Source organism: Streptomyces flavotricini (genome assembly GCF_020639365.1).
Lineage (GTDB): Bacteria > Actinomycetota > Actinomycetes > Streptomycetales > Streptomycetaceae > Streptomyces > Streptomyces flavotricini.
In genome coordinates, this window is record NZ_JAINUL010000001.1 from 8,244,152 (window position 1) to 8,301,822 (window position 57,671).

Annotated in this window: 51 protein-coding genes and 2 pseudogenes (2 of these 53 running past the window's edge); 39 read left to right on the top strand and 14 right to left on the bottom strand. The window is 72.9% G+C overall.

The annotated features are described in order from the left end of the window. A protein-coding gene (locus tag K7B10_RS37800; RefSeq protein WP_229343857.1) for a low affinity iron permease family protein crosses the window boundary here: on the top strand, nucleotides 1-247 show its 3' portion. Its footprint begins 83 nt before the window's first position; the window shows 247 of its 330 coding nt (coding positions 84-330); its start codon lies beyond the left edge, outside the window; it ends in the stop codon at nucleotides 245-247. Nucleotides 248-638: 391 nt separating this feature from the next. After that, a complete protein-coding gene (locus K7B10_RS37805; RefSeq protein ID WP_229343860.1) occupies nucleotides 639-1,049 on the top strand; it encodes a peptidoglycan-binding domain-containing protein in 411 nt (136 codons plus the stop codon). A gap of 295 nt (nucleotides 1,050-1,344) precedes the next feature. Here K7B10_RS37805 and K7B10_RS37810 read toward each other — a convergent pair whose 3' ends face one another. Next, on the bottom strand, nucleotides 1,345-1,812 hold the full coding sequence (locus K7B10_RS37810) for a DUF8243 domain-containing protein (protein ID WP_229343862.1): 468 nt from the start codon (nucleotides 1,810-1,812) through the stop codon (nucleotides 1,345-1,347). Then, complete coding sequence (locus K7B10_RS37815) at nucleotides 1,794-2,561, bottom strand: hypothetical protein (protein ID WP_229343864.1); 768 nt, start codon at nucleotides 2,559-2,561, stop codon at nucleotides 1,794-1,796. The genes K7B10_RS37810 and K7B10_RS37815 overlap by 19 nt, the downstream gene beginning before the upstream one ends. 63 nt (nucleotides 2,562-2,624) lie before the next feature. On the opposite strand from K7B10_RS37815, the gene K7B10_RS37820 reads away from it, so the two are divergent. Next, a complete protein-coding gene (locus K7B10_RS37820) occupies nucleotides 2,625-3,389 on the top strand; it encodes a polysaccharide pyruvyl transferase family protein (protein WP_229343867.1) in 765 nt (254 codons plus the stop codon). Further along, nucleotides 3,386-4,204 (top strand): aspartyl/asparaginyl beta-hydroxylase domain-containing protein, encoded by an 819-nt coding sequence (locus tag K7B10_RS37825; protein WP_229343869.1) that lies wholly within the window; start codon nucleotides 3,386-3,388, stop codon nucleotides 4,202-4,204. Before K7B10_RS37820 ends, K7B10_RS37825 begins: the two co-directional genes overlap by 4 nt. 23 nt (nucleotides 4,205-4,227) lie before the next feature. Here the strand turns inward: K7B10_RS37825 and K7B10_RS41080 are convergent, their stop codons facing one another. Continuing rightward, nucleotides 4,228-6,435: a sulfotransferase gene (locus tag K7B10_RS41080; RefSeq protein WP_308284672.1), complete on the bottom strand. Its 2,208-nt coding sequence runs from the start codon at nucleotides 6,433-6,435 to the stop codon at nucleotides 4,228-4,230. After that, nucleotides 6,432-7,796, bottom strand: coding sequence for a 2OG-Fe(II) oxygenase (locus K7B10_RS37840; RefSeq protein WP_229343872.1), 1,365 nt, complete (start codon nucleotides 7,794-7,796; stop codon nucleotides 6,432-6,434). Before K7B10_RS37840 ends, K7B10_RS41080 begins: the two co-directional genes overlap by 4 nt. A gap of 35 nt (nucleotides 7,797-7,831) precedes the next feature. On the opposite strand from K7B10_RS37840, the gene K7B10_RS37845 reads away from it, so the two are divergent. Continuing rightward, entirely contained in the window at nucleotides 7,832-8,821 is a 990-nt protein-coding gene (locus K7B10_RS37845) for a glycosyltransferase family protein (protein WP_229343874.1), read from the top strand. On the opposite strand, the gene K7B10_RS37850 is transcribed toward K7B10_RS37845, so the two are convergent. After that, nucleotides 8,790-9,578 (bottom strand): hypothetical protein, encoded by a 789-nt coding sequence (locus K7B10_RS37850; RefSeq protein WP_229343876.1) that lies wholly within the window; start codon nucleotides 9,576-9,578, stop codon nucleotides 8,790-8,792. The genes K7B10_RS37845 and K7B10_RS37850 overlap by 32 nt on opposite strands. A gap of 534 nt (nucleotides 9,579-10,112) precedes the next feature. On the opposite strand from K7B10_RS37850, the gene K7B10_RS37855 reads away from it, so the two are divergent. Beyond that, complete coding sequence (locus K7B10_RS37855) at nucleotides 10,113-11,018, top strand: aminotransferase class IV (RefSeq protein WP_229343879.1); 906 nt, start codon at nucleotides 10,113-10,115, stop codon at nucleotides 11,016-11,018. Here the strand turns inward: K7B10_RS37855 and K7B10_RS37860 are convergent. From K7B10_RS37860 to K7B10_RS37870, 3 genes are all read right to left on the bottom strand, one after another. Further along, entirely contained in the window at nucleotides 10,987-11,283 is a 297-nt protein-coding gene (locus tag K7B10_RS37860; protein ID WP_229343881.1) for a hypothetical protein, read from the bottom strand. The genes K7B10_RS37855 and K7B10_RS37860 overlap by 32 nt on opposite strands. A 119-nt stretch (nucleotides 11,284-11,402) precedes the next feature. Continuing rightward, nucleotides 11,403-12,227: a DODA-type extradiol aromatic ring-opening family dioxygenase gene (locus K7B10_RS37865; protein ID WP_229343884.1), complete on the bottom strand. Its 825-nt coding sequence runs from the start codon at nucleotides 12,225-12,227 to the stop codon at nucleotides 11,403-11,405. Further along, nucleotides 12,220-13,305: a Gfo/Idh/MocA family protein gene (locus K7B10_RS37870; protein WP_229343885.1), complete on the bottom strand. Its 1,086-nt coding sequence runs from the start codon at nucleotides 13,303-13,305 to the stop codon at nucleotides 12,220-12,222. The genes K7B10_RS37865 and K7B10_RS37870 overlap by 8 nt, the downstream gene beginning before the upstream one ends. A gap of 326 nt (nucleotides 13,306-13,631) precedes the next feature. On the opposite strand from K7B10_RS37870, the gene K7B10_RS37875 reads away from it, so the two are divergent. The 23 genes from K7B10_RS37875 (at nucleotide 13,632) to K7B10_RS37985 (ending at nucleotide 39,554) form a co-directional block, all read left to right on the top strand. Beyond that, nucleotides 13,632-14,447 carry a transketolase gene (locus K7B10_RS37875; RefSeq protein WP_229343886.1) on the top strand — a complete coding sequence of 272 codons (816 nt, stop codon included), beginning with the start codon at nucleotides 13,632-13,634 and terminating at the stop codon, nucleotides 14,445-14,447. Then, nucleotides 14,444-15,388: a transketolase C-terminal domain-containing protein gene (locus tag K7B10_RS37880; protein WP_229343887.1), complete on the top strand. Its 945-nt coding sequence runs from the start codon at nucleotides 14,444-14,446 to the stop codon at nucleotides 15,386-15,388. Before K7B10_RS37875 ends, K7B10_RS37880 begins: the two co-directional genes overlap by 4 nt. Further along, nucleotides 15,385-16,647, top strand: coding sequence for a hypothetical protein (locus tag K7B10_RS37885; protein ID WP_229343890.1), 1,263 nt, complete (start codon nucleotides 15,385-15,387; stop codon nucleotides 16,645-16,647). The genes K7B10_RS37880 and K7B10_RS37885 overlap by 4 nt, the downstream gene beginning before the upstream one ends. Next, complete coding sequence (locus tag K7B10_RS37890; protein WP_229343892.1) at nucleotides 16,644-17,675, top strand: phosphotransferase; 1,032 nt, start codon at nucleotides 16,644-16,646, stop codon at nucleotides 17,673-17,675. Before K7B10_RS37885 ends, K7B10_RS37890 begins: the two co-directional genes overlap by 4 nt. Next, nucleotides 17,668-19,194, top strand: a complete 1,527-nt coding sequence (locus K7B10_RS37895) for an FAD-dependent oxidoreductase (RefSeq protein ID WP_229343895.1) — start codon at nucleotides 17,668-17,670, stop codon at nucleotides 19,192-19,194. The genes K7B10_RS37890 and K7B10_RS37895 overlap by 8 nt, the downstream gene beginning before the upstream one ends. Beyond that, entirely contained in the window at nucleotides 19,191-21,653 is a 2,463-nt protein-coding gene (locus K7B10_RS37900) for an amino acid adenylation domain-containing protein (RefSeq protein ID WP_229343897.1), read from the top strand. Before K7B10_RS37895 ends, K7B10_RS37900 begins: the two co-directional genes overlap by 4 nt. Then, nucleotides 21,650-24,727 carry a type I polyketide synthase gene (locus tag K7B10_RS37905; protein ID WP_229343900.1) on the top strand — a complete coding sequence of 1,026 codons (3,078 nt, stop codon included), beginning with the start codon at nucleotides 21,650-21,652 and terminating at the stop codon, nucleotides 24,725-24,727. The genes K7B10_RS37900 and K7B10_RS37905 overlap by 4 nt, the downstream gene beginning before the upstream one ends. Then, complete coding sequence (locus K7B10_RS37910) at nucleotides 24,724-25,566, top strand: 3-hydroxyacyl-CoA dehydrogenase family protein (RefSeq protein WP_229343902.1); 843 nt, start codon at nucleotides 24,724-24,726, stop codon at nucleotides 25,564-25,566. Before K7B10_RS37905 ends, K7B10_RS37910 begins: the two co-directional genes overlap by 4 nt. A gap of 2 nt (nucleotides 25,567-25,568) precedes the next feature. Next, the gene (locus tag K7B10_RS37915) at nucleotides 25,569-25,850 is read left to right on the top strand and encodes an acyl carrier protein (RefSeq protein WP_229343904.1); all 282 of its coding nucleotides are present in this window, start codon (nucleotides 25,569-25,571) and stop codon (nucleotides 25,848-25,850) included. Further along, nucleotides 25,847-27,031 (top strand): acyl-CoA dehydrogenase family protein, encoded by a 1,185-nt coding sequence (locus tag K7B10_RS37920; RefSeq protein WP_229343906.1) that lies wholly within the window; start codon nucleotides 25,847-25,849, stop codon nucleotides 27,029-27,031. The genes K7B10_RS37915 and K7B10_RS37920 overlap by 4 nt, the downstream gene beginning before the upstream one ends. Then, complete coding sequence (locus K7B10_RS37925) at nucleotides 27,018-28,151, top strand: HAD-IIIC family phosphatase (protein WP_229343908.1); 1,134 nt, start codon at nucleotides 27,018-27,020, stop codon at nucleotides 28,149-28,151. The genes K7B10_RS37920 and K7B10_RS37925 overlap by 14 nt, the downstream gene beginning before the upstream one ends. Further along, complete coding sequence (locus tag K7B10_RS37930; protein ID WP_229343911.1) at nucleotides 28,148-28,771, top strand: class I SAM-dependent methyltransferase; 624 nt, start codon at nucleotides 28,148-28,150, stop codon at nucleotides 28,769-28,771. Before K7B10_RS37925 ends, K7B10_RS37930 begins: the two co-directional genes overlap by 4 nt. Further along, the gene (locus K7B10_RS37935) at nucleotides 28,771-29,505 is read left to right on the top strand and encodes an SDR family NAD(P)-dependent oxidoreductase (RefSeq protein ID WP_229343914.1); all 735 of its coding nucleotides are present in this window, start codon (nucleotides 28,771-28,773) and stop codon (nucleotides 29,503-29,505) included. Before K7B10_RS37930 ends, K7B10_RS37935 begins: the two co-directional genes overlap by 1 nt. Before the next feature lie 93 nt (nucleotides 29,506-29,598). Then, nucleotides 29,599-30,873: an MFS transporter gene (locus K7B10_RS37940; RefSeq protein ID WP_229343916.1), complete on the top strand. Its 1,275-nt coding sequence runs from the start codon at nucleotides 29,599-29,601 to the stop codon at nucleotides 30,871-30,873. 27 nt (nucleotides 30,874-30,900) lie between these two features. After that, nucleotides 30,901-31,704, top strand: a complete 804-nt coding sequence (locus K7B10_RS37945; RefSeq protein WP_229343918.1) for a 4'-phosphopantetheinyl transferase family protein — start codon at nucleotides 30,901-30,903, stop codon at nucleotides 31,702-31,704. A gap of 110 nt (nucleotides 31,705-31,814) precedes the next feature. Then, entirely contained in the window at nucleotides 31,815-33,062 is a 1,248-nt protein-coding gene (locus K7B10_RS37950; RefSeq protein WP_229343921.1) for an ATP-grasp domain-containing protein, read from the top strand. A gap of 53 nt (nucleotides 33,063-33,115) precedes the next feature. Next, on the top strand, nucleotides 33,116-33,847 hold the full coding sequence (locus K7B10_RS37955) for a class I SAM-dependent DNA methyltransferase (RefSeq protein WP_132760773.1): 732 nt from the start codon (nucleotides 33,116-33,118) through the stop codon (nucleotides 33,845-33,847). Nucleotides 33,848-33,851: 4 nt separating this feature from the next. Further along, nucleotides 33,852-34,697 carry a tRNA ligase subunit PheS family protein gene (locus tag K7B10_RS37960; RefSeq protein WP_229343923.1) on the top strand — a complete coding sequence of 282 codons (846 nt, stop codon included), beginning with the start codon at nucleotides 33,852-33,854 and terminating at the stop codon, nucleotides 34,695-34,697. Then, on the top strand, nucleotides 34,694-36,697 hold the full coding sequence (locus K7B10_RS37965; protein ID WP_229343925.1) for a hypothetical protein: 2,004 nt from the start codon (nucleotides 34,694-34,696) through the stop codon (nucleotides 36,695-36,697). Before K7B10_RS37960 ends, K7B10_RS37965 begins: the two co-directional genes overlap by 4 nt. Next, nucleotides 36,694-37,386: a guanitoxin biosynthesis heme-dependent pre-guanitoxin N-hydroxylase GntA gene (gene gntA, locus K7B10_RS37970; RefSeq protein ID WP_229343927.1), complete on the top strand. Its 693-nt coding sequence runs from the start codon at nucleotides 36,694-36,696 to the stop codon at nucleotides 37,384-37,386. Before K7B10_RS37965 ends, gntA begins: the two co-directional genes overlap by 4 nt. Nucleotides 37,387-37,577: 191 nt before the next feature. Beyond that, nucleotides 37,578-38,957, top strand: coding sequence for a helix-turn-helix domain-containing protein (locus K7B10_RS37975; protein WP_229343929.1), 1,380 nt, complete (start codon nucleotides 37,578-37,580; stop codon nucleotides 38,955-38,957). Between the two features lie 123 nt (nucleotides 38,958-39,080). After that, a complete protein-coding gene (locus K7B10_RS37980) occupies nucleotides 39,081-39,296 on the top strand; it encodes a hypothetical protein (RefSeq protein WP_229343931.1) in 216 nt (71 codons plus the stop codon). 81 nt (nucleotides 39,297-39,377) lie between these two features. Then, complete coding sequence (locus K7B10_RS37985) at nucleotides 39,378-39,554, top strand: hypothetical protein (RefSeq protein WP_229343933.1); 177 nt, start codon at nucleotides 39,378-39,380, stop codon at nucleotides 39,552-39,554. 97 nt (nucleotides 39,555-39,651) lie between these two features. Here K7B10_RS37985 and K7B10_RS37990 read toward each other — a convergent pair whose 3' ends face one another. Further along, nucleotides 39,652-42,609: an AfsR/SARP family transcriptional regulator gene (locus tag K7B10_RS37990; RefSeq protein ID WP_229343935.1), complete on the bottom strand. Its 2,958-nt coding sequence runs from the start codon at nucleotides 42,607-42,609 to the stop codon at nucleotides 39,652-39,654. A 388-nt stretch (nucleotides 42,610-42,997) separates the two neighbouring features. Then, nucleotides 42,998-43,267, bottom strand: a complete 270-nt coding sequence (locus K7B10_RS37995; protein ID WP_229343937.1) for a hypothetical protein — start codon at nucleotides 43,265-43,267, stop codon at nucleotides 42,998-43,000. 571 nt (nucleotides 43,268-43,838) lie between these two features. On the opposite strand from K7B10_RS37995, the gene K7B10_RS38000 reads away from it, so the two are divergent. From K7B10_RS38000 to melC2, 4 genes and pseudogenes are all read left to right on the top strand, one after another. Further along, on the top strand, nucleotides 43,839-44,474 hold the full coding sequence (locus tag K7B10_RS38000; RefSeq protein WP_229343939.1) for a VOC family protein: 636 nt from the start codon (nucleotides 43,839-43,841) through the stop codon (nucleotides 44,472-44,474). A 91-nt stretch (nucleotides 44,475-44,565) separates the two neighbouring features. Continuing rightward, nucleotides 44,566-45,153 (top strand): annotated as a pseudogene (locus K7B10_RS38005) (transposase); the annotation flags it as partial. A 284-nt stretch (nucleotides 45,154-45,437) separates the two neighbouring features. After that, nucleotides 45,438-45,863 (top strand): apotyrosinase chaperone MelC1, encoded by a 426-nt coding sequence (melC1, locus tag K7B10_RS38010; protein ID WP_229343941.1) that lies wholly within the window; start codon nucleotides 45,438-45,440, stop codon nucleotides 45,861-45,863. Further along, nucleotides 45,860-46,702 carry a tyrosinase MelC2 gene (melC2, locus tag K7B10_RS38015; protein WP_229343943.1) on the top strand — a complete coding sequence of 281 codons (843 nt, stop codon included), beginning with the start codon at nucleotides 45,860-45,862 and terminating at the stop codon, nucleotides 46,700-46,702. Before melC1 ends, melC2 begins: the two co-directional genes overlap by 4 nt. Before the next feature lie 39 nt (nucleotides 46,703-46,741). Here the strand turns inward: melC2 and K7B10_RS38020 are convergent, their stop codons facing one another. Then, on the bottom strand, nucleotides 46,742-46,942 hold the full coding sequence (locus K7B10_RS38020) for a hypothetical protein (RefSeq protein ID WP_229343946.1): 201 nt from the start codon (nucleotides 46,940-46,942) through the stop codon (nucleotides 46,742-46,744). A gap of 30 nt (nucleotides 46,943-46,972) precedes the next feature. Next, nucleotides 46,973-47,629, bottom strand: a complete 657-nt coding sequence (locus K7B10_RS38025; protein WP_229343948.1) for an MBL fold metallo-hydrolase — start codon at nucleotides 47,627-47,629, stop codon at nucleotides 46,973-46,975. 59 nt (nucleotides 47,630-47,688) lie between these two features. Between K7B10_RS38025 and K7B10_RS38030 the strand changes: the two genes are divergently transcribed. The 3 genes from K7B10_RS38030 (at nucleotide 47,689) to K7B10_RS38040 (ending at nucleotide 49,831) form a co-directional block, all read left to right on the top strand. Continuing rightward, nucleotides 47,689-48,036 (top strand): MarR family winged helix-turn-helix transcriptional regulator, encoded by a 348-nt coding sequence (locus K7B10_RS38030; protein ID WP_229345708.1) that lies wholly within the window; start codon nucleotides 47,689-47,691, stop codon nucleotides 48,034-48,036. A 352-nt stretch (nucleotides 48,037-48,388) separates the two neighbouring features. Continuing rightward, the gene (locus K7B10_RS38035) at nucleotides 48,389-48,877 is read left to right on the top strand and encodes a hypothetical protein (protein ID WP_229343951.1); all 489 of its coding nucleotides are present in this window, start codon (nucleotides 48,389-48,391) and stop codon (nucleotides 48,875-48,877) included. Between the two features lie 345 nt (nucleotides 48,878-49,222). Beyond that, nucleotides 49,223-49,831, top strand: a complete 609-nt coding sequence (locus K7B10_RS38040; protein WP_229343954.1) for a hypothetical protein — start codon at nucleotides 49,223-49,225, stop codon at nucleotides 49,829-49,831. 212 nt (nucleotides 49,832-50,043) lie between these two features. On the opposite strand, the pseudogene K7B10_RS38045 reads toward K7B10_RS38040, so the two are convergent. Together K7B10_RS38045 and K7B10_RS38050 are read right to left on the bottom strand one after the other, a co-directional pair. Beyond that, nucleotides 50,044-50,304: pseudogene (locus tag K7B10_RS38045) on the bottom strand (hypothetical protein); the annotation flags it as partial. 80 nt (nucleotides 50,305-50,384) lie between these two features. Beyond that, complete coding sequence (locus K7B10_RS38050) at nucleotides 50,385-51,425, bottom strand: vWA domain-containing protein (protein ID WP_229343957.1); 1,041 nt, start codon at nucleotides 51,423-51,425, stop codon at nucleotides 50,385-50,387. Between the two features lie 438 nt (nucleotides 51,426-51,863). Here K7B10_RS38050 and K7B10_RS38055 point away from each other — a divergent pair, with 438 nt between their 5' ends. The 3 genes from K7B10_RS38055 to K7B10_RS38065 form a co-directional block, all read left to right on the top strand. Continuing rightward, complete coding sequence (locus K7B10_RS38055) at nucleotides 51,864-53,645, top strand: N-acetylglutaminylglutamine amidotransferase (protein WP_229343959.1); 1,782 nt, start codon at nucleotides 51,864-51,866, stop codon at nucleotides 53,643-53,645. 82 nt (nucleotides 53,646-53,727) lie between these two features. Continuing rightward, nucleotides 53,728-55,905 carry a prolyl oligopeptidase family serine peptidase gene (locus K7B10_RS38060; RefSeq protein WP_372481581.1) on the top strand — a complete coding sequence of 726 codons (2,178 nt, stop codon included), beginning with the start codon at nucleotides 53,728-53,730 and terminating at the stop codon, nucleotides 55,903-55,905. 794 nt (nucleotides 55,906-56,699) lie between these two features. Then, nucleotides 56,700-57,671, top strand: partial view of a hypothetical protein gene (locus K7B10_RS38065; protein WP_229343961.1) — the 5' portion only. The gene runs 747 nt beyond the window's last position; only the first 972 of its 1,719 coding nucleotides appear in the window; the start codon lies at nucleotides 56,700-56,702; its stop codon lies beyond the right edge, outside the window.

Below are 57,671 nucleotides of genomic sequence, written 5' to 3' on the forward strand. Positions count from 1 at the left end.
CGGTTCGCCGCTGTTCTATCTCCTGTGTGTGCTTCTGGTCTTGGGCACGGTCGTGCTGCACCTCGTGCATCCGCCGCTGTCCTGGCTGATCTTCGCCGGGGACGTCATGACGTCGGTCAGCCTTCTGCTGCTTGCGCTGTTGAAGAACGCCGAACAGCGTGACACGCAGGCCGTGCAGCGGAAGCTGGACGCGATTGCGGCGGCGCTGCTGGAGCAGCGCGAGGGCACAAGCCAGGAAGCGGCCTGAGGCGCTGACGCGTGCCACCCGCCGGGGCGTTTCCTTCGGATCGCCTCCGCGGACCGGATGAAGACGACGTGAAGGAGGCCTTCCGGCCTCTGACGTCCCACGCCGTCCCGCCGGTTGCACGGGACGGCACGGGAACGAGGACACGCCGCACCGGACAGCGGGCTACCGAAGACGGCGCCCTGCCACGTCTCGACCCGTTCTGCGTGTCCCCCCGCCGCGGTGCGGGATCGCCCTCGGGACGCCTGGGACGGCGGGACGGGGGCCGGCCCTGCCTATGGTTCTGGCTGTCCGGACCGGTCCCGAGGCGCTCTCCGCCCGGCCCCCGGCCAGCACCCCTGTGTGCCACGCACCGTTCCTCCGTCACCGAACCGAAAGCTGGTCCAGTATGTCGATGCGCTCCCTCACCCGCACCGCAGTCCTCGCCGGTGCCGCGACTCTCGCCCTGACCACGCTGACGGGCACCGCAGAAGCCCGGGTCGGAGCTCCCTACGTCGGTTACGGCCAAGCCAACAACGGCGCCGCGGTGTGGTGCGTGCAGCACCAGGTGAACCGCTTCTTCAAGGACCACGCCCCGTGGCACGGACAGATCTCCGAGGACAGCGCGTTCGGGCCCCAGACGGACGAGGCCATCCGTGTCTTCCAGCGCGAGGTGAAGCGGGATCTCGCGCCGGGGATGCAGGTCGACGGTATCGTCGGGCCCCTGACCGGCACGTACCTGCTCATCCTCGGCGACCCGGTGTACGGCCGCGACGGCTGGACGGACAACGGCTACTGCATCGGCCAGCTGCCCAGCAACAACTAGGGCTTCTCCTCGCGACGTTGTCTGACCCGCGCAGCCCTCTGACGTACCTCGCCGCGTGGTCGGGCCCACGCCGTTGCGTCCGGTGATCGGCCGGCCCTCCTCCTTCCTGCCGGTGGTCCCGCACCGGGCGCCCCATGCGGGGCGGAGCCAGCAACGGCCGATGAATTCGCAGGCCTGATCAGTCAGTTCATGACGTCGCACCACGAACGGAGTAATGACGCATCGACATTGCGGACTCGCCTCCCCGGCCACCGCCTCCCCGGCGGCGGCCGGGGAGACTGACGCTGGCGGGGGGTCAGGCGTACGCGTACGAGCTCGACGAGTACTCGGAGTACGAGCCGTTCATCTTCAGGCGCGGGACGGCGTGGCCGCACCCGGCGCAGGCCACCGGGCGGCCGCCGTCGCGACCACGGATGGTGATCCATTCGCCGTTCTTGCCCGTCAGCACGTCGCGCAGGGCCTCCTTCGCGTGCATGCCCAGTTCCACCGCGGTCTTCGCGAAGTCGAGGAACGTGATGCGGCGCCCGCAGGAGGAGCACGTGGCGTCGAACACCTTGAAGGGGCCCTTGAGCGAGCTCGGCGAGGTGTCGAGGTAGTCGGCCAGTTCCTGGACCTCCGACGCGCCCAGCAGCCGCATGTGAGGTGGTTCGCTCAGAGGGAGGGCGGCGATCACCCCCTGGGGGACCTGGTAGGTGCGCGTCGTGTCCGGCCTGTTCTTGACGTATTCGAGTACCTCGTCGAGCGTCAGCTGTGCCTGTTCCACTTCGGGTACCTCTCTCCGCTGTCGTGAGATGGCGCGGCTGCCACGCTTCCAGCCGTGGTCGGGGTCCACCACTCCGTTACGCCGACCGGCCCGGTGACCACCCGGTCCAGTTCCTCGCGCAGGCGGGTGCCGAGGCCCGCCCTGCTCCAGTACCAGCGGCACAGCTCCGGCGCCGCGCCGGAGCTCGCGTCGTACCAGGTGAACGACGCCCGGTGAGCCGCGTGGGCGTGCGCGCCGAGCGCGTTGAACTCGGAGAATCCGCGCGGCGGGCGGCCCGCCACGTACCGGTCGAGCGGGATCCCGTGGCGGTCCGCGCACAGGGCGCGCAGCTCCCCGTACAGCGCGCGCGGATAGGTGAAGGGCGGGTGCTGCATGAAGTCGAAGAACACCGGGTGACCGAGGAAGTCCTGCGTCGGTGCGAGCCAGGGCCGGTGCCGGCCGAGTTCCGTGACGGGGCGGCGGACGATCCACGGACGCCCGTCCACGAGCAGGTCGGCGGGGGTGACGGGGCGGAAGAAGACCATATCGGAGTCGACGTGGCAGATGAGGTCGGCATCGGTGAGCTGGTCCGCGTACAGCTTGCTGACCTGCTGGCCCAGGTAGTCGTCGCGGTGGTCCGGGCCCACCTCCAGGCGGACCCCGTCACCGACGGACCGGCGCACGGCGGCCGCCCCGGTCCGCGGGGTGACGACGACCACCTCCGAGAAGCCCCGGCACCACGTCCGAATGGCGGCCAGCGCGTAGCGCAACCAGGCGACGTCACCGTGGTAGGTGCGGATGAACAGCGCGGTCCGCTCACTACGATGGGAGCCGTGGTCGAGGCTGTGCCCGCCTTCTGGTGCCGGGCTCCCAGTCAGGGCAATGTCGGCGACAGGCTCACTCCCTGGCTGGTCCGGCGGATCTGCGGCGCCCCGGCCCGGTGGGTCGCGCCGCACGCACCGGGGCGCAAGCACTTCGTCACCGGCAGCGTGGTCTCCCTCGCGGGACCGGGCGCCGTCGTCTGGGGAGCCGGGGTGATGTGCGCCGGTGAGGACATCGACCCGCGGGCCGATCTGGTCGCCGTACGCGGCCCCCTCACCCGGGAGGCGGCCCTGCGCTCCGGGGCGGCCTGTCCGCCGGTCTACGGGGACCCCGCTCTGCTGGTCCCCCGTTTCCTGCCCCGCGGTGGCCGGGGTACCGGGCGGCGTCCCGCCGTCGTGCCGCATTTCGCCGACAAGGCTGGTGCGCGGCTCGGCACTCCGGCCGGCTGGCGGCTCGTCGACGTGCAGCGGCCGGTCGAGGAGGTCGTCGAGCAGCTCGTACGGGCGCCTCTGATCGCCTCGTCGAGCCTGCACGGGATCATCCTCGGCCACGCCTACGGGATCCCCGCCGTCTGGATCCGCTACCGGGACCTGCCCAGCGGTGACGGGAGCAAGTTCCACGACTATTTCCTTTCGGTCGGGGTGCCGGTCCCACCGCCCGTGTCCGTCGGCCGGACAGGCGCGGGGCTGGATTCGGCGGCGCTCGCCGATTTCGCGACGCTTCCGGCGCGACTTCCGGACCTCGACCTGCTCCTGGAGAGGTGCCCGTTCCGTTGACAGCACACGAAGACGACGTGGACCAGGGCCTGCGCCGGATCCTCCACGGCATCCGGGACGCCAACTACCACCGCCCCGGCATCCGTTGCCTGCGGCTGCTGGAGGCCGGGCCCGGCACCGCCGCGAGCCTGGCCGCCGAGGTGGCGCTGCTGCGATCTCGGCAGCGCCCTTCGTTGGCCGGCGCCCCCGGCCATGTGACGGCGTGGACCGGTCCCCGAGGCCGGGTCGAGCAGTTCAGCCTGCTCAACGCCTCCGGCCGCTGCGACGACTTCTCCCGCGACCACGACCTGTCCTGCTTCGGCAAGCGCTTCCACCACGGCGCGCACCACCCCGCCCTGGCCGCGCTGATCGGTTCCCTGCCGCACCTGGTCAACTTCCGGGTCAACGTGCTGGGGCCGGGTGCTTCGCTGTCCCCGCACGAAGAGCACAGCGTCGTACGGACGCGGTCGGGCGCGGTGGGCATCCGGGCCCGCTTTCACCTGCCTCTGACCACCCACCCCGCGGCGACGCTGACGCTGGACGGGGACGTGCACCACTTGGCGGCCGGATCGGTGTACCTCGTCAACCACGGCTGCGTGCACGCCGCCGAGAACGGCGGGCCCGCTGAACGTGTCCACCTGGTCTGGGACATGCTGCTGACGGTGGACGCGGCGGCTGCCGTGTTCGGGCCGGGCCCGGCGCCGGTGGGCCTGACCCGGACCCGCCGGCGCACCCAGCCGCCCGTCGGACGCCGCACGGTCACCGGGTGGGAGCGCATCGCGCCGCAGGTCCGGGAAGCCGAGGCTCGGAACCTCGGCCTGCTCGCGGTGCAGTAGCAGTAGCCGTGGCAGGAGGGGTTTCAGTACAGGGTCCTGCGGAACTCGGCGGGAACGTAGTGGAACAGCAGCGAGGTGTGCGTGCTCCCGTCGGGCAACGGCGGGCGCCCGTGTGGCACCGTGGTCCCCCTGAAGAGGACGGCCTGACCGGGCCGCTGGACCAGGCTGACCTCGCCCTGCGGGGTTCCCAGGTGCAGCGGCCAACCGCCCTCGATGCCCGGGCCCGACTCCCCGAGCAGCAGGGACACGGTGTACTCGCACTGCTCCCGGTCCACGTGGCGGCCCAGGACCGCGCCGCCGCGGTACGCCGAGACGTAGGAGTACGAGGGGCGTACCGGCCGGCCCGCGATCCGCCCCACCAGGGCGCGGAACTGGTGGTGGAAGAAGCGGGACAGGGACTCGTTGTACCAGCCGTAGCGGCCGGCGACCTGGGCGTCCCCCAGCGGCCACGAGCCGGTGGCGATGAGCCGCTCGTAGTAGTCGAGCAGGGCCAAGCGGTGCCGGGGGTGGACCATGCGGTCGATCCGGCACACGCCGTTGCGCTCGAAGTCCGCGGCGGCCACGGCCCGGGCGGTGTCGGCCCTGGTCGCGTCCCGGGCGCGCAGCCCGGCCGACCCCAGCGCCCCGGCCCGGGCGAGGGCGGCGCGCAGCCGCGCGGGGAGCGCCGGTGAAAGGGGCCGTCCCGGGACCAGGGTGCGCAGCGCCCAGAAGTCTTCGAGGCGGACCCAGAACGGGGCGAGTGCGCCGGTTGACGGGTCGTCGGTCCACAGGATCGGCCGGTCGGGCAGGAACCGGTCCCGGAACCGGGCCCGGCCCGCGAGGCCCAAGGGGATGGTGACCCCGTCCTGGAGGACCACGGCCGGGTCGAGGAGCGGGTGTTCCGGCTCGGGGCCGGGCGCCGGGGCCGAGGCGTCGTCCACGGGTCCGGCCAGCGGGGAGCCGTCATCCGCGGCGCCGTCGTCGAGCCAGCACACGTAGGAAGGCCGCCGGGGCAGGCCGCGGACGGTTCGGGGCATGGGCGGGGTACGTCCGTTCGTCAGGCGCCGGCAAGTGGACGCCACGGTGTCGAGGGCTGACGGGTCGAAGCCGGGTGTACTGCGCCACTTGCCGGGGCGCGGAGGCGTGATCGTCGTCGCGGAGAGCGGCAGGTCCCGGCCGGGCGGACCGGCGGGCAGCCCGAGTTCCCGCTCCAGCCACCGGATCGTCCGGGCCGGAGCCGCGCTCAGCTCGGCGTAGTCGAGATCCACCCAGCGGATGTCGGGAGGCCCGGCGGCACGGCTGTCCAGTACCGCTTCCGTGGCGGCCGCCCACTGGCGGGCCGCGATCCGGGACAGGTCGTCGCCGAGCCCTCGCCGCCAGCCCGGCGGCAGCAGCAGGTGCCAGGCCCGCCGGGGCCAGCCGGGCAGGTCCGGGATGTTGACGAACCCCGGATGGGCCCAGGCCCGCACCATGCTGGCCACGGTGTCGCGCGGGTCGCGGTGCAGGTGTACGACGGTGGCGTCCGGGAACAGCCGTAGCAGGAAGGGCAGCCGCAGGCAGTTCTCCGGGGTCTTCTCCAGCAGCCTCGGCGGCGGATCCTGGGGGCCGCCGCGGTCCGGCCAGTTCCGGCCCCGCGCATCGCGCAGCCCGGCTAGGAAGCCCGCGCGTACGGCCCCGCCGTACCGGTCGGCGTGCGCGGCGTCCAGGGCGTGCGAGGCGTACCCGCCGGCCGCCGGGTGGAGGCCCGGTACGCCTTCGATGACGCCCTCGCTCTCCCCGCCGACCGTCCACAGGCCGGGGTGCCGGGCGAGGGCTTCGTACAGGGCCGTGCTGCCCGAGCGCGGCGGCGCGACGATGATCACGGGCGCGGTGCCCGTGGTCGGCGCCCCCGCCGCGCGGACCGGCCGTACGGCACCGGTGACGGGCGGGCCCAGACGGCCGAGTGCCGGGTCGTGCGCGCCCCGGAACGACGCTGCCGCGGGCTCGGACGCGAAGAGGTACCGGGCGCGTACACCGCCTGCGTCGGGCTGCACTGCACGCGCGAGGAGTCCCGCGACCCGGGGGAAGAGGGCGTGGTGCAGGGCGCGGGCTTCGGGGCGTGCCCTGCCCGAGGGGAGCGCCACGCGGGCGACCACGGCCCAGGCGAGGGCGTCGGCACCGGCCTCGGCAGGCCCGGCCTGGTCTTGGGCCCGGGCCCGTGTCGCGGCCCGCGCCGCCCCCGCCCGGGTGGCTCCGGTCTCCCGGTCGCTCACTGCCGGTGGATCCAGCCCGTGACGCTGAAGCGGCCGTCCGCGAACGCCTTGCTCGGCACCCGGACCGGGAGTACCTCGTGGTCGTGCCTGCTCGGGAAGAACATCGCGAGGTTGGCGCGCGGCACGATCGTTTGGCTGCGGTCCGTGGCGACCACCCTCCCGTCCTCCGGGACCGTCTCGAACACCCGCAGCTCGCCGCCCGAGAACCTGCGGGGCTCTCCGGAGAAGAAGTACACGAAGGTCAGCTCGCGGGTGTCCCCGTCGTCGCTGTCGCGGTGCATTCCGAAGTAGTCCCGGTCGCCGTTGGCGGTCACCTGGAGTTCGATGCGGCCCAGCGGGAATGCCGGAAGGTTCAGCCGGCCGCTGATCTGCTGGAGGTGCTCCTTGATGCGCTCCGTGAACAGGGCTTCGTAGGGCCCCAGTTCGTTGAGGACAAGACTGCGGCGCACCCGCTCGTCCACCACCGCCGAACCGCCGGATCCGGACATCCGCACCGTGGCGGGCTTGAAGTCGGCTTCCCGGTCCAGCACGTACGCGCGGAACGCGTCGTGCTCCGAGGCGCTGAGGAACTCCCGTACGCCCTGGGCCACCTCGGCGACCGGATCCCGTTCGTAGCGGCCGGTGCCCGTCGGCACGCCGGCGGGCTTGCTGTAGTGGCCGCCGCGGACCAGCCGGGCGATCTCGGACGGGACGGAGGGCCGGTCCACCACCCATTCCGCACGCGAGCCCAGGTAGACCGTGTTGTGGAAGGCCGCGTTGAGCGCGAACACCTCGTCGTCCAGGGCGCCCGCGAGCACGTCGACCGTGTCGGCCTCGGCCAGGCCCAGCCGGTTCAGCAGCTCACCGGCCGGGGCGCGGTACGTGAGGTAGCGCGCGGCCTCGGTGAGGAAGGCGTCCTCCGTCCGTTCGAAGCCGACGCGGCGCAGCGTCAGGTCCGCCAGCCGTGATTCCTCGGCGACGAGGTAGTGCACCTCGGCGTTCGGGTCGACGGCCAGCGTCTCCAGGGCTTCCTTGTAGACGGCGGCGCAGAGTCCTACGTTCGTCAGGTCCTCGTCGGCGACGTGCACGGGGCTCAGGCCCCAGCATCCGTCGCCGACCAGGTGGGTCTGCACGAAGGCGACGATGTTGCGGGCGCCCAGCCCCCACGGTGGCCAGGGCCGGTCCCGGACAGCGGCGAAGACCTGCGAATCGCCTTCGCAGAACAGGGGCAGGACGACCTCGTCCATCAGGTGGGGTGCGCCGACCCTCCGGAAGAACGTGTACAGGGCCGCCTTGGCGGTCTCGCTCAGCTCGTCGAAGATCTCGATCCGCGTGCCGCCGTTGCCATCCGTGTAGAAGTCGCGTCTGATGGTCGGGATCATGGCCTCTCCTGCCGATTCGAGTGGGGGGACGACGGTTGGACCTTGCTGTGGGTACGGGCCTCGACACTGGCGCGGGCACCGGCGTGGGCGCGGGTCAGGGCGGGTACACGCCCTTCGTGCGGGTGACCGGGCCGGGTGGCGAACAGCTGCCGTGGGTCTTGGTCCGCGCGCCCGTCGTGACGCGCGCACACCACCTGCGGCTGGCCGCCCTGGCCCGCGCCGGCGTCCGGTTCGCCGGAGTCACCAGCCATCTGGGGTTCCCCGGCCCGCCTTGGCGGGACGAGCGCGACTACGGGCTGCTGTGCGAGGCGTGGTTGCACTGCTTCCGCGATCCGGAGCACTTCCTGCCGCCGGACGGCCCCCGGCTGCTGACGAGCGAGTCCGATTTCACGGACCCGCTCCGCGTGGATCCGGCCCGGTTGGCTGTCGGGGCTGTCGGGGCTGCCGGGGCTGGGACGGAGGGGGCGGCAGGTCCGGACATCGTGCACGTGTCCGGCCGTGAGCCGTGGCGGCAGGAGGCGAAGAACTGGCCGCTCGCCGCGCGCTGCCTGCGCAGGCTGGCCCGGGAGACGGGGCTGCGGATCCTGGTGGTCGACGCGCCGGCCGGGGTGGAGCCGATCTGCGGCGTACGCATGGTCGGGCCGCTGCCGTGGCGGCGGCTGCTCGCGGTCATCGCGGGGGCACGGGCCCTGTTCGTACCGGCCGTGATCGACGCCTCGCCCCGGGTGCTCGCCGAAGCCCTGTGCCTCGACGTACCGGTCGTCGTCAACCGGGCGATCCTCGGCGGCTGGCAGTACGTCAACCCGTTCACCGGGGTGTTCTTCGACGGGGAGGACGACGCGGTGGCGGCGGTACGGGCCGTGCTCGACGCCCGACAGCGGCCACGCGCCTGGTTCGCGGCGCACCACGGGCCGGCCCGGGCCGGGGCCCGCGTCCTGCGTCTGTTGAGCGCCCTGGACGACTCCTTGCCGGGTTCCCTCACGCACGTGCTGCTCACCCCCGACCAGGGACCGGGGACACGTTGAGCACCAGCCTCGCCATGCCGCGCATGGGAGAGCGGTGGATCCACACGTCGGTCACCGGATGCACGGACCAGTGCCGTCGTACGTCGAGGTGCCGGAAGAAGACGGTCGCGTCGGCCGGCACCCGCCGGACGACGGCACCCGGCCGCAGGAACGACGGGTTCCCGTCCATCGCGCAGAGCTCGGCGAGGGCGGTCCCATCGGGTCCGTCGGCCCGTCGCTCGCGCTCCGCCTGCCGCGACAGCCGCTCGCGGCGTGCCAGGTAGGTGTAGAACTCGCCCATGCCGAGGACGTCTTCGCAGGCGACGTACTCGGTGGTCGGGCCGTTGTATACCCGTACGGCCCCGACCGTGGGACTCTGCGGCGGCACCGTGTCCACGTGGAAGCCGCACCGCCGCGTGGGGGCCTCGGTGAACACGCGCACCATCACCTTGTCCGTCCCCGCCGTGTCCACGACCCGGGCCAGGATCCCGGCCATGGCATCGGCGAGGGGAGCCGCGACGGAGGCGGGAGAACCGGCCAGTGCGGTGTGCGCCCAGCCGGTGAACTCGTCGGGCGTGACCGAGGGCAGGGTGGTGCGGGGGATGACCAGCCGTTCCCCGGACACGAGCTCGGCCAGTTCCTGCAGCCACGGCTCGCGGCGGCCGTCGGGGACGATGACCGCGCTCAGCGCGGGATCAGCCGCGAGACGGGCGGCATCGGCTGCCGTCACCCCGTGCAGGACACCGGCGACGGCCGTGTTCCGGGAGCTGGAGACCACGAACGGCAGGCTACTCGGCGCCACGGCGGGCGCCCGCCCGACAGGCTGGTCCGGCGGCGGCGGAACCCGTACGGTCGAAGCTAGGCGTTCAAAATCGTCGTCCACCGGGAGCGGAGCCCAACGAGGTGGTCAGCCTGAGCGCCGGACCGAGCCGTCCGCCTCCCCACCGACCAGCCTCCGGCTCCCCCCGCTCCGGCTTCTCCCCGGTCTCCCACCACAGCGCCCGCGGCATCGACATCGCCCTCCGCCAACGCCCCAGCGCCAGCCGGTCAGGGGACGTGGCGCCCGTTCTCCCCGATGAGGAGTCGCTCCGCGGCCGGATCGTCGCGCGAGGTGCGTCGGCGGTGCCCCCGGTGGGCCGAACCGCGCTCATGACACGGATATTGACTAGCAATTATGACTGCCTTGACAGTGATTCGTGGTCAAATCTAGAGTTCGGTCAGGGCTCCCTGTGGGCCCGCGTCCAGAGGGTTGCCGATAGGGGTAAATGTGTCTTCTGAATACGGGCATTTGATTTGGCGCAACGGCACCTTCATGCCGTGGGAAGAGGCGACGGTCCACATCAGTTCCGTCGGACACGCCTCGGTCTCCGCCGCGTTCGAGGGCGTGCACTCCTACTGGAGCGCCGAGCGGGGCGTCCTGCACGGCTTCCGGCTCCGCGACCACATGCAGCGGCTGCTGGACTCGCTCCGGCTGAGCTGGCTGGAGCCCGAGTTCGACGCGGTCGCGCTCGTCGCCGCCACCGTCGAGCTGCTCGCCTCGTGGGAGGCCAGCGGCAAGGACCTCTACGTGCGCCCGTGGGGATTCGCCGCCGGGACGCACAAGGAGCAGATGGTGCCGCGCGGCACTCCGGCCGAGATAGCCATCGAGACCTGGGAGTTCGAGAGCAAGCTCGGCCGGGGGCGCACCTGCACGCTCGCCGTCAGCTCCTGGCCCCGCTTCAACCCGGGTGCCTCTCCGGCGTCGATGAAGGTGTTCTCGAACTACCACAACGGCCGGCTGGGCAATGTCGACGCCCGGGCCCGCGGCGCCGACTGGCCCGTCTTCCTCAACGGCGCCGGGAACGTCACGGAATCGTCGGGCTCGTGCATCGCCCTGGTCAAGGGAGGTCGGATCATCACCCCGGACCTGTCCAGCGGGGTCCTGGACAGCATCACCCGCAAGACCTTGTTCCAGCTGGCAGAGGAGGAACTCGGCCTGACCGTCGAGGCCCGGCCCGTGGAGCGCACGGAGCTGTACCTCGCCGACGAGATCTTCCTGATGGGCACAGCGGCGGAGGTGCTGCCGGCCGTGGAGGTCGACGGGTTCCGCCTCGGGGACGGCAAGACCGCGGGGGAGGTCACGCGGGCGCTGGAAGCGTGCTACCACGACACGGTCCGCGCCGTCACCGCCAAGCACGACGAGTGGCTCACTCCCGTTCCGGCGGCGCCGGCACGCTGAAGCGCGGCTCGGCCGCCCGGATGCGGGCGGCGTAGAGCGCGGGGTCGAGGCCCAGTACGCGGAAGGCCGCCAGCCGTACGAGCAGCACCGGGTGGGCCCCGCGGCGGTACAGCGCGGCGACGTCGCCCCGCAGCAGCTCGTCCCGCTCGTCGGCGGTCAGCGGGCGGTCCGCGAGCTCCCGCCGCGGGTCCGCCCGCAGCCGTTCCAGGGTTCCCGGCTCGTACGCGATGTCGTAGCAGAGGCGGTCGATCGCGTGGACGCTCATCAGGGGGTCCTTTCGTCGTGTGTGGTGTGACCTGTGCGGCTCCGGCACGCGTCGATCGCGTTCCGGAGCCGTTCGCCTCGCCCGCACCGTGCGGGAACGCGCGGCCGGCCCGCGGAGGTTCAGGCCGGTCCCCACGCAGCGAAGGCGTGTCCCTCGCCGTCCCGGTGGTCCATGTGGGCGACGGACAGGTCCGCGGCCATCTCGGCGGCGGCTATCCACGGCAGCACCTCGCCGGCGACCGTCCCGGCCTCTTCGATGCGCCGCTCCGTCGTCTGCGCCACCAGCCCGTCGAGGTCCCCGCGGTGCAGCCAGTCGGCGACCGTCCGGGCCCAGCCGGGCCGCGGTACGCCGTACAACTGGTCGGGCAGCATCCGGGGGCCGCCGACCTCCAGGGAGAAGCTGCCGCTGGCGACCACCGCGATGCGGCGGCCCGGCAGGTCCTCCAGGGCGCCCCGCAGCACCCGGCCGAGCCGTCTGCAGCGTTCGGCCGAAGGGCGGGGCGCCACCATGCCGTTGAGGTACACCGGGACGACGGGCAGCCCGCGCGTGTTGAGGAAGTGAAGAGGCACCACGACGGAGTGGTCGACCGAGTGGCCGCGCAGGGCCACCGGGTCGAAGTCCTGGCCCACCAGGCCCCGGTGGAGGGTCGCGCCGACGCCCGCGTCGAGCGCGTACGCGGTGGGGGGGACGCCCGGGACGTCGTCGTTGGGACCGAGCGCGCCGTCCCCGGTGGCTATGGCGAACGTCGGCCACATGTCCGGGGTGAACGTGTTGATGTGGTCGCAGGTCAGGACGACGAGGACGTCCGCGTCCGCCCGTTCGACCACCTCGTCGACCGCCGCGTAGCGCTGTGCCACGTCCGCCCCGGCGGCCGTGGCGGTGCGGGCCAGGGCGGGGAAGCCGGGGGTGTGCGGGACCCCGGCGACCGCGACGATCTCACCCACGCGCCATCACCGCGCCCACGGCCGCGGTCCCGGACGGTGCCGCGGCCCCGCCCTCGGAACGGGCCGTGCGGTACATCTCCCGGAGCAGGCGCAGGGTCTCGAGCCCCGCCGTGCCGTCGGCGGCCATGGTGTGCCGGGGGTCGCGGACCGCGGCGGCGAAGTCGGCGATCTGCCGGCGGTGCGAGATGCCGTAGTAGCCGATTCCGGCGGGTGGGGATGACACCTGCCCGCGCACGGTGCGGGCCGCCGCGCGCAGCGCGTCGCTGCCCTCGGCCAGGTGCAGCGTGCCGGGGTGGTCCAGGTCGAAGAGGACCGAGCCGCCGGTGCCGACGAGTTCGATGCGGGTGCGCCAGGTGATGCTGCTCGCGACCGTGACCTGGTACGTCACCAACGCGCCCTGCGGGCCCCGCAGGACGGCCGCCAGGGTGTCCTCCGTCTCCATGCCGCCACGGGGGGCCGTGTGCCCGGTGGCGGCGCCGACCACCGTGAGGCCGCCGGTCAGCCAGCGCGTCACGTCGAGTGCGTGGTAGCCCTGGTTGACCAGGGCGGAGCCGCCCTCGCCGGCGAAGGTGCCGCGCCAGTAGCTTTCGGCGTAGTACGCGTCGTCGCGGCCGCACTGGAGGCTGACGGTGCCGGACACGAGGCGTCCGAGCATGCCGTCGGCGATCCAGTCGCGCACGCCGGTGACGACCGGGTCGTAGCGGTGCTGGGAGACGACCGACAGGACGCGGTCGGCGCGTTCGGCGAGGGCCGTCAGGGCGGCGCCCTCCTTGACGGTCATGGCCAGCGGTTTCTCCACCAGGACGTGCTTGCCCGCCGTGAGCGCCGCGGCGACCAGGTCGTGGTGCCCGGCGTGGTCGACGGCGACGGAGACGCTGTCGACCTCGGGGTCCGCCAAGACCTCGCGCACGTCCGAGGTCACCCGCGCAAGGCCGTACTCCCGGGCCAGGGCGCGCGCCCGGGACAGGTCGCGGTCGCAGGCCCAGCGCAGTTCGGCGTCCGGCAGCGCGGTAAATCCGTCGACGTGGTTGGGGGCTACGCGACCGCATCCCACCACGGCATGGACAAGGGGTTTCACGGAGAACTCCTCGGGTCTCGCGGTTGCCCGCCGGACGGCAGCGCGAATGAAGGGAAAAGGCGCGCGGCGGGCTCTCGACTTCAGTCAATGTCACGCGACTTGTGAATGTCAATGCGCAGATTCTTCTCTTGGTCATCCATGACGATGCGTTAGTGACTCGATTAGTGACTGATCTTGACAAGCAATCATGAAGCGGCTTGACTCTGCCTAGCCCGGCGTCGGGGCGCCGCCTCGCGGGCCGCCCCGGGAGCTCCCTCAACGGAGCCCCGCCGGCTGATATGCACCCGACCCACGAGCCGCCCCGTCGCGGCAGACCGGAGGACGTCGTGCTCCACCCGGACGAACTGGCCCGGCGTGCCCGGCAGCGGGTCGTCGAATTGGCCGCACGCAAGGCGGTCCACCTCGGCGCCGCACTGTCCATGACCGACCTGCTCGCCGTCCTCTACACCCGAGGCCTGCGCTACCGCCCGGACCGGCCCGACTGGCCCGACCGGGACCTGCTCGTCCTCAGCAAGGGCCACGGCGCTTACGGTCTGTACGCGGTCCTCGCCGAACTCGGCGTCATCGAAGCCGACCTGGCCACCCTGCCCGGCCACCCCTCCGACTCCGTGCCCGGTGTCGAGGCCGCGACAGGTGCCCTCGGCCACGGACTGTCCCTCGGCTGCGGCATGGCCCTCGGCGCGCGGCTGGCCGGCCGGGACCAGCGGGTCGTCGTCGTGACCGGCGACGGTGAGCTCGACGAAGGAAGCAACTGGGAGGCCGCGCAGTTCGCCGCGCACCACCGCCTCGGCAACCTCGTCGCCGTCGTGGACCGCAACCGGCTCCAGCAGGAGGGGGACACCGAGAACGTGAACGCACTCGAACCGCTCGCCGACAAGTGGCGGGCCTTCGGCTGGCGCGTCGCCGAGGCCGACGGGCACGACACGGCCGCCGTCACCGACGCCCTGGCCGGACTCCGGTCCGGCGACGGCCCCGCAGTGCTGATCGCGCACACCGTCAAGGGCAAGGGCGTCCCCTTCGCCGAGGGCGATCCCGCCTGGCACATGGGCTCGTTGGACGCGGAACAGCTCCGGACGGCCCTCGCCGCACTCGGCGCACCCGCCGTCCCCGCCCTGGCGGCCGCGCGAGGTGACCGGCCGTGACCACCACACCGCCCACCATGCGCACCGCACTCGCCGCCGCACTCGCCGAGGCGGTCGACGCGGACCCCGCCCTGATCACGCTGGGCGCCGACGGACAGGCCCTGTTCCAGGGCGTCATGGCCCGCCACCCGCGCCGGTACGTCGACGTCGGCATCGCCGAGGCCAACCTCGTCGGAGTCGCCGCCGGACTCGCCCGCAGCGGACTGCGCCCCGTCGCCGCCGCCATGGCCCCGTTCCTCGTCCGCCGCGCCTACGAACAGCTGCGCCTCGACGTGTGCGTGCCCGCCCTGCCCGTCGTCCTGCTCGGCGTCGGCGGGGGACTCGGCTACGGCCCCCTCGGCCCCACCCACCACGCCACCGACGACATCACGCTCATGTCGGCGCTGCCCCACATGAGCGTGCACTGCCCCGCCGACGCCGCGGACGCCGTGTCCATCCTGCGCAGCGTGCTGTCGTCCGGTGGTCCCGCGTACGTACGGCTCTCCGCGCGCCAGGACCCGCCGCTGCCCGCCGCGGCGTCCGACGGCGACCCGGGCACCCCCCGGCTGCTGCGCGACGGCGACGACGTCCTGCTGCTCGCCACCGGCCGCTGCGTGGCCGAGGCCCTCGCCGCGGCCGACGCCCTCGCCGCCGACGGAGTGGACGCCGCCGTGGCCTCCGTGACCACCCTGCACCCCTTCCCTGGGGACGCCGTCCGCGCCCTGGCCCGCCGCCGGGCGCTCGTCGTCACCGCCGCGGAGTCCCTGGGCCCCGGCGGCCTGGGGGACCGCACCGCACTGACCCTCGGCCGCGACGGCCCCCCGTTGGTGCGTCTGGAGACCGACCACCGTTACCCCCCGGTCGCCTCCCACGAAGACCTTCTCCACTTCTACGGGGTGGACAGCCGCGGCATCCGGTCCGCCGTGCTCGGCCGGTTCACCAGGAACACGAGGAAAGCGTGACGATGAGGATCCTCTCCAGCGCCCAGGCCTGCGGATTCGGGCCCGTCTCCAAGCTGGTCGCCATCACCCCCCTGCTCGCCGGCAGCCGGGTCGACTTCGTCGGCCAGGGCGTCGCACTCGACTTCGCCCGGCGCCACAGCCACCGCTTCCACCGCATCACCGAAGGCGACACCAGTCGGCACGAGGACCTGGCACAGGACCTCGCCGACGCCGACCTCGTGGTCAGCGTCATGGACGCCGAGCTCGTCTTCCGGGCGGTGCGCTCCGGACGCCCCGTGCTCTTCTTCGACAGCCTCCTCGGCTTCTGGCTGACCGACCGCAGCTTCGAGGAGCTGGCGGCGCGCGCGCAGCTCGTGCGCTGGGCCGACCACGACACCGCCCGCTACGTCTTCGACACCCTCGCCCCGCACGAGCGCATCCTGCTGGCGCACCTCCTCGCCCGCCGGTCCTACGCGCAGAACTTCCCCGGCGTCCCCGCGCGCATCGCCGCCCTGGCCGCGACGGGCGCCGATCACATCGAGCTGTGCGGTCCCATCGTCGACCGGGGAGCCCTGGAAGGCGCCCTGACCGAACCGCCCCCGGAGCGGCCCGCCGGCCTGCTGATCAACCTCGGCGGCTTCCAGAACTTCTTCCTGGACTACGAGTCCCACAACGCCTACCTCGACCTCGTGCGCCGCTGGGTCTCCGAACTGGCCGTGGCCCGGCCCGAACTCGGCCGCATCCTGGTCTGCGGCGGAGCGTTCCGCCGGGGCGTCACCGAGACCCACGGCGACGTCGAGGTCGAGTACGCCTTCCTGCCCCAGACGGAGTTCCTGCGCCAGCTCGCCCACGCTCCGCTCTACGCCGTCCCGCCGAGCCTCACCTCGCTGCACGAGTCCGTCATCCTGCGCCGGCTCCCGCTGCTGCTCCCCGAGCAGCACTACGGACACATCGCCAACCTGCGGGCCCTGCGCGGCACCGTCGCCGGGGACATCGCGGCCAGCCTCACCGACCTCGGCAGCAGGTTCATCGTCCCCGAGGACGATCTGGAGGGCACCAAGGCCCTCGACCGGCTCACCCGCGAGCTGCTCACGGACGAGTCCGGCTACCGCCGACTCGCCGACCACCTGGACACGCGCCTGGCCGCCTACCAGGAGCTGACGGAAGCCGAGCGCGACGCCGCCGTCGACGAACTCGGCGCCCTGCTCGGCGGACCCGCACTGGCCGAACTCCTGGACCTCGTCGACCTCACCCCCGCCACCGCCGGGAGCCCCGCATGACCCGCACCCCCGTCCCGCCCCCGCCCGCCCCCGCGGACCTCGCCGACCTGACCGAACGCAGCGTCGACACCGACGAGGTGGCCCGGCTGATGCTCGCCGCCCACCTGGAACGCACCGGCACCCCCGAGCCCGGTCCCGACCGCGTGCGCTCGACCACCTGGACACCGGCCGGCGCCCGCAAGGTCCGCCGCCGCACCTTCGTCCGGCTCGACATCGACGGAGCGCCCGTCGCCGTGGCCAAGGTCCCGCTGTCCGTCACCGATCCCAAACTCGCCCGGGAGCTGGAGATCCTGCGGGGCTTCCCCGCCCCCGCCCCCCTCGGCAGCCCCGTGCCGCTGGACGCCCTGTGCGGCGGGTTCACCATGACCCACCTGCCCGGCGTCGACCTGCCCACCGCCGTCGCGGGCACCGACGGGCCCGGCGCCCTGTGGCAGGTGCTGCGCCCCGCCGTCCAACGGGTGGCCGAACTGCACCTGTCCGGAGGAACGTCCGGCCCGGCGACCACCCCGGACCGGGCCCTGGAGACGGCCGCGGCGTACGTCCGCGAACCCGAGTTCGGCGTCCCGCACGTCGACGAGGCGCTGCGCACGGCCCTCCTCGCGCCCACCCACGGCGACCTGGGCCCGTGGAACGTGCGCTACGACGCCCGCGACGGCTCCGCCCGGGTGCTGGACTTCGAGGACTACCGTGCCACCGGCATCGCCGCCATGGACGTCGTGAACCTGCTCGTCACGACGGCCCTGCCGGTCTTCCCGGACTACCCGGAACACGGCTTCGACTGGCTCTACGACCAGGTCTTCGCCTCCGACCACTGGTTCCGGTCCGTCCTGCAGCAGGGACTGGACCACTACGCCGCGCTCACCGGGCAGCACCCCGGCCGCGTCCTCGACCTGCTGCCCTTCACCTGCCAGTGGCTCATCGAGCGCATCGAGGCCGAAGGCCGCGACACCAGCGGGCTCTTCTACCGCACCTTCGTCGAGCGCTACCTGGAGCAGCGCCCCGCGGACCACGGGAGCAGCCATGTCTGAGCAGACCCGCACCACGCCCGCGGACACGGTCGTCATCGGCGGCGGCCCCGCCGGACTGTTCGCCGCGCTCACCCTGGTCCGGGCGGGCCGGCGCGTCGTCCTCCTCGAAGCGGGCGGCGACATGGCCGAGAGCCTGTGCCCCCGGCTCGTGGCCCGCATGAAGGGGCGCACGGTCCGCGACGCGGAGAAGTTCCGCCTGCAGTGCGCGCGCTGCACCTGCCTCACCGGACTCGGCGGCGCGGCGTTCCACTTCGACACCAACCTCGGATACATCTCCTCGCTCACCCGCTCCAAGATCGAGACGGCGCCCGACGGGACGGTCCGCTCCTACAGCGGCCTGGAGCGCGCCCTCGGCTCCTTCGACCGCGCCCAGGACCTCATCTCCGAGGCGTACCGCACCCTCTACGAGCTGGGCCTGCCGCCCGCCGGACCGGCGCACGAGCCCGACGGCGCCCTCCTCGGCGACGGCACCGTCTTCCAGCACGTCGACACGGCGTACTCGCAGAGCGTCACCGTGGACGACTCCCTCGTCGTCATCGCCCGGCTCAGGGCCGAACTGGAACGCGGCGGCGGCAGCGTCCTGCTGCGCCACCGGGCCACCGATGTCGAGCCGCTGACCGGGGGCGGCTTCCACGTCCGCGCCGACACCCCCGACGGGCCCGCCGTGTTCCGCGCCGACGACGTCATCGTCGGCGTCGGCAAGCTCGGCCTGCCCTGGGTGCGCGACCTCGCCGGACGGATCGGCGTACGCCACCGGCCCAGCAGCCGCGTCGACCTGGGCGTGCGGCTGGAGGGGGCCCGCGAGGACCTCGCACCCCTGCTGGACGGCTGCCACAACCCCAAGCTGTCCTTCCTCAACGAAGAGGGCCACTCGGTCCGGACGTTCTGCGTGTGCGAAGGCGGGCGCGTCATGCAGTACGGCTTCCTCGACGCCGTCGCGCTCGACGGGCAGCACTGCCTGAACCAGCCCACGACCAAGTCCAACCTCGGCATCCTCACCACCGTCGACCTGCCCGAAGGAACCGACGGCACCGAACACGCCGCCGCCTTCGCCCGGCGCGTCGCCGCCCACGGCTCCGGCAGGCCCGTCGTCAGCACCGTCGACGAGCTGGCCGGACGGCCGGTCCCGGACGGTCCGCTCACCACCAGCCTCATCAGCTACCACCACGGCGGCCTGCGCGACTGCCTGCCCGCCTCCACCGTCCGCGACGTCCTCGCCATGGTCGACCGGCTCAACACCCTCCACCCGGGGCTGGTTCCCGGCACGGCCACGGTAGCGGCGCCCGTCGTCGAACGCCTCTTCCCCGACCTGGACCTCTCCGACGACCTGGAGTCCTCCGTCCCCGGGCTGTACTTCGTCGGCGACAGCTCCTCGAAGATCATCGGCATCACGTACGGCGCCGCCACCGGCATGGCCGCGGCCCGCTCCGTACTGCAACGCCAGGGTGCCACACCACCTGCGGCCGGCACGGCCACGGCCAAGGCCACGACCCCGGCCGCGAGCGGGGGACCCCGATGATCGTCCTGCCGCACCGCCTGCGCGCCGCCACCCCGCCCCGCCCGGCGCATTGCACCACCCCCCTGTCCGCACCCGCGGCGGCCCTGCTCGCCGGACCCGAAGGCCACCTGGCACTCGCCGCGCTGACCCATCTGCTGCTCCACCGCTACGGAACCGGCTGGGACGTCTTCGGCGCCACCGGCGCGACATCGCTGTGCTACCTCCCCGCCGAGGACCAGGAGAGCGCCACCCTGGCACAGCTCACCGCCGCCGCCCGCGCCGTCGCCGCCGCCCTGCCCTCCGACGGCGCACCGTACGCGGCGGTGCTCCCCGCTCGCCCGGACACCGAGCCGCCCGCCCTCGGACGACCCGTCTGGACCGCCGCCGCCGAGGGCCCGGAACTCCGCCTCGCCTACGACAGCGCCCTCGTGGACGCCACCACAGCGGAACACGTGGCCGGACACCTGGCCCTGCTCGCCGACCGCGCGGCGCGGGAGCCCTCGACCACCGCGGGAGCCGTCGACCTGCTCCTGCCGGACGAGCGCGAACTGCTGCTGGACACCTGGAACGCACCACCCACCCCGCACGCGGACACCACCCTGCACCGCATGATCCGTGAGCAGGCCGCCCGCACCCCCGACGCGATCGCCCTGCGGGACGGAGCCGCCGAGCTGACGTACGGCGAACTCGACGCCGCCTCGGACCGGTTCGCCCGCCGGCTGGGCCCGCACCTCGCCGGGCCCGGTGACCTCGTCGTCCTCACCGGCGACCGGGACCTCGCCCTCTTCACCGCCGTCCTCGGCATCTGGAAGGCCGGGGCCGGCTTCGTCCACCTCGACCCGCACCTGCCGGACCTGCGGGCCGAGGAGGTCCTGCGCGTCACCGCACCCGCGATCACGCTGACCACCGCGACCGGTCACCGGGCCGTCGCGGACCGGGCCCTCGATGCCGCAGCGTTCCTCGACGGCGCACCGGACCCCGGCGCGGCCGACGGCCCGCCCGGGGCACCCGACGACCGGGCCCGCCCCGACACCACCGCCTACGTCCTGTTCACCTCCGGCAGCACCGGCACCCCCAAGGGCGTCGTCCGTCCGCACCGCATGCACACCTCGCGCATCCGGCTGGAGCAGGGGATGTACGGCATGGGCCCGGACGACCGGCACCTGCTGAAGTCGCCCATCAGCTTCCGGGAGTTCGCCTGGCCGCTGGCGACCGGCGGCACGGCGGTGCTGGCGGCACCCGGCAAGGACCGGGACGACCGGCACCTCGCGGAACTCATCCACGACCAGCGCATCACCACCGTCAGCTTCGTGCCGTCCATGCTGCGGCTCCTGCTCACCCAGCCCGCGTTCCGCACCGCGCCCGCACTGCGCCACGTCTTCGTCGGCGGGGAGGCCCTCGGGCAGGACCTCGAGGACGAACTCCGCGCCCTCGGCTTCGAGGTCCACAACACGTACACCCTCAGTGAGGCGGACTACGTGTGCCACCGCACCGGACCGCTCACCGCCCCCCGGCCCGAGGGCGCGGTCGGGACCGTCGTCGGCGTTCCGCTCGACATGCGGACCTATCTCTGCGACACGGCGGGCCGGCTGGTACCGCCCGGTGTCGTCGGCGAGATCCACACCGGCGGACCCGGGCTGGCCGACGGCTACCTCGGCCGCCCGGACCTGACCGCCGAGCGCTTCCGCCCCAACCGGATCGACCCCAACGGCCCCGAGGTCCTCTTCCGCACCGGAGACCTCGCCCGCCACCTGCCCGACGGACAGATCGAGTACCTCGGACGCGCCGACGACCAGGTCAAGGTCCGCGGACAGCGGGTGGAGCCCGCCGAGGTGGAGACCGTACTGCGCACGCACCCGGGGATCGCCGACGCGGCCGTCGTCGGCATCCCGGACCCCGACCAGGGCGCCGTCCTCGCGGCCTACGTCGTGCCCGAGCACGACGAGGTCCCGCCCCAGAGGCTGCGCGAGCATCTCGCCGCCCGGCTCCCGGACTTCATGGTGCCCGCACACCTGGCCTCGGTCCCCGCCCTGCCGCTGCTCGGCAGCGGCAAGGTCGACCGCAACGCACTGCGCGTGTCACCGCGCACCCGCCCCGCCCTCGACGTGCCCTGCACCCCGCCCGCCACCGCCGACCAGGAGCGCGCCGCCGTACTCGTGGCACGCGTCCTCGGCCTCGACACCGTGGGCATCGACGACGACTTCTTCGCCCTGGGCGGTGACTCCCTGCGCCTGATGATGCTGCGCGGCGCGCTGGAGTCGGCCGGCGGCGCCGCGATCGCCCTCGCCGACGTCCTCGCCGCCCGCACCCCGCGCGGCCTCGCCCGGCTCCTCGGCGAGGCGACCGGCTCCCGGCTCCTCGGCGAGGCGACCGGCTCCGTCGCCGCCCGCCGCCCCGCCGAACGCCGGCGCCCTCCGCGGCGCGCCGGCACCGTCACAGCCCCCCGCACCCGACCGTCCGAAGGAGGCGAACCCAGGTGAGCGCCCCCCTGCCCGGTCACCACGCCCCGGCCCCGACCCCGGCCACGGACGACGAGTACGCCGTGGCCGTCGTCGGGATGGCCGTCCGCCTGCCCGGCTGCGACAGCCTCGACCGCTACTGGGAGATCCTCGCGGCGGGCGAGGACGCCGTCACCCGGCGCACGCAGAAGCCCGGCACGTTCGTCCAGGCCTACGGCTCCGTCCCCCGGCCCGCCCACTTCGACCCGGCACGCTTCGGCATCGCCCCCTCCGAGGCCCTGCTCCTCGATCCGCAGCACCGGCTGCTCCTGGAGGCCGCCGACGAGGCGCTGGAGGCCGCCAACGTCGACCGCGTCCGCACCCCGGCCGTCAGCATCTACGCCGGTGTCGGCCACAACGACTACGAACGCTGGGTGGGCACCGCCCTCGCCGGGCAGCCCGGCGTCGACGCCCAGGCCCTGGAGGTCACCAACCGCGGTGACTACGCCGCCACCCGCGTCGCCTACCGGCTCGGCCTGCACGGCGCCGCCGTGACCGTCCAGTCCGCCTGCTCCACCGCGCTCACCGCCGTCCACCTCGCCGTGCAGGACCTCCTCGCCCACGGCAGCGACCTCGCCGTCGCCGGCGTCGCCGCCGTACGGGTGCCGGCCCCGGGCGGATACGACGCGCCGCTCGGCGGCATCGGATCGCCGGACGGCGTGTGCCGCCCCTTCGACCGTGCGGCCGGCGGCTCCGTACCGGGCGACGGCGCCGGCGCCGTGGTCCTCAAGCGCCTCGCCGACGCGGTGCGCGACGGCGACGACATCTGGGCGGTCGTCCGCGGCACCGCCATGAACAACGACGGCTCCGGCAAATCCGGCTTCGCCGGCGTCGACGCGGCCGCACAGGCCGAGGTCATCCGGGCCGCCCTGCACGTCGCCGGTCTCCGGCCGCAGGACATCGACTACGTCGAGGCACACGGCAGCGGCACCCGCATCGGGGACGCCACCGAGTGGAGCGCCCTCGGCGAGGTCTTCGCCGACGTGGACCACCCCGTCCGCGTGGGCGCCGCCAAGGGCGGCCTCGGCCACCTCCGGGAGGCCGCGGGGCTCGCCGGACTCGTCAAGGCCGTGCTGTCGCTGCGGCACGGACGGCTCGTCGCCACCCCGCACTTCGAGCGGTTGCCCTCCGACCTCGCCCGTACGGGCGGCCCACTGCACCCGCTCGGCGAAGCCCTCGACTGGCCGCCCGCCGAGGGCCGCCCCCGGCGCGCCGGAGTCAGCGCCTTCGGCCTCGGCGGGACGAACTGCCACGTCGTCCTCGAAGAGGCCCCGCCCCGGCCCCGGGGGCACGGGCAGGGCACGGACGGCGCGCAATTGCTGCTGGTCTCCAGCCACCACCCCGACGCGCTGACCGCCGACCTCGACACCCTGCGCGACCACCTCGACCGGCACCCTGCGCGTGCGGCCGACACCGCCTGGACCACCCAGACCGCACGCCACCGCCACCCGCACCGCGGCTACGCCGTCGTCACCCCCGAAGGCGGCACCCGGGCGGCCTTCGACGCCGACCGCCTTCGCGTACAGCACGGCCGGGCCCCGTCCGGACCGCCCGAGGTCGTCTTCGTCCTGCCGGGCATCGGCAGCCACTACCCGGGCATGGGAGCCGGCCTCGCCGCCACCGACCCGGTGTTCGCGAGTCACCTGCGGGCCGCCGTCGAGATCGCCGACGCACTGACGGACGGAGCCGTGGGCCGGTCCTTCGCCGCCCCCGGGCCGCGCCCCGCCGGTGACGGCGGCCGCGTCGACCTGCGGGCCCTGCTGCGCCGCGACGGCGCCGTCCGTCCGCCCCGCCGCGCACTGCGCGAGGTCCACCTGTCGCTGTTCTGCCTCGAACACGCCATGGCCCGCACCCTCATCGACCTCGGTATCCGGCCCGCCGCCCTCCTCGGCCACAGCCTGGGGGAGTGGGTGGCCGCCGTACTGGCCGGCGTCATCGGCCTCGACGACGCCATGGCGGCCGTCGCCCGCCGGGCCGACCTGGTCGTGACGGCCGGGGAGGGCGCCATGCTCGGCGTGCTCGCCCCCGCCGAGGACGTCGAGAAGTACGCCGCCGACGACACCTGGCTCGCCGCCGACAACGGACCCGGGCACTGCGTGTTCTCCGGGCGCCCGGACGCGGTCACCGCACTCGCCGGCCGGCTGCGCGAAGACGGCTTCACCGTCCTGCCCGTCGACACCGCCCACCCCTTCCACACCCCCCAGCTCACCCGGGCCGCCGACCTGCTGGGCGAGGACATGCGCGACGTGCCGCTGGGTCCGGCGCGCATCCCGATCGCCTCCAGCGTCCTCGGCCGCTGGCTCGACGGGGAGACGCCCACGCCCTCCTACTGGCGCGACCACATGGTCGGCCGCGTCCGGTTCCGGACCGCCGCCGGGCTGGTCCTGGCCCGCCACCGCGTCCTGATCGAGGTGGGCCCCGGCACCGCACGCCCGTGGATCGGCCAGAGCGACCCCGACGCCGTCTGCGTACGGACCGTCCGGCAGTCCTACGAGCATGTGCCCGACCGGCAGGTCCTGCTGGAGGCCCTCGGCGAGCTGTGGACCCACGGCGTCGAGGCCGAGTGGGAGCGCCTGCACCCGGCACCCGGTCGCAGGACCACCCTGCCGCCCCGGAACCTGATCCGGCGCCGGTACCTCCCCGACACACCGCCGCCCGCCGACCCCCTCGCGCCGTCGGCGGCCGTACCGGCGGCCGGCACACCCGCGACCACGGCCGGGGGAGAGCAGAACGGACCGGAGCACCGCCCGGATCCGGCGGCCGGCCCGCAGCCGCCCTCGACGGTGGGCGGGTACCTCGCGGAGCGCTTCCGCTTGATCCTCGGCCTGCGCGAGGTCCACCCCGACGACCACTTCTTCCACCTCGGCGGCGACTCGCTGATGGGGGTCCACCTGATCGCGGGCCTGAAGGAACTCACCGGTACGGCCGTGCCCCCCTCCATCGTCTTCGCCTCCGCGACCCTCGGCGGCATGACGCGCGAGGTGGAGGCCTGGCTGGCCGCCGCGGAGCAACAGCAGCCAGAACCCCTCGACGACAACGAAAGCCGCAGGCCATGACCCCACCCACCATCGGCGTGCTCGGAGCCGGAGTCATCGGATCCAGCGTCGCCCACGCCGCCGCGGTGGCCGGCTACACGGTGACGCTCGTCGACTCCGACCCCGCAGCGCTCGACACCGCCCGCCGCACCGTCCGCCGCCACCAGCGCCTGGCCACCCTCCTCGGCGGCACGAGCGCCCCGGCGCTCGACATCCGCCCCGCCACCGACCTCGCCGCCCTCGCGGACGTCGGGTTCGTCGTGGAGAACACTACCGAGTCGGAGCGGGCGAAGCGGGCCCTCTACCCGGAGCTGGAGAAGGTCCTCGCCCCGGGCACGACCATCGCCGCCAACACCTCCGCGGTCCCCATCGGCCGGCTCGCCGAAGGGCTCACCGACCCGGGGCGTGTCGTCGGCGTCCACTTCATGAACCCGGTCGACCGGATCGACATGGTCGAGGTCGTCCGCGGCGAGGACACCTCCGACGCCGCCCTGCGGGACGTCGACCTGATGCTGCGGCGCCTGGGCAAGAAGGCCGTCGTCGTCCGGGACGCGCCCGGCTTCGTGATCAACCGCGTCCTGATGCCGGTCGTCAACCTCGCCGCCGCCGTCGTCGCGGACGGCGTCGCCACCCCGAGTCAGGTCGACGACCTCTTCAAGGGCTGCCTCGGCCACACCTCGGGCCCGCTGCGCACCGCGGACCTCATCGGCATCGACACCGTCGTCCGCACTCTGGAGGTGCTGCACGAGCACTACGGGACCGACGAGTTCGTCACCCATCCGGCGCTGCGCCGGATGGTCGACCAGGGCCGGCTCGGCGCGAAGAGCGGCCGAGGCTTCTACTCCTACGACGGGAACTGACCATGGCTGCTCAGCAGACCACCGCCCCCCGCCCGCACACGCCCGAGGAAGTCACCGCCACCGTACGGCAGTTCATCAGCCGGCTCAGCGGACGCCCCGGCATCGAGGACGACCGGCCGCTGATCTCCGACGGGGTCCTCGACTCCGTGGCCGCCGTACAGATGGTCGACTTCGTCGAGCGCACCTTCGACGTCGAGATCGCCGACGAGGATCTCGAACTCGCCAACTTCGACTCCATCCGGGGCCTGGCCGGGCTCGTCAACCGCCGGCTGGCCGCATCATGACCGGCTCCGTCCCCGAAGCCCTCCTGGCGGCCCTGCGCGACGACGCGTTCACCGCCCGCGCCACCGCCTGGGAGCGTGCGGGAGCCGTCCCGAGGGCGGCCATCGACGAACTGGCCGCCCTCGGCCTGCTCGGCCTCACCGTGGACACCGCCCACCGGGGCAGCGGCACACCCCCGGCCGCCGTCACCGACGTGCACCGCCTGGTGGCCGCCGCCTCACCCAGCCTGCACAGCCTGCTCGTCGTCCACGCCATGGTCTGCCACGCGGTGCGCCGCTGGGCGTCCGCCGAACTGCGCGACGCGCTGCTGCCCGAACTGGCGACCGGCCGGATGCTCGCCGCGTTCGCCCTCACCGAGCAGCAGGCCGGCGCCGACACCGGCGCCCTGACCACCACCATCGAACGGGACGGCGACACCCTGCGGATCACCGGCACCAAACGCTGGCTGTCGTTCGGCCAGATCGCCGACGCCTACCTCGTCTTCGGCAGCACGGCCGGGCGCGGCAGCTGCGCCCTGGTGGACGCCGGAGCGGGCGTGCGCGTCGCCGTGGAACCCGTCACCGCGGGGCTGCGTGCCGCCCGGCTCGCCCGCGTCACGTTCGAAGGCGCCACGGCACCGGCCGCCCGCGCGGTCGCCCGCCCCGGCATCGGCATCCCGTTCGTGGTGACCTCCTGCCTGACGGTGGGCAGGCTGTACGTCGCCGCCGGCGCCGTGGGCGTCGCCGAGGCCGCCCTGCGCCTGGCCGCCGACCACGCGGCCACCCGCGCCCACGGCGGCACCACCCTCGGTGACCGGCAACTCGTCCGGGGCCTGCTGGCCGACGCCGCCCTCGCCACCGACGCCGCCGCCCGCTACGTACGGCACACCGCCCACGAGATCGAGGACCGGGAGCCGTCCGCAGCGGTCACCGCCGCCCGCGCCAAGCTGCTGGCCAGCCGGGCGGCGACCACCGCCACCGCGACCGCCTCCCGCCTCCTGGGCGCGGCCGGGCAGACCGAGGACCACCCGCTGGCCCGCCTGCACGCCGCCGCGCGCGTCCACGAGGTCATCGAGGGCCCCACCGAAGTACTCCAGGACATCATCGCCGCCGACCTCCTGCGGGGCCGGCACGGCACCACGGACCGCGCCCCGTCCCCGGCGGCGCCGTACCGGGAGGAGGACGACCACCGTGCAGAGCACTGAGCCGCACACCCCGCCGGCCCCGCAGGTCAAATGCGTGGTCTGGGACCTCGACGACACCCTGTGGGACGGGACCCTCCTGGAGGGTGACGACCTCAGCGTCCCCGAGGCCAACCGGCAGCTGGTCCGCACCCTCGACGAGCACGGCATCCTCCAGTCCGTCGCCAGCCGCAACGAACCCGACGCCGTCACCGAGCGGCTGCGCGCCTTCGGGCTCGACGAGTACTTCCTGTACCCGCAGGTCGGCTGGTCGGCCAAGTCCGCCTCCTTGCGCGCCGTCGCCCAGGAGCTGAACATCTCGCCCGAGAGCGTGCTGTTCGTGGACGACTCCGAGTTCGAGCGCGCCGAGGTGGCCGGCGCACTGCCCAGCGTGCGCTGCATGACCCGGCAGGAGCTGCACGCCTTGGTGGCGGCCGGCGAGGTGCTGCCCGCGCAGGTGACCGACGACGCGCGGCGCCGCCGCGCGATGTACCTGGCGGAGAGCAGGCGCCGCACTCACGAGGTGGCGTTCGACGGCCCGGCGGCGGAGTTCCTGGAGTCCCTCGACATGACGCTGCGCGTGCGCGGGGCGAGCACGGCGGACCTCGCCCGTGCCGCCGAACTGACCCAGCGCACCCACCAGCTCAACACCACCGGCATCACCTTCGGCCAGGACGAACTGGCGTCACTGATCCGGGACCCGGGCCACCGCGTGCTCGTCGCCGAACTCGACGACCGCTTCGGCACGTACGGCACCGTCGGGCTCGCCGTCGTCGCCACCGGTACGACCGGCCTGGCCGGGGCCGAGCCGCGCGCCGTCGTGCCCCCCTGGACGATCCGGCTGCTGCTGATGTCGTGCCGCGTCATGGGCCGCAACATCGGCACGAGCCTCATCGCCGCCGTCGCCGGACTGGCCGAGGCGCACGGCGCCGGCACCGTCGCCCACTTCCGGCCCACCGACCGCAACCGGCAGATGCTCGTCACCTACCGGTTCGCGGGATTCTCCGTCGAGTCCCGCACGGACGACCTGGTCGTCCTCTCCCTCCCCGAGGCGGGCGGCCCGGCCGTGCCCGGCTACGTACGCCTCGTCGTCGAAGACACCCCCGCCGCCCCGCGCGGCACGAGACAGGAGCTCATCGCATGACCGCCTTCACGCAGACCTGGACCGACACCTTCTCCTCGGTGTACGCGCAGGAGCCGCTCGCCAAGCTCTCCTGGTTCAATGCCTCTCCGGGGCTCGAACTCATCAAGCGTGTCATCGACGGCACCCTCAAGCCCGGCCAGCGCCTCGTCGACCTGGGCAGCGGCCCGGGCGTCGACGCCGTGTTCCTCTCGGTGCAAGGACTCGACGTGACCGGCGTCGACCTGTCGCCCGACGCGGTGGCCCGTGCCCGCCGGTGGGCCGAACTCGCCGGAGCCCCGGCCGAGTTCATCCAGGGCGACGTGCTCGACGTACCGCTTCCCGACCATTCGGCCGACGTGGTGACCGACTCGTTCGTCTTCCACAACATGCGCGACGACGCACGGGAGCGGTACGCCGACGAGGTCCACCGCCTGCTGAAGCCGGGCGGCCTCTTCCTGCTCAACTCCTTCTCCGACCACATGGTCGAGGGCACCGGCCCGCGCCGCATCACCAGCGAGGAGATCCTCGCCACCTTCCGCTCCGACCGGTTCACCTGCGTGGGGCTGTACGTCTACCGCAACGTCCCCACCCGGGCCAAGCCCGACCAGCTGCACTGGTTCGGCGAATTCCGGGCCCGCTGATGCGCGTCGTGGTCACGGGCGGCGGACGGGGCATCGGACGCGCCGTCGCCCTCGGATTCGCCGAGCGCGGCGCCCGGGTCGCCCTGATGGCCCGTACCGCCGCCCAGGTGGAGTCGGTGGCCGCCGAAATCGAGGCCATCGGCGCCGAGAGCCTCGCGCTGCCGGCCGACGTCGCCGACGAACAGACGGTCGAACGGTGCGCCGAGCAGGTCGACCGGGCGTTCGGCGGCGTGGACGTGCTCGTCAACGCCGCCGGGCTGTTCGACCTCGGCCCGACCACCGGGTTCTCCGTGGACGCCGCCCGCGGCCTGCTCGACACGAACGTCATCGGCACCTTCCTCACCTGCAAGGTGTTCGGCAGACGGTTTCTGGAGCAGGGCCACGGCAAGGTCGTCAACTTCTGCTCCCTGCTCTCCTACACCGCCTTCCCCGAACGGGCGCTGTACGCGGCGAGCAAGGGCGGGGTCCTGCAGCTGACCCGGAGCCTGGGCGTCGAGTGGGCGGCGCACGGCGTCAACGTCAACGCGGTGGCCCCCGGCATGATCCGCATCGAGACCCCGCACCCGGCCGCGCTCGCCGAGGACGCCATCGTGGGGCGGATCCCCGCCCGCCGGCGCGGCAGACCGCAGGACATCGTCGGCCCGGTGCTCTTCCTGGCCTCCCCGGAGGCCGACTACATCAACGGCCAGACGCTGGTCGTCGACGGAGGCTGGCTCAGCTATGGATACCTCTGAACACCGCCCGCCCCCGGGCCTCCACGGCCGGGCGTCCCCGGGTGATCCGCCGCGGCGCGCCGTGCCCGCGTCCGTACCGGACGGCGCGGACCGGTGAAGGCGGCGGCACGCAGGGAGCCGCTGCCCCTCTACACGGGGTTCCTCACCGGCTGGGGTGCCACCACGTTCGGCACCGGTCTCATGCTGCCGCTCACCGTGGCCTACCTCCGAGAAGTCCTGGGCCTGCCCACCTCCGGAGTCTCGCTGTACTTCGCGCTGTTCGCGGTGGCCGGACTCGCCGTCAACCCGCTCGCGGGCAGGATCGGCCGGATCCACGGCCCCGGTCTGCCCGCGATCGGAGCCACCGTCCTCCAGGCCACCGGCGCGGCCTGGCTGGCCCTGGCGGACTCGATGGCCGCCACCGTGCCGGCCGCTTGCCTCTCCGGCGCCGGCACCGGCGCCTACTACGCGGTCCAGACCCCGCTGCTCACCAGGGTGTTCGGCACCTCGCACCTGAGCCGCGTCCTCTCCGCCCAGCACCGCGTCTCCGCCCTGACCGTGGCCGTGGGAGCGCTGCTGGGCGGCCAGGCCGTGGAACACCTCGGCGAGGGCGGCTACACCCTGTGCGTGGTCGCCAACGCGGCCAGCTACCTGCTGTACGGGGCGACGCTCGTGCGGCTGCGCCGGGCGGAGGGGCGGTCCGCCGGACCCGGTACGCACCGCGCGGACGGCGGCGCCCCGCGCGCAGACCCCAGGGAGCGGGGCACGGCGCTGCGGGACCCGGTGTTCCGGCGGCTCCTCCTCCTGCAGACGGCCCTGGTCGTCTTCGGGCTGGCCCAGGTGGACGCCGTGGTGCCCGCGATCCTGCGCAACGCGCACCTTTCGGTGTCCGGCGTCAGCATCGTGGTCGCCTGCAACACCGTCGGCGTGATCGCCTTCCAGGGCCTGGCCCTGCGGGTCGTCGAACGGATCGGGTACGTCGCCGCGCTGACGGCGGCCATCCTGGTCTGGGTGGTCGCCATGGCCGCCCTGACGGCCGCCGTGCTGGTGCCCGGAACCGGCGTACGCCTGCTGCTCGGTGCCCTGTTCGGGCTGGTCTTCGCGGTCGGGGAGTGCCTGATCGCGCCGAGCGTCCAGCCGCTCGTCACGCTGGCCGCCCCGGCGGCCCGGCTGGAGAGCTACGCCGCCGCCACCTCGCTCGCGCACGGCCTCGGTGCGTTCGTCGCGCCGCTGGTGCTGCTGCCGGTGGTGGACGGCGGCGGGGTCTGGAGCTACCTGGCCCTGCAACTGGGCGGTTACGCGTTCGCGTTGTACGCCCTGCTCTCGTTCCGCGGCCGCAGCGCGCGCCACCCAGACGCCCCCGTCCTGACCAAGGAGGCACCCCCGTAGGGAGACACGTCCGTGAAGGAGCCCCGAATGCGTCCTGATCCACCGCGGTACGCGAGGGCGGGGGACGCCCGGCCCGCGCGCGGCGACCTGCCGGGACCGGGGGAGGCCGCCGTCTGGGTCGTCCGCCTGGACTCAGTGCCCGACGCCCGTCACGAGCGGGTGCTCGACCGGCGGGAGCGGGCCCGGGCGGCCGCGTTCCAGGACGCCCCCGCGCGGCGCCGCTACGTCGCCTCGCACCTCGCGCTGCGGACCGTCCTCGGCGGATGCCTCGGCATCGGGCCCGGGGAGGTGCGCCTGACCCGCGAGCCCTGCGGCCTGGCGCACTGCGCCGGTCCGCACGGGCGGCCCAGGACGGCGGGCGAGGGGCAGGCCGTCGAGTTCTCGCTGTCCCGAGCGGGCGACCTGGCCGTCGTGGCGCTCGCCTCCGTCACCGTCGGCGTCGACGTCGAGTCACGAGCCTTCCGCCACCCCGACAGCCCCCTCGACGGCATGATCCGGCGGTTGCACCCGGACGAACGCGCGGCGCTCGCCGAACTCCCGCCCGATCGGCGGGAGGAGGGCTTCCTCAGCTGCTGGGTGCGGAAGGAGGCCTACCTGAAGGCCATCGGTACGGGGCTGCCCGGCGGACTGGCCGGCCCGTGCGTGGGCCTTGCCGGCGACGCGGCCGCCGACGGGAGGGGGCCGGAGCCGACCACCCGGGGCTGGGCGTTCGCCGACCTCGACTTCCCGCCCGGCCACCGTGCGGCCCTCGCCGTCGCGGCGCCGGACGAGCCGCCGCGTACGCCGGTCGTGACCGTCCGGACCCTCCGGCTGCCCGCGCAAGAATATTAGTGACTGCATTACTGACTCATCTTGACAGCAAGTCACAAAGATATTTGACTCTCTTTCACCCACCCCCCGATCGGCGACTGCGGAACCCGACCGGACCGAGAGGAAGACACGTGACACACGACCGTGCGGGCAGCCGTGAGACGCTGCTCGTCGTGGGGTCGGGCTACCGCGCCGGCCACGAGCGCCTGCTGGCCCAGATGGCCGCGGACGCCGACCTCGTCCTGCTCAACCCCGAACCGCCGACCTGGCAGCTGCACTGGGTCCAGGACTGCGCGGTCTTCGACGCCTCCCCGGGCGGAGACACCGACGACGACGCCCTGCGGGCCGCGAAGGCCCTGCTGGCACGCCGCCGGGTCGCGGCCGTGGTCACCTACGAGGAGACCATGGTCGTCACCGCGGCACGCCTGGCCCGCGGCCTGGGACTGCCGGGCGTGCCGGTCGCCGCGGCCGAGCTGGCGCGCGACAAGCACCGCCAGCGCACCCTGCTCGCCGACACCGGCATCTCCCCGACCCGCTCCCACCTCGTCCACGACCCGGACGAGGCCCGCCGGGCCGCCCGCGACATCGGCTACCCGCTGATCGTCAAACCGCGCGGCCTGTCCGGCAGCGCCGGTGTGCGGCGGGTGGACGAGGAATCCGAGTTCGACGCCGCTTTCGACGCCGCGCTGCACGCGGACAAGATGGGTCTCGAAAGCGAGGGAATCCTCGTCGAGGAATTCCTGGAGGGCTTCGAATTCGACGTGGACTGCCTCGTCCACGACGGCACGGCCACCCCCGTCTCCTGGGCCCGCAAGATCTGGGCCTACGACCCCTACCCGGTCGAGGCCGGCTTCATCACCGGACACGGCACCCTGGGCCGGGCCGAGATGACCGAGGGGTTCGACCTCGCCTGCCGCAGCGTCCTCGCCGCCGGGATCGACCGCACCGTGGCCCACGTCGAGGTCAAGATGACCCCGGCGGGACCGCGCATCATCGAGCTCAACGCGCGACCGGGCGGCGACATCGCCTCCCGCATCGTGGAGCTGGCCCGTGGGGTGCGCCTGGGCTCCCTCCTCACCGCCGCCGCCCTGGGCCGCGCGCCGGAGATCGCTTCCAGCGGCGACCGCTCGGCCGGCATCCGCTTCCTCTACCCCCGCACCCGCCAGCGCTTCGACGGCCTCGCCGAAGCCCCCGCGCTGCGCGCCCGCCCCTGGATCCACGAGATCGGGGAGCTGCGCCCGCGCGGCGAGACGGTGACGCCCCCTCCGCAGGACCTCTACGGGCGCGTCGGTTACGTCATGGCCACCGGCCCGCACGCCGACGAGGTCGAGGACCGCCTGCTCCTGGCCCACCACGAGCTGCGCGTCCTCGGTTCCTGACCTCACCGCCCGACCCCACCGCACCACCCCGGACCACGAGAAAGGCCACCACCATGACCGACTGGAAGCCCGAGACGTACGGCCCCCGCTGGAAGAGCGTGTACGACGAGATCGACTGGCCGCAGCCCGAGGGAGCCGTCGACTTCCTCGCCAAGCGCGTCGGCGGCGGCCGGGCCCTCGAACTCGCCATCGGCACCGGCCGCGTCGCCCTCCCGCTCGCGCAGCGCGGCGTCCCCCTCGACGGGCTCGACGCGTCCCCCGAGATCGTCGACGTGATGCGCACCAAGCCCGGCGGCGAGTCCATCGAGGTGTCCATCGGCAACATCGCCGACTTCACCTCCGAGCGCCGCTACTCCCTCATCTTCCTGCTGCTCAACTCGCTGTACGCGTTGCAGACCCAGGAAGAGCAGATCCAGTGCTTCGAATCGGTGGCCGCCCACCTGGAGCCCGGCGGGCTCTTCGTCGTCGAGACCTTCGTACCCGACCCGACCCGCTTCCGCTTCAACGGCCGCGCCCACGTGTACGACGTAGGACTCGACCACGTCCGCATCGAGGCCGACACCTTCGACCGGGCCACCCAGCACATCAAGGAGAACCACGTCGAGATCCGGGAGGAGGGCATCAAGCTCTACCCGGCCTTCCTGCGGTACACCTGGCCCTCCGAGCTCGACCTCATGGCCAGGATCGCCGGACTCGAACTCAGCGAGCGCTGGGGCGACTGGGGCAACGTCCCCTACGACACGTACTCCGAGAACCACATCGGCGTTTACCGCAAGGCGGGCTGACACCGTGCCGGACGAACGGGCCCCCGCCGCCCTGACCCCGGAGGTGGCCGACGCCCGCTGCGACCCCGGGCTGCCGCCGGCCGGGCCGCACACCGGGCGGCCCCATCCGGTGGCGGCCCTCGTGGACCGGATCGGGGACCTGTTCGTGCCGCTCGGCTTCGACGTCGTCGACCTGCCCCTGCTGGAGTCGGCCCGCGACAACTTCGACGTGCTCGGCTACCCGCAGGACCATCCGACCCGGACCCGCCTGAGCTTCTTCCCGGCCCCCGGCCTGGTCCTGCGCACCCACGCCACGTCCGGCGGCCCGCGGGCCATGCGGGCCGCCGCCCCCGGGCCGCTGCGCACCCTGCTCGTGGGCACCTGCTTCCGCAACGAACTCTCCTCCCCCTACTCGGGCTCCCAGTTCACCCAGATCGACGGACTGGTGGTCCAGCCGGGCGCGGGCCTGCCGGACCTCATGGGGCTCTTCGACCGCCTGGTGTACGGCCTGTTCGGACCAGGACATCCGTGGCGCGTGCGCCGCGGCGATTACCCCTTCGCCTCACCCGGGTTCGCCGTGGACGTGGCCTGCCCCCGCTGCGCCCCGGGCTGCGATGAGTGCGAGGGCCGCGGACGCATCGAGATCGGCGCCGGCGGCCTGCTGCGCGACGAGGTGCTCACCGCCGGGGGCTACGACCCGCGCGAGGTCGTGGGGCTGAGCTTCGGCTGCTCCGTCGAGCGCCTGCTCAGGCTCACCCACGGACTGACCGACATCCGGGAACTGCTGGTCAACGACGTGCGCCTGCTGGAGCAGTTCGACCACGCCGGGCCGCCGGCGGGGCCGCCGCAGAAAGGAACCGACCGACCGTGAAGATCCCCCTCGCCTGGCTGGAGCAGGAGTGCGGCGGCCCCGTCGACCGCGCCACCCTCCTGGACCACCTCCACGAGAGCGGAGCTCGCGCAGGGTTGCACGCCGATCGCTTGGTGGAGGTCCTGCCCCCGCCCGAGCTCGCCCACCTCGGCTCCGTCCGCGGACTGGCCGCCGAGGTCCGCGCCCGCAGCGCGGCCGGGCCGACCGCGCCCCAGCGGTCGGCATCCCGACGGTCGGCGCCCCTCCCGGACGGCCTCGTCGTGGCGGCGGAGGACGGCCTCCCCGGCCGCGTGGCGGCTGCCGTCGTGCGGCTCCCGGGCGAGGTCCGCCTGCCGGGCGCGGCAGCGGACCGGCTGCGCGCGGCGGGTGTGCCGCTCACCGGAACCGTGGCCGATCTGGCGGCGTACGTCGCGCTCGAGACGGGGCAGCCCCTCGGCGCGGCCGACGCCGGGGAACTCGACCTCACCGGCCTGCGACTGCGCTCCGCGGATCCCGCGGATCCCGCCGGGCCGCCCCCCGGAGGACTGCTGCTCCGCGCCGGCGAACGCACCGTGGCCGTCCTCGGACGGGACACCCCGGCGGCAGCCGTCCCCGCCGACGGCCGCGACACCCTGGTGTGGGCCTGGTGGCTCGACCCGGCGGCAGCGCACCCCGCCCCCGGGCCCGGCCCGTGCCCCGACCCTGACGGGCCCCCCGCCGTACGGGGACACGATCCGAGGTCCTGCGACCGGGCGGTGGCCCGCCTCGTCGCGCTCGTCACCGACTGGGCGGGCGGCACCGTCACGGCGGCCGGCGGGGCCGGCGCGTCCGCGCCCGCACCGCGCGTGCTGCGCCCGGACCCCGGAGAACTGCGCCGCCTGGTCGACCCGGACCTCGACCTCGCGACGCTGGCCGCCCTGCTGACCGCCGGCGGAGCGGTCGTCGCGCCTCCCGAGGAGGGCCGCCCGCTGCACGTCACGGTGCCCGCCGCCCGGCCGGACCTGGACGGTGTCCCCGCGCTGGCGGGGGAGGCCGCCCGGGTCCGCGGCTACCCGACCCTGCTGCGCAGGCTGCCGCCCTCCGCCGCCGGCCCGTGGCCGGACCGGGCGCGCCTGCTGCGCCGCGGCCTCACCACGGCCGCCCTGAGACGGGGGCTGCAGCAGGTCACCACACCGGTGCTGCTGCGCTCCGGCGAGCCCCTCGGCGCGGTCGGCACCCCACCGGCGGCCGAGCCCGTCACCGTGCACGGGCGGGCCGGACTGCGCGCCATGCGGGTGCGCGGTTCGCTGCTGCCCGGCCTGCTCGTCGTCGCGGGCCGAGCGCTGCGCCGTACCGGAGCGGCCCACGTCTTCGAAGTCGGCCAGGTCCCGCGCTCCGCCGCGCTCGGGGACGAGTCCTGGCGGTTCGCCGCCGTCCTCGCCGGAGCCGTCGCGCCCCCGTCCCTGGTCGAACCCCGGCCACGGACCGCGGGCTTCGCCGATCTGAACGGCCTCCTGCGGACGGCGGCCGCCGCGGCCGGCCACGAGGCACTCGAGCTGACGCCCGAACCCCACGCGGAGTTCGCGGCGGGCGCCTCCTTCACCGTCCGCGTCCGCGGCACCGCGGTGGGCCGGGCGGGGGTCCTCTCCGAGGAGACCGCGGCACTCGGCGACGCCGCGGGGGAGCGGGTGTGCTGCGCCGAACTCGACCTGGACCTGCTGGGCGGCCCCGCGCCGGTCCCGCCCACCGTGCGGATCCCGGAGCCGCTCCCGCCGCCGGCGTTCAACGTCAGCGTCGTCGTGCCCGAGGCCGTCTCGGCCGGCGAGGTCCTGCGGGTCGTCGCCCGGGCCGGCGGCACCGAGGACCGGCGGGTCGCGGTGAAGGACCTGCTGCAGGGCGGGCAGGTGCCCGGCGGGCACCTCTCGCTCACCGTACGCGCGGAGTTCCTCCGTACGGACGACGGCCCCCTGCGCGACGAACGCCGCCGCCGCCGAGAAGCGGTCCTGCGGGCGCTCGCCGACCGCGGCTGGAGCGGGCGATGACGGAACGGAACACGCCCGGCCGCGAGCACCCCGGGCACGCCGAGGAGGTCGTGGAGCGCTTCACCGCCTGGCTGCGCGCCGACACGTTCACCTGCCTGGGCGCCCGTGCCGCGCTCCAGCGCGGTGAACTGGCCACCGGCGTCTACGGGACCCTGGGCGACCGCGAGGACCTGCACCGGCTCCGCACGGACCTCGTACGGTTCGTCACCGGCCCCCTGGCGGGCCCCGGACGCTTCCACTCCTTCGCGGCCGTCTTCACGCGGTCCGATCCGGCGGACGAGGAGGAGTTCGAGGAGCTGCTCTGGCAGCAGCTGACCGCACTCCACCGGGCCGACCGCGCGGACCACCCGTGGGCCCGCGAGGTCTCGCCCGACCCGCGCGACCCCCGGTTCGGGATCAGCGTCGGCGGCCACCCCTTCTTCGTCATCGGCCTGCACCGCCGTGCCTCGCGCATCTCGCGGCGCTTCGCCCATCCCGTTCTGGTCTTCAATTCCCACCGCCAGTTCGCCGAACTCAAGCACACCGGCGTCTACCAGGGAATGCAGACGAAAATACGCGGCAAGGAAGTGGCACTCCAGGGCGACGTGAATCCGATGCTCGCCGAGCACGGCGAGGTTTCCGAAGCACGGCAGTACTCCGGCCGCGCAGTTTCCCCGCACTGGACGTGCCCGTTCGACCGGCACGACTGAAGCCTGCGCCACCGGCCGGACCCGTACCGGGCCGACCACCGTGCCGCCACCCGCCCCCGAGGGCCGGCCCAGCACGCCGGCGACTGACGCACCACCGGGTCCCACCCGGTCCGACCTGGTACCGCCCGGCCTTGACCGAGTATATTCACTCGTTCTGTCCCGCAGTCAGTCACAATGAAGGGGAAGCCGCCATGGCGGAATCGCAGGCTCTGGGGTCACGGATCCGCCGACTGCGCCGGGAGGCGGGCCTGTCGCAGATGGACCTGGCCGGCACGGAGCTCTCCCCGAGCTACATCTCGCTGCTGGAGGCCGGCAAGCGGACCCCCTCCCCGGAGGTGCTGGAGCAGATCGCCGCCCGGCTCGGCTGCCCGCCCGAGCACCTGCTGGAGATGGTGGCGACCGATCGGCCCGACACCCTCCAGACCGATCTGCGCTACGCGGAGATCAGCCTGCGCAACGGCGACCCGAAGACCGCGCTGGACACCTTCACCGCGGTCCGCGACGCGGCCGCCGCCCAGGGCAAGGACGCCGTCCGGCTCTCCGCCGAGTACGGCGTGGCCCAGGCGCTGGAGCACGACGGCCGGCTGGAGGAGGCCGCCGAGCGTTACCAGGCGCTGCTCGACCACGCCGGGTACGGGCAGTCCCTGGTGCCGCGGCTCGCGGTGGCGGTGGCGCTGTGCCGCTGCCACCGAGAGATGGGCGACCTCGCCCACGCCGTCGACTTGGCCACCACCACCCTGGAGGAGGCCCGCAGGCTCCGGATCACCCCGACCGTGCTGGGTGTCGAACTGCTGGCCACACTCGTCGGACTGCACTGCGAACGCGGCGACCTGCACCGTGCCGCCGCACTGGCCCGGACCGCCATCGAGGAGGCCGAGGGAGTCAGCGACCGCAAGGCCCTGGGCGCCGCGTACTGGAACGCCGGAGTGGTGGCGCACCGCAGCGGTGAGTCCGCCGACGCCCTGCTCCTGCTGGAACGCGCCCTGGCCATCTACTCCGAGGGTGACGACGCCCGTGCCCTGTCCCGGCTGCGCAACGCCTACGCGTCGGTGCTCATGCAGTCGGAGACCGGCGACATCGCGGAGGCCAAGGCGCAGCTGACACGCAGCGCGGAGGCCCTCGCCGACCACGGCAGCACCGTCGACATGGCCTACTGCGAGACCTCGCTGGCCCGCGCCTGCCTGCTGGAGTCCGACGCCCCCCAGGCGGAGCGGCACGCCCGCCGGGCCCTGGAGCTGCTGGGGTCCGGGCACCGGCTGGAGACGGCCCGGACCCTTCTGGTGCTGGCGGGCGCCCAACTGCAGCTCGGCGAAGTCGCGGCGGCCGAAGCCGGCTGCGAGCGGGCCGCGCTCCTGCTGGAGGCCTCCGAAGCCGACCGGCAGGCCGCGTCCGCGTGGAACGACCTCGGCGAGCTGCTGGAGCGCTCAGGGCGCACCGATCGGGCCGTGTGGGCGTACCGGCAGAGCCTGCGCTGCCTCGGCCAGCGCAGCAGCCTGCTCCCTGCCGCCGGCGCAACCACCGGGGCGTCCGGCAGCGGCGACCTCGGTCAACAGGGTTCGGCCCGGGCATAGATCGGCTGCTGATCCTGTGTTGATCGTCGGCGACTAGCGTCGGACACGACAGGCCGGGACGGGCCGCACCCCTCTCCGCGTTCCCTCTCCCCGGTCCATGCCCCGACGAAAGTAGCGCTCCGCATGTCGCACGTCCCCAGCCGCTCCACCGGTGCCCCCACCCCCCGGGGCGCCGCCACCGGACCTTCCCCCCGGCTGACGGCCCGCACGGTGGTCCTGGCCCTGTTGCTGGCCCTGTGCCCCGTCCACATCGCCCTCACCTCGACGGCGGACCGCGATGTCCTGCCGACCGAGCACCAGAGCCTGCGCCCCGAGCGCGACATCCCGCTGTGCTGCTGACGCGACCCGTCCGCACCACCGCACCGCCCACCCAGCACCCACCGGTGGACCACCGGTGGTGACCGTCAAGGAGGACCACCCATGTCCAAGCTGCTCACTGCCCGCCCCGCCCTCGGCCTGCTGACCCTTCTGGCCGCGGCCGTCCTGGGCCTCGTGGGAGCCGGTTCCGCCCCCGACCTCGTCACGGCGGGCGGTGGCCGCACCATCGCCGTCAACAACACCGGGTCGGACTTCGCGCCGCGGGGACCCATCATGTGACGCACGCTCCGGGGACGGCCGTCCGGCAGCGCGGGTGCCCCGCGCCGGGCGGCTGTTCCGCACCTGGAATTCCCGTCCCCCGTAACGGGAACCCCGGTCAGGCCAAGGTGGCCAGCAGCTCCGACACATCGGCCGCGTCGGGCAGCCCGAGCCGTGTGAAGACTCCGTGGGCCTGCTCCAGCTGCTCCCTGGCCCGGTACGTATCACCCAGGTCCGCAAGCGCCCGCCCCATCGCCACCCAAGCCTGCGCCCGGTCGCGCTCCGAGCACGCCTCCTCGCAGCGCTCGACCGCCGCGGCCGCGTGCTCCACCGCCTCCGGCACCCGCCCGGTCCGCCGCAGCGTCTCCGCCAGCCGGTACAGCACCTGTGCCTCCCGCTCCCGCAGCCCGGCCGCCCGGCACACCGCCAGCGCCTCGCCGTAGCGCACCACCGCCTCCTCGAAGCGGCCCACCCCGTGCAGCGCCAACCCGAGCACGTACAACGCGTACGCCGCCCCGACCTGGTCCTCCAACTCGTCCATGACCAACAGTGCGGACTCACAGGCGGGAACCGCCTCCGCGGGAGACCCGCTGCGCACCCGGGCCAGCGCCGCGTTGACGCTCGTCACCGCCGCACCGGACCGGTGGCCCAGGTTGTGCGCCAGGGCGATCGCCTCGTCGTAGCAGGCAGCCGCCTCCTCGAAGCGGCGGAGGAACTGGGCGACCAGCCCCAGGTCGTTGAGGGCCTGGCGGAGCGTGTAGACGTCGTCCGCGGCACGGGCCGCCGCCACGGACAGCTCGGCGTGCCTCCCCGCCTCCTCGATCCTGCCCGCGCGCAGGGCGATGCCGCTGCACAGCATCCGCGACCGCCCGATGGTCCGCGTGGAGCCGCTCAGCTCCGCGGCCTCGGTCAGCGCCAGCGCCACCGGCGCCATCCGCTCGTACCAGACGGCGGGGGTGAACGGGCTGACCGCGAGCAGCAGGTCGACCGCGCCGGCGAGCCGGTCCCCGGCCGCGCCGGGCAGCCGCAGTGCGACGGTGCTCAGCGCGGCCGCCATCAGGCCGTCGATCTCCGTCACCACCCAGGCCCGGGCGGCGTGCACGTCGCCGAACTCCAGCCCGACCGAGCGCAGCGGACCGAAGGCGTTCGCCACCGCGTCGCCGGGGATCGCGTGCGGGAAGGCACTGGCGGCCGTCGCCAGCAGGAAGTCCAGCAGGCTGCCGAAGGCCTCCGCCGCCTCCGCGGGGTCGTGCGACTCGGCACGCTGCCGGGCGAAGACCCGCACCAGGTCGTGGAAACCGTAGCGGCCGGGCTTGGCCGACTCCACCATCGCGGCATCGGTCAGCGACTCCAGCAGGTCCTCCGCCGTCGATTCGTCGACGCCCAGTGCCGCGGCGGCCGTCGGCACCCCGATGTCCGCCCCACCGGCCAGGGAGACCAACCGGAACGCCCTCGCCTGGGCTTCGGTGAGCTGCTGGTAGCCCAGTTCGAAGACGGCGTCGATGGCCAGCGTGCCGATCCGCAGCTCGGCGATGCGCCGCTGCTCGTCCGCCAGGCGCGCGGTCAGCGTCGCCACCGGCCACGAGGGCCGGGCCGACAGCCGGGCGGCCACGATCCGCACCGCGAGGGGCAGATGACCGCAGGCCTCGACCAGCCGCAGCGCCTCCTCCCGCTGCGCGGCCAGCCGCTCCCGGCCGATGATCGCCCCGATCAGCTCCAGTGCCTCGTCGGTGCGGAACGGCTCCAGCAGCAGCTGGGACGTCAACGACAGGTCGAACATGGGCGACCTGCTCGTGATGACGACCGCGCAACTGGGTGACCCGGGGATGAGTTCGCGGACCTGGGCGGCGTCCCGGGCGTTGTCCAGGACGATCAGCAGCCGCCGCCCGTCGATCAGCGACCGGAAGAGCCTGCCCCGGTCCTCGACGCCGTCGGGCACCTGGTCCTCCGGCACCCCCAGGGCCGCCAGGAACCCGGCCAGGACGAAACCCGGTTTCGCCGGGTCGGGCCCGTTGCCCCGCAGATCGGCATGGAGCTGCCCGTCCGGGTAGTGGGAGCGCGCCCGATGGGCGACGTACAGGGCGAGACAGGTCTTGCCGACGCCCCCCATACCCGCGGCGGCCAGCACGACCGGCGTCCGGCGCACCGGCTCGGTCAGCAGCGCGTGCCAGACGTCGACCTGATCGCGCCGTCCGACGAAGTCCGGCGCGTCGTAAGGCAGCTGGGCGGGCACCACGCCCTCGGTGCCGGCCCCCACCACGCCCGGCTCGGGCGACGGCTCCGGCGCCGCAACAGACGGCACCGGCTCCGTCCCGGCCCGAACGGGATCGCCGACGAGGATCCGACGGTGCACCTCGGTCAGCTCCGGCCCGGGCTCGATGCCCTGTTCCTCGATCAGCAGGTCCCGCACCCGCCCGAACACCGCCAGGGCATCGGCCTGCCGCCCCGCCTTGTGCAGCGCCCGCATCAGCAGGCCGTAGGGACGCTCCCGCAACGGGTGCGCCTCGGTCAGTTCGACCAGACCCGGAATGGCCGAGCGGTGCCGGCCCAGCGCCAGGGCGAGCTCGAAGTGCTCCTCGCACGAGGTCAGCCGCAACTCCTCCAGGCGGACCCGCTGCCGCTCCGCGAACGGCCCGGGCACCCCGGCCAGCGGCTCCGCCTGCCACAGCTCCAACGCCTGCGCCAGCAGCCGGGCGCCCTCCGCCGTCCGGCCGTCGGAGGTGGCGCGCGCCGCGGCGGCCGCCAGCCCTTCCGCCCGGCAGAGGTCCAGTGCCCCGTCGGGCACCGTCAGCCGGTAGCCGTCACCGGCCAGCTCCAGGGCGGTCGGCGAGGCGGCCCCCTGCTCCAGCAGCTTCCGCAGTCGCCACACGTACGTGCGGACGGTGGTCACCGCCCGGGCGGGCGGCTCGTCCCCCCACAACGCCCCGACGATCTGCGCCATGGAGACGGGCTGGTTCCTCCGCAGCAGCAGGAGCGACAGTAACGCCTGCTGCTGCGGCGGCCCCACCCGCAGCTCGACGTCCCCCCGGTACGCGCGCACCGCGCCGAGTATCTCGAATCGGAATGCTCCAGCCACTTGGTGGTTCTCCTCGCAACAGCCAGTACCAACACAGGCACATGACGCCTGTGGTCTTCTAGGAGACGCGATTCGCCGGGCCGAGGATCCACCTCTCAGGCCGTGAGGTCATGACGAAAAGGAAACGTCGCCGCAGTCCAGGCGGCCGCGATCTCGGTGATCAGGGCCTCCTCCCGCGTCCTGATCCGGTCGCGGACCGGACGGGCCGCGTCGAGGCCCCCGCTTTCGCCGCTTGCGCATGCTGTTCCCGGGTGTCGGGGGTGGTGGTTTTCCGGGCACGCGGCGGTGTGCCGGGCGGCGCGTGCGCCGAGTCCGCGCCGCCCGGCACGGTCGCCCCCGGCGGCCGGTTCCGAGCCGCTGAACCCGAGCGCCGGGTCCGGTGTCCTCGTCAGCCGACCCGTGGCCCCGAGCTGTGCGCCCTCCTCGTCGGCGAGGGCGGTGCGGCTTGGCCGGCTTGGCCGGCGTGGTCGGCGAGGGCGCGTGCCGTGCGCGCGAGCTCGCCGATCACCACGTGCTGGTCGTACGAGAGCTTCCGCAGCCGTACGGCGTCCAGCCTCTGGTGCGCCGTACGAAGCGCCGCGCCCGGCGTGAGGAAGCCCTGCGCCAGCTCCGGCCGATGGCGGGCCGGCGGCACCACCGCCCATGGGGCTCCGGGCATCCCTTCCAGTGGGGGAGAAGGCGGACCGGGACCGGCGGGGTTCGCCCGCGTTCTGAGCGCCTTCGCCCGAGGCAGCCTCTCCACCGGGACCGCTGCCGCTCTCCCCGGCACCGGCGGAGCCGTCCTCGCTGCCACCGCCCCTCGCCGGTGCCCCCGTTCCCGGGGTCGCCTTCGTGCCCCGGGTCCTCGCCACCGCCTTCTTGTCCCGGACCTCCGCCAGGCTCAGCCCGAGCGGCGTTCCGGCATGAGGCGCAGGAGTTGCCAGCCACCGTCCACCCCTGGGTGTCGTCGGCCGTGGTTCTTCAGCGCGCCGACGACACACGGCTCGGGCTTTCCCAGCGAAGGGCACGGCCGGCCGTCGGGCTGGACGGCCGACGAGGACGCCGACGCCCTGACCACCCTTGAGCCCCGAGAGTTCGCGGCATCGGTACACCGCGAACGTGATGACGGCCTGCACGACCCGCCCGGATGACGTTGATCGATACGCTCCACGGCTGAACCACGGTGAACGCGGCCGGGGCGGCGGGCGTGGCGTCGGGACGTGTGCGGGTCGCCGGGTGATGATGCCGCAGTGCGACTTGATCACGTGTCCTATGCGGTGGCCCGCGACAGCTTCGTCTCGACCGTCCAGTGGATCGGATCGGCCCTCGGCGCCGGGTTCGTCGACGGCGGCGTGCACCCGCGATTCGGCACCCGCAATTTCATTCTCCCGCTGAGCGGCGGCACCTACGTCGAGGTGGTCACCACACTCGACCACCCCGCCGCCGACCGCGCACCCTTCGGCCAGGCGGTCGCGCGCCGCGCCGCCGAGGGCGGCGGCTGGCTCGGTTGGGTGGTCTCCGTCGACGACATGGCCCCGGTCGAGGCCCGCCTCGGCCGCACCTCGGCCGAGGGCCACCGTGTCCGCCCCGACGGGTTCGACCTGAGGTGGAAGCAGATCGGCCTGCTGGAACTGATGGAGGACCCGCAACTGCCCTACTTCCTGCAGTGGTTGGTCCCCATCGAGGAGCGCCCGAGCGCCGACCCGCGCACGTCCACCGCCATCCACGGGGTCTCCATCGCCGGGGACGCCGCCTCCATCGCCGAATTCCTCGGCGAACCGGCCGAGCACCCCCTCGACCAGATCGACGTCACCTGGGTCGAGGATGAGGAACCGGGCCTGGTCTCGGTCGAGTTCACCACTGCCCACGGCCCCGTCACGATCTGACCAGGGCCCGACTGCCCCGCGGGAGCAGCCGGCCGCGGTCTCCTGGCTGGCGCGTGTCTCCCCGATGGGCTGGTCCGTTGATCGGTTGTGTCTGCCTGCCCGATTGGTGATCACTGATGTGATGTGGGGCCGGATCGAGCCGTTGATGCCGGCCGATCCGGCCGTGGACGGGGGTGGGCTGATCGCCGCCGAACGCTCGAGGCCATCGCGTCGAAGTACCGCACCAACTCGCCCTGGCGGGGCCTGCCCGACGAGCTCGGTAAAGGCCGCAGCGAGCCCGCCGACCACGCCCTCGGGCGCTCACGCGGCGGCCTGAGCACCAAGGTCCACCCGGCCGCCGACGACGGCGCACGGCCCCTGGCCCTGACCGTCACCGCGGGCCACGCAGGCGACGCACCCGCCTTCGAAGCGTTCATGGCCCGCATCCGCGTGCCACGAAGCGGGCCCGGCAGGACCCGAAGCCGGCCGTTGGCCGTGCTCGCGGACCGGGCCCACTCCTCCCGTGCCATCCGGTCCCACCGGCGAGGACGCGGGATCCGCGCGGTCATCCCGCAGCCGTCCGACTTGGATCGGCCACCGCCTGCGGCGAGGACGCCGAGGCGGCCGCCCGCCCGGCTTCGACGCCGAGATCCACAAGCAGCGGAACAGCGTCGAACGCAGCATGGGCCGCCTCAAGCGGTGACGCGGCCTGGCCACACGAGGCGCTGCTGGCTCATCGAGCCCTTGGGGTCGTCCATCGTGACCTTCGATGCGGCATCAGGGTGGGGATCCGTGACGATCCGGAAGAGACGGTAGCGACAAGCCGGGAGAAGCCACAGGGCCGGCCTGGCCCGCACCTGCTGTCATGGCCACGTAAGATAGCCGCGGCACCCGCACGCACCCGCCGCCACTCCATCCTCACCGGGCAGTAATTGGGCGAGCCGTCGATCGGATGTTCGAAGGCTTCTGATACATATTCAAGCCATGAACATGATCACTCGCCGGCAGGCTCTGGGGCTCGGCTCCGCCGTTGCCGCGGCTGCGGGACTGGCCGCCTGCTCGTCCAAGTCGACCTCCGAGGCGCCGGGGGCAGGGGCCTCCGGCGCCTCGGGGGTGGCCGGCCCGTCCGGAGCGCCCGTCTCCCTGCCCACCGGCACCATCGACGAGACGTACGAGGGCCACCGCATCCAGATCACCGTGGGCCCAGGCGGTCATCACGGCATGGTGATGCCCACGGTCAAGGTCGACGGCAACGACCTGCACATCATGCCCAACGCCGATGGCAGCTGGGTCACCGTCGTCAACCACTACGAGACCTTCCCGGACCCGGTCTCGGCCGCCCGGGCCGCTGTCCGCGAGCTCCAGGGCGCCGACCTCGTCCCCTTCACTGCCAAAGAGGCCAAGCTGTGACCGTCCGCAAGAACCAGGCCACCCTCACGCCGGACGAGAAGAGCGCCTTCGTCAACGCGGTCCTCGAACTCAAGCGGACGGGCATCTACGACCGGTACGTCAACGCCCACAACTGGTACCTGCTGAACGACTCGGACTTCGGCGACCGGACGGGCCACCGCTCACCCTCCTTCCTGCCCTGGCACCGCCGGTTCCTGTTGGACTTCGAGGCGGCGCTCCAGCGGATAGACAAGAACGTCTCCCTTCCCTACTGGGACTGGACGGCTGACCGTACGGCCAACTCCTCACTGTGGGGTTCCGACTTCATGGGCGGCACCCGCCGGGGGCGCGACGGCCAAGTACTCGACGGGCCGTTCGCCTTCCAAGGCGGCAAGTGGGCCCTGACGGTGGGCGTGGACCGGCGCACGTACCTGCGACGCGGCCTCGGCTCCGGGACCCCGCAGCTACCGACGCGGGCCGACGTGGACTCCGTGATCGCCCTGCCGGTGTACGACTCCGCCCCCTGGAACAGCGCCTCGAACGGGTTCCGCAACGCCCTGGAGGGCTGGCGGGGCGTCAACCTGCACAACCGGGTGCACGTGTGGGTCGGCGGCCAGATGACCTCCGCGGCCTCTCCCAACGACCCGGTGTTCTGGCTGCACCACGCCTTCATCGACAAGCTGTGGGCCGAGTGGCAGGTGAAGCACCCGAAGTCGGGCTACCTGCCCGCCGTCCGGACGGCGAACGTGGTCGACCTGCGGTCCGTCCTGAGCCCGTGGAACAACGTGACCCCGGCCGACCTGCTCGACCATCACCGCTTCTACACGTTCGACACGGAGAGCGGCGGGCAGCGCTTCTGACTGCCTGAACGTCGATTCCAAGGTCGGCGCCGTGCTGGATCACGCTGGTCTGGTAGCCGCCGTCGCCCATGCCTTGGTCGCGCTCGGATGGGCTGCAGCCGGCTCGGTGAGAGCCCGCCTGCCGCCGACGGAGTCGTGGATCGAGGCGGTGGTGGCGGGGACGGGGAGGACCAGTCCGACGGCGTCGGTGATCAGGTGGCGTTTGCGCGGTACCAGGTCCTGCGCGGGCAGCCTGGCCACAAGAGCATCCCCGAATGGCAACTACCGGGATCAGGCGCTCTCTTGCAGCTGGACGGTGGTGCCGGGCTCGAGGCGCTCGATCGGGGTGCCGGTCAGGCCCTTCTCGCCGAGGAGATTGGCGGTGGAGTGCTGGCCGAGGTCGCTGAGCATGAGTTCGTGGATCTGGATGATGCGCTTGGGCTTGACGGTGCGGACGTAGTCGGCGGCTTCGCCGAGCTTTGTCCATGGGCCGCTGGTCGGCAGCAGGAGGGTGTGTACGGGAGCGTCGGGCGCGAAGTAGGCGTCGCCGGGGTGGTAGACGGCTCCGTTGTCGAGGAGGTAGCCGACGTTGTCGGGGCACGGGATGTCGGCGTGGATCAGCCCGTGGCGGTGGCCGTGGACGGTGGCGGTGATGGAACCGACGCTGAAGGTGTCGCCCGCGGCGACGGCGTGGACGCGGCCACCGTGGCTGCCGAGGGTGGCTGCGACCGTGGCCGTGCCGTAGACCTGCAGCCCGGGCTGGGCTTCGAGAGCGGCGACGACGAGCTTTTCGTCGAAGTGGTCGAAGTGTTCGTGGGTGATCAGGACGGCATGAGCCTGGGTGACGGCTTCTGCCGCGTCCGGGGTGAGGGTGCCGGGGTCGATGACCAGGCGGGTGCCGTCCTTCTCGAGTGTGATGCAGGCATGGGAGTGCTTGGTGAGCTTCACAAGCGGGTCCTTTCCGAACCGACCGAATATCTACAGCCACTGTGCGCACTGCCGACACGATGCCGCCCGGCGAGGCCGCCGTCCTGGGCTACCTGGACCGCAGCGGCCCGCTGACCACCGCCGGTATCGCACAACAGCGGGGAGTCAGTCACCAGTCGGCTGCCAAGGCGGTCAAGGAACTCCTGGCTCAGGGCCTTGTGCATGCCGAGGCGCACCCGAGCGACGGCCGCAAGCTGTTGCTCCACCTCACGCCGGCGGGAAGCGGCCGTCTGGCCGAGGAGCGCCGAAGGCGTGCGGACTGGCTCGGCACCGCGATCAGCGAAGTCCTCAGTTCCGATGAACGAAAGACGCTTGAGGTGGCGCTGCCCCTGCTGTCACGCCTGACCACACACTTGAATGGCAGGTAGCCCAGGGACTGTCGTTTGGGCCATCGTGCGCTGTGCATAGTGAAGTTGCAGGTCACGAGTCTGGTGTGCGCGATGTCCGAGAAGAGGTACCACCCGTCGCGAACGGGGACGTGCGTCTGCTGGATACGCTGGACCCGACCTTACGTCGTGATCAAAGACGTCCGGTGCGAGGTCGAACTGGCTGTAGCCGACAGTCCGGTCAGCACGCCGTCCCGCGCGTGATGCCCTACTCGATCGACAGCTCGCCGGTACCTGTGACGAACCGGTGACACCGACGCCGCCGTCCGTGTCTCCCCTCCTGGTAATTTGGCACACTCTTTCGATCAATTCGTGCTCCACTGGGGGACTTCTCGTGCACAAGAACCTGCGCCACAGCCTCATCGCCGCCGCCGGCATCGCGGCCGCCCTGGCCCTCACGGCCTGCGGCAGTGACTCCGGTAACGACAAGGCCGCCACCTCCAAGGACCCGAAGCCGGCCGCGACGCCGAGCAGTCCGGCGGCCGCTTCCAGCTCCAGCTCCGGTGCCGACGCCAAGGGCGGCAGTGTGGAGGGCGGCTGGATCTCGATGGCGAACCCGTCGAAGCCCGTCGTCCTGACCGTCAAGGGCAAGACCGCCGTGGTCGTCGAGGGCGCCTCCGGCCTGACCTGCCAGGGCACCACCGACGGCAAGTCCTTCGACCTCAAGTGCCCGGCGGGCGCACTGCACGCGAAGGGCCAGGTCGCCTCCGTGGACGCGGCCGAACTGAAGGTCACCTGGCAGGAAGTCGGCACCGAGACCTACCAGAAGAGCGAGCCGGGCAAGCTCCCCACGGGCCTCCCCACCGTCATCCCGAAGCCCTGACCCATCCCGTACGGTCCCGTTCCTCGGGCGGTCGGGGCCGTACGGTGGCAGTGTGCAGCCCACAGGGCGACGACGGCACGGGCATGGGTGCGGCCGGGACCATACGCCACGGCACCGCCAGTGCGTCCTGGGCGCCGGATCGACCTGGTTCGTCGCCTGGACATTCCCCTCCTCGGCGTCGATCGGTGGGTGGCGGAATGGATGATGGGAACGACGAGACGACATCCCCGAAGCCTTCCGCGGCCTCGCCACCAGCCTCATTGCCCACAGACACGTCCAACGCCTTTGTCAGGGCCTCTTGCGACCTGGGGAGAATTGATGGGGCCCTCTGATTCACTGAGACACATGGGGATCGGGGCATTCATCACACAGACGCGGCTGCTGGCGGCACACGAGGGGCGGTGGATGGCGAGCCTCGGGTTGTGGGTGGCTCGGCGCTCCCACGGGGTCGGGGAGGCGGACATCCCTGTGGGGTACGCGCGTGCTCAGGCGCCGACGGCGTACGGGCTGGTGTTCGTGTTCGTGGTCGAGACGGTGGGGGTGTCCTTCATGCTCGCCGCGTATCCGGTCGCCCACCTGGTCATGCTGCTTCTCGACCTCTACACGGTGCTTCTGGTCCTGGGGCTGCACGCCGCCGCGGTCACACGCCCACACGTCGTGGGGTCGGGCGAGCTGCGGGTGCGGCGCGGTGCACGGCTCGATCTGCGGATTCCCTTGGAACGGATCGCGTCCGCCCGTTACGACCTCCGCTTCCCGGACGCGAACAAGTCGGAGGACGGTGTGCTGGACGTGGCCATCGCCTCGCAGACCTCGATCACTATCGAACTGGCCCAACCGGTCACCACCGTCAGTCTGTTGGGTCAGCGCACGCAGGTTCATACGGTCCGCTGCCACGCCGACGAACCTCAGGCCGCGGTCACGGCGATCAAGAAAGCGCTGCCGGCGGCGAGTTGACAGGCCGACATTGTCACCGCGGGTCGGCCGTGCGGGACTGCGGACCGTGACATGAGACGGGCCGCACGAGTTGGGTGAGTTGTGAAGCTGACCTGGGCCTGTGCGGCCTGCTCCCATCCTGCCCCGTCCGGTATCTCCCGCGCGCACTTGCGCGAGTTGCTCGAAGGACTCGCAGCTGCGTGGGAAGCAGCGCGCGAGTCCGCGCTACGTGATCAGCGTGGCGGCCCCGGCGCCGATCGGTGGGGGCCGGGCGCAAGCTTCAGGAAGGCCTCCTGGATGTCGTCCCGGATGTCCCAGCGGATCCGCAGGCGACGGAAGCCGTGAATCCAGGCGTTCGTCCGCTCAGCGACCCACCGGACGGTGCCCAGACCGGAACCGTGCGGGACTCCTCGCCGTGCGAAGACCGGCTTGATCCCGCGCTTCCACAACAGGCGACGGTACTTGTCGTAGTCGTATCCCCGGTCCGCATAGAGCCGCAGGTACGTGGCGAAACTTGCGGTTGTACCGATCCGGCCGCGGGCCCGCCCAGACCTCGCGTCCGTGGTCGGAGGGGTCAGACCATGACCAGCAGTCGCGTGTTCGGTACCAGTTTCCGATTCACGCTGGTGCTCTGCACGAAGATGGTGAAGTCGTCGTTGTGGTCCGGCTTGACGCGGACTTCCGAGTCCGGCAGGCCGAGCAGGGCCCGGGCCTCCGGTCCCGTGTACACCTGGTCCGTCTTCTTCTCCAGTACCGCGATCTGCTTCCGCGCCTGAATCCTTTCCGACTTGCTCAGCTGGTAGAAAGCGCAACCGGTCCGGTAATTCTGCCCGCACTCGATGACCCATTCCCGGATCGCCGCATTGCGAGCCACGGAAACCAGCTGGTACTGCGACGGATCGACCGGAGCGAGGCCTGCCGCGGCAATGGTTTCCTTGTTGACCACCTCGGCACCCGTGGAGAACACCGCTTTCGTTCCCCGGATGCCCTTGGTACGGCCCACCATGAAGTTTTCGGTGGCCTTCAGAATCACCTGGCCGGCTTCCTCCAGGCCCTGTGTGCTCGTGGCGTCCCAAATGGCGATGTTGTCTTTCGGGAAGCCGCACTGCATGGCCTCGCGCTTGCCCATCTGGTCCGGCACGAGGACGGCCAGCGTCCAGTTGTCCTGCTGCGTTTCGATCATCGTGGCGACGGCCTGCACCAGGTCACGAGCGCTGCGGGAAGGGGCATCCGGGCAGCGGTGACTCGCGTTCTCCTGCCCGTCGGTCAGCACGAAAGTGAGGAAGCTGTGGTCGCCGTAGAGCTGGGCCGTCTGTGCCAGCTCCCGCTGCGACTTCAGCGTGGCAGCCAGCAGAGCCGTCATTCCCCCGGCCCGGTACAGTTGCTTCAGGGACGGCATGCGCAGCACGTCCTTGTCGTAGATGACGCACTCGACCTTGTCCGCGAAGGCGTACACCGTGACACGGGTTTCCTGGTCCAGCTCCTGTGACCGACGGGCCAGATAAGCGATCTGCTGATCGGCGACTTCGACCACCTTGCCGCTCAGGTGCGACATGGACGAACTGGCGTCCAGCACGAGAGCGACGTGATTGATGTAGTTCTGCTTTCCGGACATGGCGGATCCCCCCTGTTTTCCGACTCGATACTTCGATCCTCCCATCCACCACTGACAATCGATCTTGGAAGAGAGCCGGGTCCGGATGCGGCGTCGGGGACGCGCGCGTGGGTCCTGGACCGGACTGCGCCGCCACTCGCGGAGCCGACGGGGGTGCCGCCGTGACGGCGTCTCGCCCGCACCCTTCCGGGGCGCACCCGAGTCCAAACTCATGCGCGCCGCACGCACGTCCACCGGCGTCAAGGGCTGACGCGGTCGCTTGAAGGCCGCTCGGACGGGCAGGCGCCGCATATGTGATCGCCCGTACGGGCCGGCCGCCCGGCATGGGCCGAAGTGGTACAGGAGTGCAGTGATGGCGAACGCGACCAGTTGTTCCATGGAAAGTGAGGCCCCGAGGGGGCGGCGCCCGCACGGTGCCGTACGCGTGGTGGGTGCCCCGTGTGTGGCGTGAGCGGGGAGATGCGTTTCGACGGCGGTAGACCGGACCTCGCCGCAGTCGAACGTATGACCGATACGTTGGAGCCGCGGGGACCGGACGGCCGCGGGGCGTGGTCGCAGGGCGCGGTGGCGCTGGGGCATCGGCGCCTGAAGATCATCGACCTTTCCGAGTGCGGCGCCCAGCCCATGACCGACACGCAACTGGGTCTCACCGCGGTCTTCAACGGTTGCATCTACAACTACCGCGAGCTGCGTGAGCGCCTGGAAGGGCTCGGACACCGCTTCTTCTCCCGCTCCGACACCGAGGTCGTCGTCAAGGCGTACGCCGAGTGGGGCCGGGCGTGCGTCCAGTCCCTCATCGGGATGTTCGCCTTCGCGGTGGTCGAGCACCACACCGGCCGGGTCGTACTGGGCCGCGACCGGTTGGGCATCAAGCCCCTGTACGTAACCCAGGACAGCGACCGGCTCCGCTTCGCTTCCACCCTGCCCGCCCTGCTGGCTGGCGGGGGAGTCGACACGTCCCTCGACCCGGTCGCGCTTCACCAGTACCTGAGCTGGCACGGCACCGTCCCGGCGCCCCGTACCGTACTGGCCGGAGTACGAAAGATCCCGCCGGCCACCGTCCGCGTCGTGGAGCGGGACGGTACGCACCGCGACCACTGTTATTGGCAGCCGTCGTACACCCGGTACCCCGAACTCGGCGAGGACCCGGCACTCTGGCAGGAGGCGGTGCACGACGCGCTGCGCACGGCGGTTCGGCGGCGCACGGTCGCGGACGTTCCCGTGGGCGTGCTCCTGTCGGGCGGGCTCGATTCCAGCCTGATCGTGGCGCTGCTCGCCGAGGCGGGGCATGAGCAGCCCCCGACCTTCGCGATGGGGTTCGAGGCGGAGAACGGTGAGGACGGAGACGAGTTCCGGTATTCGGACCTGATCGCGCGACAGTTCTCGACCGACCACCACCAGTTCATGATTCCGTCCGATCGGCTTCCGTCGGCGCTGGAAGCCGCGATCGGTGCCATGAGCGAACCGATGGTCAGCCACGACGCCGTCGCGTTCCACATGCTGTCGGAACAGGTCTCCAAGGAGGTCAAGGTCGTGCTCTGCGGCCAGGGTGCGGACGAGGTGTTCGCCGGATACCACTGGTACCCGCAGATCGCCGCGGCCGCCCGGCCGGATGCGGACGAGGCGTACGCGGACTCGTACTTCGACCGCACGCACGCCGATCTCACCGCCATGCTGCACCTGGACTTCACGGCCGACCACGACGTCTCCATGGAGTTCGTCCGGGCGCACATGGCCGCGCCGGGGGCCGCGACCGCTCTCGACGCGGCGCTCCGTATGGACGTCCACGCCCTCATGCCGGACGACCCGGTCAAGCGGGTCGACAACATGACGATGGCCTGGGGCCTGGAGGCGAGGGTGCCGTTCCTGGACCACGAGCTCGTCGAACTGGCCGCGGCCTGCCCTCCGCGGCTCAAGCTCGCGCAGGGCGGGAAGGCCGTGCTCAAGGACATCGGACGCAAGGTCCTGCCCCCTGAAGTCGTCGACCGCCCGAAGGGCTACTTTCCGGTGCCGGCGGTCCGGCACATGGCCGAGCCCGTGCTCGCCCGCGTACGCGACGCGCTCACGGCCCCGGAAGCACGCCGACGCGGCGTCTTCGACCAGCGGCTGCTCCACGAGCTGCTCGCGGCACCCAACCGCCATCGCACCAAACGCGGGGCCAACACCCTCTGGCAGGTCGCGTCGTTGGAGATCTGGTTGCAGAAGCACGGTATCAAGTGAGCGCTCGACACCTGAAGCGCAAGCCTTGGAGAGGCGGCCCATGCCCCTGGAGCACACCGGCCCCCTGGAGACCGATCCCGCAATGACCCGCGGGGTGACCGATCCCCCCGCGGGCGGAGCACTCCCGCCGGACCCCGCGCAGGACCCGGCGCAGGCCCCCGCGCCGGTTCGGATGCCAGACCGTCGCGGCATCGACCCCCCGACCGTCCTGGTCGCCCACGGATGCTGGTACCCGTCGGCCGATCCGACGGGCGAGCACGTGGCGTTCATCTGCGACCGGGCCGGCGTCCCCCAACTGTGGAGCGGGCCCGCCCGGGGGAGCGAGGTACACGTGCTGGACGGTGACCCGCACCCGGTGAGCGAGGTTTCCTGGTCGCCGGACGGGCGCTGGATCGCCTACACCTCGGCGCCCGGGGGCGGGGAGCACACCCGGGTCCTGGTGGTGCGCCCGGACGGCACCGGACGTCGGGTTCTCGCGGGTGCGGTGCCGGGAAGTTCTGCTCACCTCGGGTGCTGGACGCGCGACGGCACCGCCCTTGCCGTCACGGTCGCACCGCCCTCCCCGGCGGGCTCGGAGCACGCCGGAACGGGACACCTGCCGCCGGACGCGGAGGGGCCGCCGACCGCTGCCGGAGGGGCACCCGGCCCGGCGTGGTCCGAACGCGACGGCCCGGCCACCCTGCTCGATGGAGGAGAAGCGCGGCGACCGGCCCGGCCGTACCCCGAGCCGTCCGTGCTCCACGCGAGCCGCCCTGCGGGGAGCGGTGCGCCGGCGGCCGACCCCGCCCGGGCGCGCAGCGGCGGACTGGCCGCCTACCTGGTCGACCCGGACGGAGCCAACGCTCCGGTTCTGCTGTTCAGCGAGGAGGGAGCCGCCTCCCTGCGCGTGTGCGACCTGAGTGCGGACGGCCGCTTCGCGCTCGTCCGCCGCGGCCCGCGAGGCCGACGCGAGGCCCTCGTACTCGACGCCGCCTCGGGCCGCACCACCTTCGCGCTGCACGCCGCCGACGGCGACCCCTGGATCGGCCGGTTCTCCGCCGACGCGCGGACGCTGTGGCTGCGCAGCGACGCGGAGCGGGAGTTCGCGGCCCTCCTGAGGGTGCGGCTGGACGAGGGGGGCGCGTCGCGGGGGCTGTCGGTCGCAGCCGAGCGGGAGGGTTCCGCGCTCGACCTGCTGAGCGTGCCCGACCACGGCCGGTGGGCCTTCCTCGCCTGGAACGCGCAAGGCGCGACAGAGCTGGAAAGCGTGGGTCTGCCCCTCGGCCGTACGGACGGCGGCATCGCGGCGCGACACCATCCGGTTCTGCCCCACGAGGTGGTCACCCGCATCGCGCCCTTGGAGCGCGGCGGATCGTTCGCCGCGCTGTCGGGATCCCGGCGCAGGCCGGGCATCTGGGAACTGGACGAGGCCCTCCTCCCGGCGCCTACCGGCTGGACGGCGCGGGACGAGGACACGGTCCCGCCCGGGCGGCCGCCCGTACGCCCCGCAACCCTGCGCTGCGAGGCCAGGGACGGGCTCGTACTCGGCGGCTGGTACTACCGTGCGCCGGAGCAGGAACCGGGTCGGCCGGCGCCGTGCGTGATCCACCTCCACGGCGGACCGGAGGAGCAGGAGCGGCCCGTGTTCAGCCCGCTGTACCACGAGCTCCTCGGCAGGGGCCTGGACGTTTTCGCCCCCGACGTCCGCGGCTCGTCCGGCCGGGGCCGGTCCTTCGTGGACGCCGACCTCGGCGCGGGCCGGTTCGCGGCGATCGACGACGTCGCCGACTGCGCCGCGCACGTGGTTTCGCTCGGGTACGCGGATCCCCTGAGGCTCGGGGTGATGGGCCGCTCGTACGGCGGCTACCTCACCATGGCGGCCCTCGTGTGGCATCCGCACCTCTTCCGCGCCGGTGTCGCGGTCTGCGGGATGTCGGACTTCGCCACCTTCTTCGCAGGTACGGAGCCGTGGATCGCGCAGTCCGCAGCCGTCAAGTACGGCCACCCCCAACACGACCGGGAACTGCTCCGCGCCCTGTCCCCGATGAGCCGCATCGATCAGCTGCGGGCCCCTGTCCTGGCCGTCCACGGGGAGCACGACACCAACGTTCCGCCGTCGGAGTCGGAGCAGTTCGTCCGGGCGGCACGCGCGCGCGGCGTGCCGGCGCGGCAGCTGACGCTGTACGACGAAGGCCACGAATTCCTGCGGGCGGACAACCGGCGGCTCTACCGGCGCGCTGCGGCGGACTGGCTTGAACGGCATCTCAGCCCGGCCCCGTGACCAGAACCACCGAGAACGAAGCGCCACCCCATCGAAGAGGAAGGCCAGGAGACAAGAACAAGCAGAACGCGGTCAAGGCCGTGGTCCTCGCCGAAGGGAAGGAAGGCAGCTGTTTCGCAGTCCAGCGCAGGCGGCAAGCGCAGGCCCAGCCGAAGCACGGTACTTCTCGACGGACAGGGTGGGTTCCGCGACCGCCGCGACCGTTGCGGTGGGGCCGGAGCAGAGACGGAACCGGAAGGCCGCTTTCAGGAATCGTTACTTCTGAACCATTCGTGTGAATCTTCGCGGTCTTGGTCGTGACAGCGTGTGTCGATGGGCAGAATCATTCCTGGCCAGCCGCAGGCGGGCCCGGCGACACTGCCCGTCCGTGCCTCCCGCACGTGATGCCGCAGTGCGTCCGGGTTCCGGCCTGAGACTGCCCGTCGATCACCCGGCCCCCGTGATCATCCGCCTCTCCGTGCCACCCAGACCCCGTGGCAGTGGAGGGACTTCCACCGATCACCGCGCCCCGTGATCATCTCTGCCTCCTCGGTGTACACGGCCGCTGCCGTGATTCCTCGGCGTTGCCCCGGCACGTTCATACGAGGCGGAGTCCTGCCGTGGGTCCCTGTTCCGGACCGTCTTGTCTCGTCTTGTCTTGTCTCTCCATTCAGCCGCACCCTGACTGACCGCTTTGGCTCCATCCGTCATGGCAACTGGTTCTGACCTACGGATGTGCACCTTCCGCATGGGTCGAGAAGGCTGCCCGAGTCCAGCCCTCAGCGGCCGTTCCCGACCTCCTGGGGTATTAGAGCGTGACCGAATCACCGAAGCCGGCCGTCTTGCCCGTCACGGTTCGGGCCACCAGTGGCTGGCTCGTGGGAGCAGCGGCCGCGGCCCTGGCCCATGGCCACCTTGAGGGGTTGAAAGCAGCCGGGATCATCGGGGACTTCCTCCACGACATCCCCGCCGGTGAACAGGACGCGGACTTCCACATCCGCTGGCCGGTCGCAGACGACGTACCGGTACGAGTGCGCCTGACCGTGCGGGACGTTCCGGAACAGGGCTCATTCCGCTACGAGTTGACGGCCGAGACCGCTCGGCCCTGGGACGGGGCATGGCCCCCACCGCTGCCCCTGTTCGGGCCTCCGGACCTGCTCCGGGCCATCTGTGACCCGTCCACCGTGGCCCGCTTCACCCAACCGAACCCGGTGCCCAGAACCGCCGGGATGCGCGACTGGCTACGGGAAACCTCCGCGAGCCCCTCCTCGATCGGCGTCCTCGTCCATGACGGCGAGGGTGCCACCTTCTCCGACGCCCGCTTACTCGAGGGCCTGCCGCCCGGCCTGATGGGCCGGGTCCTGGAGTACCGGGTCTTCGGCGCGCAGCGGCAGTCCGTCAACCGTCTCCTGCAGTCGACCGGCGTGAAACTGCCCGCCGGTGGCGCCCTGCTCCTGCCCTCCCGCCCGACCGGGTCCGCGATCAACGCCGAGACCCTCGCTGCCAAGGGAGACGTGACCCGCGATCCGGCGCCACTCTTCGATGCCGTCCTCCGCTACGCGAGCGAGCCCCGGCCGACGGGCGGCCGCGCCCTGGACCGGGTCCACCACCTGCGCACCGCCTCGCTCGCGGGATCCGATGGGGAACGCCTGAGCCGTACCCAGGCGACCCTGGAGGAGCAGCGGCTGCGGAGGGAGGCTCCCACGGCGCGGCACGCCGAGGAGCAGGCACTGACACGCACCTTCGGGGGCGCGTTCGAGGATGCGCTGAGGGCAACTCGTGGGGCG

Coding starts and splice junctions, on each gene's coding strand:
- K7B10_RS37930 (WP_229343911.1), top strand. CDS start 28,148: ATGACCGCCTTCACGCAGACCTGGACCGACACCTTCTCCTCGGTGTAC.
- K7B10_RS38040 (WP_229343954.1), top strand. CDS start 49,223: ATGGGGATCGGGGCATTCATCACACAGACGCGGCTGCTGGCGGCACAC.
- K7B10_RS38050 (WP_229343957.1), bottom strand. CDS start 51,425: ATGTCCGGAAAGCAGAACTACATCAATCACGTCGCTCTCGTGCTGGAC.
- K7B10_RS37860 (WP_229343881.1), bottom strand. CDS start 11,283: ATGAGCGTCCACGCGATCGACCGCCTCTGCTACGACATCGCGTACGAG.
- K7B10_RS37895 (WP_229343895.1), top strand. CDS start 17,668: ATGTCTGAGCAGACCCGCACCACGCCCGCGGACACGGTCGTCATCGGC.
- K7B10_RS37995 (WP_229343937.1), bottom strand. CDS start 43,267: ATGCCCGGAGCCCCATGGGCGGTGGTGCCGCCGGCCCGCCATCGGCCG.
- K7B10_RS38060 (WP_372481581.1), top strand. CDS start 53,728: ATGACCCGCGGGGTGACCGATCCCCCCGCGGGCGGAGCACTCCCGCCG.
- K7B10_RS37910 (WP_229343902.1), top strand. CDS start 24,724: ATGACCCCACCCACCATCGGCGTGCTCGGAGCCGGAGTCATCGGATCC.
- K7B10_RS37985 (WP_229343933.1), top strand. CDS start 39,378: ATGTCCAAGCTGCTCACTGCCCGCCCCGCCCTCGGCCTGCTGACCCTT.
- K7B10_RS38030 (WP_229345708.1), top strand. CDS start 47,689: ATGCCGCCCGGCGAGGCCGCCGTCCTGGGCTACCTGGACCGCAGCGGC.
- K7B10_RS37840 (WP_229343872.1), bottom strand. CDS start 7,796: ATGATCCCGACCATCAGACGCGACTTCTACACGGATGGCAACGGCGGC.
- K7B10_RS37890 (WP_229343892.1), top strand. CDS start 16,644: ATGACCCGCACCCCCGTCCCGCCCCCGCCCGCCCCCGCGGACCTCGCC.
- K7B10_RS37980 (WP_229343931.1), top strand. CDS start 39,081: ATGTCGCACGTCCCCAGCCGCTCCACCGGTGCCCCCACCCCCCGGGGC.
- melC1 (WP_229343941.1), top strand. CDS start 45,438: ATGAACATGATCACTCGCCGGCAGGCTCTGGGGCTCGGCTCCGCCGTT.
- K7B10_RS37955 (WP_132760773.1), top strand. CDS start 33,116: ATGACCGACTGGAAGCCCGAGACGTACGGCCCCCGCTGGAAGAGCGTG.
- K7B10_RS37945 (WP_229343918.1), top strand. CDS start 30,901: ATGCGTCCTGATCCACCGCGGTACGCGAGGGCGGGGGACGCCCGGCCC.
- gntA (WP_229343927.1), top strand. CDS start 36,694: ATGACGGAACGGAACACGCCCGGCCGCGAGCACCCCGGGCACGCCGAG.
- K7B10_RS37900 (WP_229343897.1), top strand. CDS start 19,191: ATGATCGTCCTGCCGCACCGCCTGCGCGCCGCCACCCCGCCCCGCCCG.
- K7B10_RS37805 (WP_229343860.1), top strand. CDS start 639: ATGCGCTCCCTCACCCGCACCGCAGTCCTCGCCGGTGCCGCGACTCTC.
- K7B10_RS37975 (WP_229343929.1), top strand. CDS start 37,578: ATGGCGGAATCGCAGGCTCTGGGGTCACGGATCCGCCGACTGCGCCGG.
- K7B10_RS37920 (WP_229343906.1), top strand. CDS start 25,847: ATGACCGGCTCCGTCCCCGAAGCCCTCCTGGCGGCCCTGCGCGACGAC.
- K7B10_RS37915 (WP_229343904.1), top strand. CDS start 25,569: ATGGCTGCTCAGCAGACCACCGCCCCCCGCCCGCACACGCCCGAGGAA.
- K7B10_RS37855 (WP_229343879.1), top strand. CDS start 10,113: ATGCCGTGGGAAGAGGCGACGGTCCACATCAGTTCCGTCGGACACGCC.
- K7B10_RS37935 (WP_229343914.1), top strand. CDS start 28,771: ATGCGCGTCGTGGTCACGGGCGGCGGACGGGGCATCGGACGCGCCGTC.